52 protein-coding genes (1 of these 52 running past the window's edge) are annotated in these 57,671 nt (G+C 46.7%); 18 read left to right on the top strand and 34 right to left on the bottom strand.

The annotated features are described in order from the left end of the window. From QEP07_RS00260 to QEP07_RS00215, 10 genes are all read right to left on the bottom strand, one after another. Nucleotides 1-379, bottom strand: partial view of an LEA/WHy family protein gene (locus QEP07_RS00260; protein ID WP_285007996.1) — the 5' portion only. The gene continues 221 nt to the left of window position 1, outside the view; 379 of the gene's 600 nt are visible here — the first part of the coding sequence; the start codon lies at nt 377-379; its stop codon lies off the left edge, out of view. Between the two features lie 37 nt (nt 380-416). After that, nucleotides 417-848 carry a DoxX family protein gene (locus QEP07_RS00255; protein ID WP_256006976.1) on the bottom strand — a complete coding sequence of 144 codons (432 nt, stop codon included), beginning with the start codon at nt 846-848 and terminating at the stop codon, nt 417-419. Between the two features lie 55 nt (nt 849-903). Then, on the bottom strand, nt 904-1,509 hold the full coding sequence (locus QEP07_RS00250; RefSeq protein ID WP_285007995.1) for a TetR/AcrR family transcriptional regulator: 606 nt from the start codon (nt 1,507-1,509) through the stop codon (nt 904-906). A 116-nt stretch (nt 1,510-1,625) separates the two neighbouring features. Then, a complete protein-coding gene (gene ligD / locus QEP07_RS00245) occupies nt 1,626-3,173 on the bottom strand; it encodes a non-homologous end-joining DNA ligase (RefSeq protein WP_285007994.1) in 1,548 nt (515 codons plus the stop codon). 46 nt (nt 3,174-3,219) lie between these two features. Beyond that, nucleotides 3,220-4,062, bottom strand: a complete 843-nt coding sequence (locus QEP07_RS00240; protein WP_285007993.1) for an endonuclease/exonuclease/phosphatase family protein — start codon at nt 4,060-4,062, stop codon at nt 3,220-3,222. Nucleotides 4,063-4,097: 35 nt separating this feature from the next. Beyond that, the gene (gene ispG, locus QEP07_RS00235; protein WP_285007992.1) at nt 4,098-6,011 is read right to left on the bottom strand and encodes a (E)-4-hydroxy-3-methylbut-2-enyl-diphosphate synthase; all 1,914 of its coding nucleotides are present in this window, start codon (nt 6,009-6,011) and stop codon (nt 4,098-4,100) included. A gap of 36 nt (nt 6,012-6,047) precedes the next feature. Next, entirely contained in the window at nt 6,048-6,662 is a 615-nt protein-coding gene (locus QEP07_RS00230; RefSeq protein WP_285007991.1) for an RDD family protein, read from the bottom strand. Nucleotides 6,663-6,673: 11 nt separating this feature from the next. Beyond that, nucleotides 6,674-7,702, bottom strand: coding sequence for a toast rack family protein (locus tag QEP07_RS00225; RefSeq protein WP_285007990.1), 1,029 nt, complete (start codon nt 7,700-7,702; stop codon nt 6,674-6,676). Beyond that, nucleotides 7,608-8,303, bottom strand: a complete 696-nt coding sequence (locus tag QEP07_RS00220) for a PspC domain-containing protein (protein ID WP_285007989.1) — start codon at nt 8,301-8,303, stop codon at nt 7,608-7,610. The genes QEP07_RS00225 and QEP07_RS00220 overlap by 95 nt, the downstream gene beginning before the upstream one ends. Nucleotides 8,304-8,320: 17 nt before the next feature. Further along, nucleotides 8,321-9,010: an SDR family oxidoreductase gene (locus QEP07_RS00215; protein WP_285007988.1), complete on the bottom strand. Its 690-nt coding sequence runs from the start codon at nt 9,008-9,010 to the stop codon at nt 8,321-8,323. A 170-nt stretch (nt 9,011-9,180) separates the two neighbouring features. Between QEP07_RS00215 and QEP07_RS00210 the strand changes: the two genes are divergently transcribed. From QEP07_RS00210 to QEP07_RS00195, 4 genes are all read left to right on the top strand, one after another. Beyond that, nucleotides 9,181-9,915: an MlaE family ABC transporter permease gene (locus QEP07_RS00210; protein WP_256006989.1), complete on the top strand. Its 735-nt coding sequence runs from the start codon at nt 9,181-9,183 to the stop codon at nt 9,913-9,915. Further along, nucleotides 9,912-10,664: an ABC transporter ATP-binding protein gene (locus tag QEP07_RS00205; RefSeq protein ID WP_256006991.1), complete on the top strand. Its 753-nt coding sequence runs from the start codon at nt 9,912-9,914 to the stop codon at nt 10,662-10,664. Before QEP07_RS00210 ends, QEP07_RS00205 begins: the two co-directional genes overlap by 4 nt. A gap of 24 nt (nt 10,665-10,688) precedes the next feature. Beyond that, a complete protein-coding gene (locus tag QEP07_RS00200; RefSeq protein WP_256006993.1) occupies nt 10,689-11,573 on the top strand; it encodes a class I SAM-dependent methyltransferase in 885 nt (294 codons plus the stop codon). Between the two features lie 75 nt (nt 11,574-11,648). Beyond that, nucleotides 11,649-12,704 (top strand): hypothetical protein, encoded by a 1,056-nt coding sequence (locus QEP07_RS00195; RefSeq protein WP_285007987.1) that lies wholly within the window; start codon nt 11,649-11,651, stop codon nt 12,702-12,704. Nucleotides 12,705-12,755: 51 nt separating this feature from the next. Here QEP07_RS00195 and QEP07_RS00190 read toward each other — a convergent pair whose 3' ends face one another. Both QEP07_RS00190 and QEP07_RS00185 read right to left on the bottom strand, forming a co-directional pair. Further along, entirely contained in the window at nt 12,756-13,394 is a 639-nt protein-coding gene (locus QEP07_RS00190) for a DUF6266 family protein (RefSeq protein ID WP_285007986.1), read from the bottom strand. Nucleotides 13,395-13,612: 218 nt separating this feature from the next. After that, nucleotides 13,613-14,089, bottom strand: coding sequence for a DUF6702 family protein (locus QEP07_RS00185; RefSeq protein WP_285007985.1), 477 nt, complete (start codon nt 14,087-14,089; stop codon nt 13,613-13,615). Nucleotides 14,090-14,157: 68 nt separating this feature from the next. Between QEP07_RS00185 and QEP07_RS00180 the strand changes: the two genes are divergently transcribed. Next, nucleotides 14,158-14,742, top strand: a complete 585-nt coding sequence (locus QEP07_RS00180) for a HupE/UreJ family protein (protein ID WP_285007984.1) — start codon at nt 14,158-14,160, stop codon at nt 14,740-14,742. Nucleotides 14,743-14,749: 7 nt separating this feature from the next. Then, nucleotides 14,750-17,077: a M1 family metallopeptidase gene (locus QEP07_RS00175; protein WP_285007983.1), complete on the top strand. Its 2,328-nt coding sequence runs from the start codon at nt 14,750-14,752 to the stop codon at nt 17,075-17,077. 15 nt (nt 17,078-17,092) lie between these two features. On the opposite strand, the gene QEP07_RS00170 is transcribed toward QEP07_RS00175, so the two are convergent. After that, a complete protein-coding gene (locus QEP07_RS00170; protein WP_285007982.1) occupies nt 17,093-19,828 on the bottom strand; it encodes a DNA gyrase/topoisomerase IV subunit A in 2,736 nt (911 codons plus the stop codon). 150 nt (nt 19,829-19,978) lie between these two features. Here QEP07_RS00170 and QEP07_RS00165 point away from each other — a divergent pair, with 150 nt between their 5' ends. The 3 genes from QEP07_RS00165 to QEP07_RS00155 are packed head-to-tail and all read left to right on the top strand — an operon-like array spanning nt 19,979 to nt 28,481. Next, complete coding sequence (locus tag QEP07_RS00165) at nt 19,979-25,180, top strand: translocation/assembly module TamB domain-containing protein (protein WP_285007981.1); 5,202 nt, start codon at nt 19,979-19,981, stop codon at nt 25,178-25,180. A 1-nt stretch (nt 25,181) separates the two neighbouring features. Further along, entirely contained in the window at nt 25,182-27,467 is a 2,286-nt protein-coding gene (gene tamL / locus QEP07_RS00160) for a translocation and assembly module lipoprotein TamL (RefSeq protein ID WP_285007980.1), read from the top strand. 12 nt (nt 27,468-27,479) lie between these two features. Beyond that, nucleotides 27,480-28,481: a YihY/virulence factor BrkB family protein gene (locus tag QEP07_RS00155; protein WP_285007979.1), complete on the top strand. Its 1,002-nt coding sequence runs from the start codon at nt 27,480-27,482 to the stop codon at nt 28,479-28,481. Between the two features lie 10 nt (nt 28,482-28,491). Here QEP07_RS00155 and QEP07_RS00150 read toward each other — a convergent pair whose 3' ends face one another. Then, nucleotides 28,492-30,411 carry a DNA topoisomerase IV subunit B gene (locus QEP07_RS00150; protein WP_285007978.1) on the bottom strand — a complete coding sequence of 640 codons (1,920 nt, stop codon included), beginning with the start codon at nt 30,409-30,411 and terminating at the stop codon, nt 28,492-28,494. A gap of 91 nt (nt 30,412-30,502) precedes the next feature. On the opposite strand from QEP07_RS00150, the gene QEP07_RS00145 reads away from it, so the two are divergent. Next, nucleotides 30,503-31,810: a DEAD/DEAH box helicase gene (locus QEP07_RS00145; protein ID WP_285007977.1), complete on the top strand. Its 1,308-nt coding sequence runs from the start codon at nt 30,503-30,505 to the stop codon at nt 31,808-31,810. Between the two features lie 55 nt (nt 31,811-31,865). On the opposite strand, the gene QEP07_RS00140 is transcribed toward QEP07_RS00145, so the two are convergent. The 4 genes from QEP07_RS00140 to QEP07_RS00125 all read right to left on the bottom strand — a co-directional run bounded on the left by QEP07_RS00140 (nt 31,866) and on the right by QEP07_RS00125 (nt 33,620). Continuing rightward, nucleotides 31,866-32,363, bottom strand: a complete 498-nt coding sequence (locus QEP07_RS00140) for a cupin domain-containing protein (RefSeq protein WP_285007976.1) — start codon at nt 32,361-32,363, stop codon at nt 31,866-31,868. A gap of 124 nt (nt 32,364-32,487) precedes the next feature. Then, nucleotides 32,488-32,850 carry a response regulator transcription factor gene (locus QEP07_RS00135; RefSeq protein ID WP_256007012.1) on the bottom strand — a complete coding sequence of 121 codons (363 nt, stop codon included), beginning with the start codon at nt 32,848-32,850 and terminating at the stop codon, nt 32,488-32,490. 76 nt (nt 32,851-32,926) lie between these two features. After that, complete coding sequence (locus QEP07_RS00130) at nt 32,927-33,442, bottom strand: DUF4268 domain-containing protein (protein WP_285007975.1); 516 nt, start codon at nt 33,440-33,442, stop codon at nt 32,927-32,929. After that, on the bottom strand, nt 33,429-33,620 hold the full coding sequence (locus QEP07_RS00125; RefSeq protein ID WP_285007974.1) for a hypothetical protein: 192 nt from the start codon (nt 33,618-33,620) through the stop codon (nt 33,429-33,431). The genes QEP07_RS00130 and QEP07_RS00125 overlap by 14 nt, the downstream gene beginning before the upstream one ends. A gap of 132 nt (nt 33,621-33,752) precedes the next feature. On the opposite strand from QEP07_RS00125, the gene QEP07_RS00120 reads away from it, so the two are divergent. Next, entirely contained in the window at nt 33,753-34,712 is a 960-nt protein-coding gene (locus tag QEP07_RS00120) for an SDR family oxidoreductase (protein ID WP_285007973.1), read from the top strand. Between the two features lie 21 nt (nt 34,713-34,733). Here QEP07_RS00120 and QEP07_RS00115 read toward each other — a convergent pair whose 3' ends face one another. The 8 genes from QEP07_RS00115 to msrA all read right to left on the bottom strand — a co-directional run bounded on the left by QEP07_RS00115 (nt 34,734) and on the right by msrA (nt 42,895). Further along, nucleotides 34,734-35,924 (bottom strand): sensor histidine kinase, encoded by a 1,191-nt coding sequence (locus QEP07_RS00115; RefSeq protein WP_285007972.1) that lies wholly within the window; start codon nt 35,922-35,924, stop codon nt 34,734-34,736. After that, nucleotides 35,921-36,934, bottom strand: a complete 1,014-nt coding sequence (locus tag QEP07_RS00110) for an ATP-binding protein (RefSeq protein WP_285007971.1) — start codon at nt 36,932-36,934, stop codon at nt 35,921-35,923. The genes QEP07_RS00115 and QEP07_RS00110 overlap by 4 nt, the downstream gene beginning before the upstream one ends. Beyond that, entirely contained in the window at nt 36,927-37,340 is a 414-nt protein-coding gene (locus QEP07_RS00105) for an anti-sigma regulatory factor (protein ID WP_256007018.1), read from the bottom strand. Before QEP07_RS00105 ends, QEP07_RS00110 begins: the two co-directional genes overlap by 8 nt. Further along, nucleotides 37,321-37,731 (bottom strand): STAS domain-containing protein, encoded by a 411-nt coding sequence (locus QEP07_RS00100; protein ID WP_256007019.1) that lies wholly within the window; start codon nt 37,729-37,731, stop codon nt 37,321-37,323. The genes QEP07_RS00105 and QEP07_RS00100 overlap by 20 nt, the downstream gene beginning before the upstream one ends. A 6-nt stretch (nt 37,732-37,737) precedes the next feature. Continuing rightward, a complete protein-coding gene (locus tag QEP07_RS00095) occupies nt 37,738-38,601 on the bottom strand; it encodes an STAS domain-containing protein (protein WP_256007020.1) in 864 nt (287 codons plus the stop codon). A 103-nt stretch (nt 38,602-38,704) separates the two neighbouring features. Next, the gene (locus QEP07_RS00090) at nt 38,705-41,251 is read right to left on the bottom strand and encodes a PAS domain-containing protein (RefSeq protein WP_285007970.1); all 2,547 of its coding nucleotides are present in this window, start codon (nt 41,249-41,251) and stop codon (nt 38,705-38,707) included. Between the two features lie 5 nt (nt 41,252-41,256). Further along, a complete protein-coding gene (locus tag QEP07_RS00085) occupies nt 41,257-42,384 on the bottom strand; it encodes a HesA/MoeB/ThiF family protein (RefSeq protein WP_285007969.1) in 1,128 nt (375 codons plus the stop codon). A gap of 19 nt (nt 42,385-42,403) precedes the next feature. Further along, entirely contained in the window at nt 42,404-42,895 is a 492-nt protein-coding gene (msrA, locus tag QEP07_RS00080) for a peptide-methionine (S)-S-oxide reductase MsrA (RefSeq protein ID WP_285007968.1), read from the bottom strand. Nucleotides 42,896-42,960: 65 nt separating this feature from the next. Between msrA and QEP07_RS00075 the strand changes: the two genes are divergently transcribed. After that, nucleotides 42,961-44,016, top strand: a complete 1,056-nt coding sequence (locus tag QEP07_RS00075; RefSeq protein ID WP_285007967.1) for a threonine aldolase family protein — start codon at nt 42,961-42,963, stop codon at nt 44,014-44,016. Here the strand turns inward: QEP07_RS00075 and QEP07_RS00070 are convergent. Genes QEP07_RS00070 through QEP07_RS00055 form a run of 4 tightly spaced genes read right to left on the bottom strand, consistent with a single transcriptional unit; the run spans nt 43,990 to nt 47,019 of the window. Then, entirely contained in the window at nt 43,990-45,192 is a 1,203-nt protein-coding gene (locus QEP07_RS00070; protein ID WP_285007966.1) for an MFS transporter, read from the bottom strand. The genes QEP07_RS00075 and QEP07_RS00070 overlap by 27 nt on opposite strands. Nucleotides 45,193-45,212: 20 nt before the next feature. Beyond that, nucleotides 45,213-45,971 (bottom strand): DUF72 domain-containing protein, encoded by a 759-nt coding sequence (locus tag QEP07_RS00065; RefSeq protein WP_285007965.1) that lies wholly within the window; start codon nt 45,969-45,971, stop codon nt 45,213-45,215. Nucleotides 45,972-45,979: 8 nt separating this feature from the next. Further along, nucleotides 45,980-46,753, bottom strand: coding sequence for a non-homologous end joining protein Ku (ku, locus tag QEP07_RS00060; protein ID WP_285007964.1), 774 nt, complete (start codon nt 46,751-46,753; stop codon nt 45,980-45,982). Then, nucleotides 46,750-47,019, bottom strand: a complete 270-nt coding sequence (locus tag QEP07_RS00055) for a hypothetical protein (RefSeq protein ID WP_256007028.1) — start codon at nt 47,017-47,019, stop codon at nt 46,750-46,752. Before QEP07_RS00055 ends, ku begins: the two co-directional genes overlap by 4 nt. A 127-nt stretch (nt 47,020-47,146) precedes the next feature. Here QEP07_RS00055 and QEP07_RS00050 point away from each other — a divergent pair, with 127 nt between their 5' ends. Genes QEP07_RS00050 through QEP07_RS00040 form a run of 3 tightly spaced genes read left to right on the top strand, consistent with a single transcriptional unit; the run spans nt 47,147 to nt 50,015 of the window. Next, nucleotides 47,147-48,076, top strand: coding sequence for an NAD(P)/FAD-dependent oxidoreductase (locus QEP07_RS00050; protein ID WP_285007963.1), 930 nt, complete (start codon nt 47,147-47,149; stop codon nt 48,074-48,076). 42 nt (nt 48,077-48,118) lie between these two features. Next, entirely contained in the window at nt 48,119-49,057 is a 939-nt protein-coding gene (locus QEP07_RS00045; RefSeq protein WP_285007962.1) for a peptidase associated/transthyretin-like domain-containing protein, read from the top strand. A gap of 1 nt (nt 49,058) precedes the next feature. Continuing rightward, nucleotides 49,059-50,015 carry a carboxypeptidase-like regulatory domain-containing protein gene (locus QEP07_RS00040; RefSeq protein ID WP_285007961.1) on the top strand — a complete coding sequence of 319 codons (957 nt, stop codon included), beginning with the start codon at nt 49,059-49,061 and terminating at the stop codon, nt 50,013-50,015. On the opposite strand, the gene QEP07_RS00035 is transcribed toward QEP07_RS00040, so the two are convergent. Together QEP07_RS00035 and QEP07_RS00030 are read right to left on the bottom strand one after the other, a co-directional pair. Further along, nucleotides 50,012-50,863: a helix-turn-helix domain-containing protein gene (locus tag QEP07_RS00035; RefSeq protein ID WP_285007960.1), complete on the bottom strand. Its 852-nt coding sequence runs from the start codon at nt 50,861-50,863 to the stop codon at nt 50,012-50,014. The two genes, QEP07_RS00040 and QEP07_RS00035, sit on opposite strands and share 4 nt — an antisense overlap. Before the next feature lie 36 nt (nt 50,864-50,899). Further along, nucleotides 50,900-51,826 (bottom strand): alpha/beta fold hydrolase, encoded by a 927-nt coding sequence (locus tag QEP07_RS00030; protein ID WP_285007959.1) that lies wholly within the window; start codon nt 51,824-51,826, stop codon nt 50,900-50,902. 159 nt (nt 51,827-51,985) lie between these two features. On the opposite strand from QEP07_RS00030, the gene QEP07_RS00025 reads away from it, so the two are divergent. Then, on the top strand, nt 51,986-52,546 hold the full coding sequence (locus QEP07_RS00025; RefSeq protein WP_285007958.1) for an NADPH-dependent FMN reductase: 561 nt from the start codon (nt 51,986-51,988) through the stop codon (nt 52,544-52,546). A gap of 9 nt (nt 52,547-52,555) precedes the next feature. Here the strand turns inward: QEP07_RS00025 and QEP07_RS00020 are convergent, their stop codons facing one another. Continuing rightward, the gene (locus QEP07_RS00020; RefSeq protein WP_285007957.1) at nt 52,556-53,626 is read right to left on the bottom strand and encodes an endo-1,4-beta-xylanase; all 1,071 of its coding nucleotides are present in this window, start codon (nt 53,624-53,626) and stop codon (nt 52,556-52,558) included. Nucleotides 53,627-53,759: 133 nt separating this feature from the next. Here QEP07_RS00020 and QEP07_RS00015 point away from each other — a divergent pair, with 133 nt between their 5' ends. After that, a complete protein-coding gene (locus QEP07_RS00015) occupies nt 53,760-56,144 on the top strand; it encodes a TonB-dependent receptor (RefSeq protein ID WP_285007956.1) in 2,385 nt (794 codons plus the stop codon). A gap of 3 nt (nt 56,145-56,147) precedes the next feature. Next, nucleotides 56,148-57,317: a PepSY-associated TM helix domain-containing protein gene (locus QEP07_RS00010; protein WP_285007955.1), complete on the top strand. Its 1,170-nt coding sequence runs from the start codon at nt 56,148-56,150 to the stop codon at nt 57,315-57,317. A gap of 38 nt (nt 57,318-57,355) precedes the next feature. Here the strand turns inward: QEP07_RS00010 and QEP07_RS00005 are convergent, their stop codons facing one another. Continuing rightward, complete coding sequence (locus tag QEP07_RS00005; RefSeq protein WP_256007036.1) at nt 57,356-57,514, bottom strand: hypothetical protein; 159 nt, start codon at nt 57,512-57,514, stop codon at nt 57,356-57,358. Nucleotides 57,515-57,671: the final 157 nt, after the last annotated feature.

The raw sequence follows: 57,671 nt of genomic DNA, 5'->3' as shown, positions 1-57,671 counted from the left end.
CGGTGCTTTGTCCCGGACCTACACTTACCTCCTGGTTTACAAAACCATTAGCAAGTTCCTGACTATTGACCAGTATCTTATACTCAAATTCGTTGATAGCTGCATGATTGGAGGACGGGTTGGTTACTTCCAGATTGAGCCTTGCTTTCAGCGGAATATCCTGCCTCAGAAAGCCGAAAGCAAGTGCCGGCAGGCTGGCAAGATTAATATCCTCACCGCCGATCAGCTTTCTCACATCTGTACCGCCAACAAGCAATTGCTCCACGGCCGTAATACGATATTTACACTTCTCCAGTGCTTTGATCTGCTCGGTTTGTTTGTTTATGCCGCAGCCTGAAACAGCTATAGCTGCCAGAAAAATGATCAGGAGTTTTTTCATAACAGCTATAACGGTTATTTATGATAAATCATATAAACTATCGTCTGCGAGGATTTAAACTGCGGCTGATGAAATGATCGATACTGTATTTTCCAGGACCAGACACAAGCAGGAACAGATAAACTACCAGAAAATGATAGGCCATCTCTTTCTTCGCAAACGGATCAGGTGCATGAACAATAAATGCGGCTACGATCATGGTAATGATGAGCGGTATGGTGGCCAGTCTGCCTGCCAAACCCAGCAATAATAACACGGAACAAAAGAATTCGGCAAAAACAGCGAGATATAAAGATGCAGCCTGACCAACGCCGATCGGATCACCGAACTGGATTTCACCACCGGCGGTAAGCATCTGAAGTTTCATATAGCCGTGTGTAATCATAAACACGGAGAAGGTGACCCGCAATACCAGCAGCATGAAATGCATGCTCTCGTTGTTAAAGTTTGTATTAAACAATCGTCTCATATCTTGTTTTGTTAGTTGCTTATTCAGGCGGAAGTAAATATAGATAAATTCAGGATTACCCCGCAAGCAGGGACGCTATAAATCCGGAAATCGCATCCTTCAGGATCATGCGCTTTTCAGGACCTGGCTTCCCGGTCTTCTCGATCATTTGAATGGAAACCAGCCCATGCAGTATAGAAAAATAGGTATGGTATTTTAAGAAACACTCGGCGCTTTTAGTTTTGCTCTGGGATATCGCGCTTTGAATGGGCTCGATCATCACCTGCGTCATATTCTTCAGTTCGGTAATCTGATTCACCTGCTCACACGCCGGAATCCCCAGACCAAACATGAGCTGATAATACTCTTTGTTGTCAAAAGCAAAGTCCCAGTAGGCATAAGCCATTGCTTCCAACTGGCGGGCAGGATCAGTATGTTGCTCTTTGATCGCCTGCAACGTGTCGGCCAGCTTCTGAAACCCCTCTTTAGCAAATTCAAGTAAAATAGCCTCCTTGTTTTCAAAATGGCTGTAAATTACCGGAACGCTGTACTCAATAGCGTCCGCAATTTTCCTGATGGACAGCGATTGCCAGCCTTCAGTAATCACTTGCTGCCATGCAGCTTCCAGTATACTTGCTTTGAACTCTTCTTTTTGTCTTGCCTTGCGTTCAGCTATGCCCATGGGAATAATAACAGTGTTAACAAATTTAACTGCTTTCCGTCAACATCAAAATTTCACCATGTTTTCTGACCAAACTCAAACAAATCGGGGGGCCTGATAAAACGTAAACCCTACAATCAACCCTTAAAGTTCCTAAGTGCTTTCAGCAGATCATTCTTTACCGAAAAGACATCCTCCCACAAATCTCCTTTTTTCCTGAGCCGATCGGCCATATTAAAAATGGTATAATCCTTCAAATTGAGACCGGGCGCAACCTCCTTCCAGTCGAGCGGCGCAGACACTGTGGCACCGGCTTTTGGCCGAGCAGAGTAAGGTGCCGCAATGGTTTGTCCGCGTCGGTTCTGCAGGAAGTCGAGGTAGATCTTATTTTTTCTTTTCGCCGGACTGCGTTCCAGGCTTGTGGTGTCGGGATGCATATCGAGAAGTTGTTCTCCGAGATAACGAACAAAATCTTTAGTGATCTGATAATCGTACTTAGCGCCAACCGGAATAAAAATATGCAGTCCCTTAGACCCCGACGTTTTGATGAAAGACCTCAATTTCATGCGATCCATCAATTCCTTTGCGGAAAGCGCCACGCTGATCGCTTCTTCAAAATCAATGTCGTGCGGATCAAGATCGAGCACCGCAAATAAAGGATTATCGGGCTTTTTGTACCGACTCAGCCAGGGGTTTATCTCGATGCAGCCCAGGTTGGCCATCCAGAGCAATGTAGCCTCGTCGTTGCAGATCAGGTAATCAATATCTTTATCATTACTCTCAGAATATAAGGGAGCAGATTTTATCCATTTCGGCACCTTATCCAGATCGAGGTCTTTTTGAAAAAAACCAGGTTCCTTAATACCATTGGGGTGGCGGTTCAACGAAAGCGGACGGTCTTTTAAATGGGGCAGGATGTAATCTTTGATCTGCTCGTAATACCCAAGCAGCTCACCTTTTGTGATCCCCTCATCTGGCCAGTAAACCTTGTTCAGGTTGGTCAGCTTAACGGTCTTACGGCCAAACTTTGCGGTAATTTCATTTTCCTGTTCCAGTTCATGAGGTTCCGGATCAGGGATTACGCGCTGTTTTGACTTGCTATTTTTGCCGTCCTCATTTTTAAAATCGACCCCCTTCTTTTTAATCGAAGCGGAAACAAGATCCTCGGTATTGAAAGGCTTTTTCACGGCAAACTCATCGTTATGCTTCAGCAACAACCAGGCATTGTCTTCGGAACTCTTGATGTGGACCAGCGCAAACTCCCCCTTTAAGATTTTTCCATTCAGCCTAAATTTCAGGTTACCGGAGTGCAAACCCTTAAGCAGGTCTTTTTCATTCCCTCCATCCAGGGCTTCGTAGGTACCATCATCAAAAATATGCACCACACCAGCCCCATAGTTGCCTTTTGGTATGGTGCCCTCAAATGTACGGTAGTCGTACGGATGGTCCTCCACCATCATGGCAAGTCGCTTGTCGGACGGATTGAGTGAAGGACCTTTAGGGACGGCCCAGCTTTTCAGCACACCTTCCATCTCCAGCCTGAAGTCGTAATGCAAACGTGAAGCGTGGTGACGCTGCACCACAAACTTCAGTTTACTATTTTTTGCCGAAGCTTTTGTGTGATGGGCTCCCGGCTCCCGGGTCTTGCTGAAATCGCGCTTTTTGATATATTTTTGAAGAGTCATACCAATGCTTTTCCATACAACACTTACCGTAAAGCGAAGGTTTGCCCTATTTTAGTCTCACATCGGCTAATACCGGAAAGTGGTCTGATACAAATTTGCCGTAGTAGGTATCTGTGAGAACACCCCAACGCTGAGCCTGAAAGTGCCTGGTGACGAAGATATGGTCGATGACATCGTAGCCGCTCATACTTCTACCCCAGCCGTTAAACGACGCATTATTCAAGTACGGCTTCTTAACTTGAGCATAGGTATCGGTAAGCATACCCGAATTTGCTAACCTAAGGTACCACTCACTCTTGTGGCTGCCGTTCAGATCGCCCGTGAATATGGCTGGCTGACCTTTGGCAATGTCTGAGATCTTTTTCAAAATCAGCTTGCTGCTCTCCATACGAGCTACCTTACCTTCATGGTCATAGTGCACGTTAAAAAAGAAGAAGCGTTTGCCTGTTTTGATGTCCTGCAACTGAACCCAGCTGCAAATCCTGTTACAGCAGGTGGCATCCCAGCCCTTACCCGGTTTATCTGGCGTTTCCGACAACCAGAAATCGCCTTTGTTCAGCAACTTGAACTTATCCTTACGGTAAAAAATGCTCGAATGCTCGCCGCCATCTTTGCCATCATCCCGGCCTGCTCCGTAATGTGCATATTCGGGAAGGGCATTGCTCAAGTCGTCTACCTGGTTTTTCAGCGCCTCTTGCAGTCCGACTACGTCAAACTGATGAAATTCAATCAGATTCGCGGCAACGGCTGAGCGCTGTGACCAGCGGTTGCCTACATCACCAGCATTGTCGTTTCGAATATTAAAAGAGCCCACGGTATACTGCTGGGCAAAAACGCTGACACTGGCGCATACCAGCAGCAGGGCTGCGATAAAAGAATTTGGTTTCATGTGGTTATATTTTGGCTCAATATACGAGTTACAGGTTAAACTGCGTCAATCCAGTTTCCGTCCTCTTTAATCAAGCCGATGAGATCGTCGAGCGCATTTGCGGTATTAACGTTCTTTTTAACCACTTCTTTACCGCGATACAGTGTAATCTTGTCGGGACCTGTACCCACATAGCCATAATCAGCATCTGCCATTTCGCCCGGACCGTTCACAATACAACCCATAATCCCGATCTTAATACCTTTTAAATGGTCAGTTCGCGACCGGATCAGTTGCGTAGTTTCCTGCAAATCAAACAAGGTACGGCCGCAACTCGGACACGATATATATTCGGTCTTTGAAATACGCGTCCGGGTAGCCTGCAGAATACCAAAGCTTACCGCATTAAGTAAGCTTAGATCGGCTGCGGCATCTATCCACACCCCATCGCCAAAACCATCGTTCAGCAAAGCACCCATGTCGGTGGCCGCATAGAGCATCAGATCATCGGAAGAAATATCGCCATAAGTGCGTTTAATGATAACCGGCAGTCGCACGCCCGACCTTAACAGGTCAGCGAAGAAGCTCCGCTGCGCCTGCACACCGTTTTCAGCACTTGTCGTTAAAACAAGCAAAACATTACTTTCAAGGTTATTGAAATCAATCTCTTCACCTGCTTCTATACTTACCAGATTCAGTACAGGATCTTTATGTGTGGCCGACAAGTAATCCTGATAGCTGAACAGCGGATGGCAATTATATTTGTTTTTAAGTGATGCCCAGGTCGCATAATTGTAAATCTGCACCAAGTTGCCCGGGAATGAGAATGAGGGAAGCGCATCACCGAGGTAAACCATATCACAGGCCTGATCGGTCATATTGTATTTGTCGAGCCCGACACTGTACTTATATCCCGCCGCATTAAGAAAGAATGGATCTTTCAGATTCTGGGCCGACACGTCTAACAACACCAGAGGATGATGACTGCCGCCAATATGTTGGATAGGCAGCGTTGCCCGGCGACTGTATTCAAAGGGATTGTAAGCAAGATCGCCCATGTAAAGCCGCTCTCTCGATTGCGGCAGCTGTCCCGCGGCGCGACGTTCATAACGCATGGCCAGGGCCCTGGCAACCGGCGCCTCGAATTCAGGATCCTCTGTCAGTGAAACCCGGATGGTATCCCCGAGCCCGTCCTCCAATAAGGTACCAATGCCTACGGCCGACTTGATTCGCCCGTCCTCCCCATCGCCTGCTTCTGTAACCCCAAGGTGAAGCGGGTAGTTCATGCCTTCCTTGATCATCGTCTCCACAAGCAAGCGGTACGCCTGAATCATTACCTGCGTATTGCTGGCCTTCATGGAAATAACCAGGTTGTAATAGTTCAGATCTTCGCACATACGGATAAACTCCATGGCTGACTCAACCATTCCACGCGGCGTGTCACCATACTGACTCATGATCCGGTCGGAAAGCGAACCATGATTGGTGCCGATCCGCATCGCCGTTCCATATTCCTTACAGATCTTCACCAGCGGTTTAAACTTGGTATAGATCCGCTCCAGTTCGGCACGGTAGGCATCCTGCGTGTAAACAATGTTTTCAAAGCGCTTCTTATCTGCGTAGTTCCCCGGGTTCACCCGTACCTTTTCGACGATACGTGCAGCAGCTTCCGCAGCATTTGGCGTAAAATGAATATCTGCTACCAAAGGTACCGTATAGCCACGCATACGCAGCTCCTTTTTAATGTTTGCCAGGTTTTCCGCTTCCTTTACGCTCGGCGCTGTAATACGCACATATTCGCAGCCCGAATTCACCATACGCATCGTTTGCTCCACGGTCGCCATCGTATCCATGCTGTCTGTAGTGGTCATAGACTGTATCCGTATTGGATGATGGGCACCCATCGGAACGTCACCGATGTGCACCTCACGGGTTAGAAATCTAGAAAACGGAGCTGGTACTTTTTCCATGGAATGCAAAATGAACAGCAAAGATAAGTATAATGTTTAAATGAGGCGTTCCTTTGTAACTAGCGTATGGGCAATAAGATCATGAAAACACTGTTGCTTCTTATTGAGGAAACTATAAAGGTAACCGATGTAAAACGGAGCAACAGAGCAAACTTTGGCTAGATTCCTACCAAAGGAATTGGCCATGCTGATGCGGTGACCAGCCTCATCGGTCACCGTGATGCGCAACAAGCGTTTGCCGATTGTAGCCTGCTTTTCAGAGGCTTCAGCGATGCTGCTGTAGAGGAATTTTGCAAGGGGAATCAGTGGCACCCCGCTAAGCAACAGAGATATCCGCTGAAACTGTCCGTCTATAAAAATAAACCCGGTCAAGGCCAGAACAACATAACAAAGCGATACGAAAAAATAGTCGACCACCATAGCCAGCAACCGCTGATCGAAAGAAGCAAAATACTGAGGGGCGGTCTGTTGGTATGTAAAACCGAAAAGCTCACGCAATTCATGTACTTCGTGAGCTTCTTTGTAATCCGGCATTTGAGGGGTTCGCACAAAAGTTTCTGCCCTAAGCGGCATATTTCTAAGCTGATCCAGCGTATAAGGGCCTTCGGGCCTGCCGTTTACAACAATGGTATATTGTTCCCCGCTAGACATACTCCCATAGATTAATATCTGCGAACCTCGAAACTGCTGAGCCCGCCATCCAAATTGATAAAGATTTTTGTCGCAGCCGCATCAAAGTTCGACGTTTGATATGTTCCGTCTGCAATCTTCACAAAACCGGTAAAGTCTTTGGCCGACAAACCCGTTTTCGCTTTGATGCGACAGCCGGAGGCTTGCGGTATTTGAATCTTGACATCGGCCACTCCGGTTTTTACATTAAGATCGGCTATTGGTAGCTGACTTCCAAGCTTAATATCTAAGGCTGCAGCACCTCCGTCGATATTAAATGTCCGGACTTTATAGTCAGATAAATCAAATTTAACCTCGCCGGCGCCCATGTTCACATTAAGTTCCCAAACCGGGCCTGTATTAAGGCGGAAATCGACGTCTTCACCTCCACTACCTATATTCCATTTCGACTTACCGTTTTTCTCGAAGCTAATCGTGGTGGTGCTGTCGGTTTGTAATGTTTCCATACTAAACCGCCCTGATCTCTTGGAAACATGCACCGCGATCAGACTGTCTGTAGCCCCTTTCAATTCAAAGGAGGCACCGCCTCCGCGAATATTCAACACCGTGTTACGGGCAGATTCCGATTCATAAGGGTGCGAAAAATTCATTTCCTCTAACACCTCCGTTTCTGCCCCTATATCTTCTTTAATACGGTCCCCTATCCAGCGCTCATTATCCGGTGACTGCTGACCTTTGTAAAACAGTAGCGCAAGCATCGCAAACAGAATAGCTATAGAGATAATGCCGCCGGTTTGCGACTTTCCCCGGCCAAATAAAATGTTAACTCCGGCAATGATCAGAAAGATCGGCCAGAAGCGCCAGACATTTCCCCAATGAAAATCTATAATACCGAAATTCTCCAACAGGAGTACACCGCCGATAAACAGCAGCACGATACCCCACATTACTCTATCCAGTTTCATGTTATATATCTTTTTGAGTGAATCTGTCGCCTCCCTCAGTTTGTGCAGAACCATCAGTTGCAGAGCCATCTTGTGCACCGCCGGCTGAAGTTTCATTTGTTTTACTGTTGCGGATATCAGTGTAAATATCCCGCTCCTGCTCGCGCTTCCATTGCTCCCAGGCGTTTTTCTTGTTGGCCTTAAGAATAAAACTAACGCCAATAGCTACGAAAACCAAAGGCCACAACTTACTGATGCTAAACCAAAACGGTATTATATTAAACTCGTTCAGCAGAAAATACACCCCTATAACAAGCAGAAATAATCCGCCAACCATGCGCCCTGTTTCATTATTTTTTTGCAGCGGTTTAAAATCGCCACCCTTCGGGTCAGCCTGAAAGGTCTCATTAGTACCCGGTGACGTAAATGGCTGCTGACTTGACTGATGCGGCTGGGTAAATGCGTTTGGTGAGTTAAAAGTATCTTTTCCCTGATAGAATTCATTAAATCTGGTAAATCTCCTCAGCGGGTCGTTATTTACCGGTACCACAATCCACATAACCAGGTATACCAATATCCCGGTTCCAACCAGAAAAATGGTGGACAGTACAAACAATAGCCTGATTATCGTTACATCCACCTCCATGTACTCAGCTATGCCAGACGATACGCCGGCGATCACCTTTTCATGCTCATTCCTAAATAATCTCCTGTCCATATTTTTTTCCTCCAATGCTAAAATTGTACCGGTCGTATCGTTATCTCATCAACATTTGCGCCACTGCTCATTTTAAGCGCATAAAGGATCGTTTCTGCAATATCCTCCGCCTGTACAAACCGTTCAGATGGGATATCTGTTCCCTCCCATGAAGCGGTAAGTGTTGAGCCCGGTAAAACCGCTGTAACCTTAACGTTGTATTTTGATAACTCATCCCTGAATACATGATTAAGACTAAGCAATGCGCCTTTAGTTACACTGTAACTGCCAGCATTTTCAACGATTTGCTTGCTGGCTACCGAACAGATGTTGAAAATATGGCCTGAAGCCTGCTCGCGCATCCTTTTGCCAAAATATTTACTTGTATAGTAAGCGGCCATTACGTTCAGGCTGACCTGTTTTTCAAGCTGCTCATCCGCTTCGTCGAGCATGGCGCCGACAAGGAACATCCCTGCATTGTTGACCAGCACATCGACCGTGGGCATATGCGCAGAGGCAGCCTGGCAAAAAGCATACAACTCTTCTTTAATGCTGCAATCGGCCTGAAAAGTAAAAATATCCCGGCCGGTATACGCCATTGCTTCGGCAAATTCGGCAAGCTCCTCCCTGTTTCGCGCGCACACCGCAAGATTGTACCCATTCTCCGCCAGTTTTATAGCAATGGCTTTGCCCATCCCTTTGGTGGCACCGGTAATAATAGCATTCATTGTTTAAACAGTTATGTGGCGCAATAATACAAAAAACCCATCCATAGCAAAACTTTGGCCATGAAGAATTGTTTCAGTTTTGCATCATGTTTTATGCGTGGGAACGCATACTTGTTTCAAATTTTATTGTTTCTTTGTACATCGTTGCATATAAAGCTAAATTTCACTGAATGAATTTTACCAATTTTGGCAAGTACCTGCTTCTGTTAAAAGCGGTATTCAGACGACCCGAAAAATTTAAGATCTACCTGGAAGCCATTTTTAAGCAAATGGACTTTATTGGTGTGGGTTCACTTGGTCTTATTGCCATTATTTCAACGTTTATTGGGGCAGTTATGACCCTCCAGATCGCCTTCCAGCTCGTGAGCGATTTTATTCCTAAGACCATCATCGGTTCGGTAAACCGCGACTCTACGATCCTGGAGCTGAGCCCTACCATCAGCGCTATTGTTCTTGCGGGTAAAATCGGTTCTGCTATTTCTTCTGAGATCGGCACCATGCGTGTGAGTGAGCAGATCGACGCGCTGGAAATCATGGGCATAAATTCGCCGGGCTACCTGATCCTTCCAAAGATCATTGCGGGAATTACTATGGTTCCGCTGTTGGTTATCATCTCTATGTTTTTGAGCATCAGCGGTGGCTATCTCGGCGGCACATTGTCGGGCGCCGTTACTCCGGCAGAGTATATCCAGGGAATCACTACGGATTTCAACCCTTATACCATCACCGTTGCACTCGTAAAGGCGTTTGTCTTTGGTTTTATTATCACGTCCGTGCCAGCCTATGAAGGGTTCTATGTAAAAGGCGGGGCACTTGAAGTTGCTCAGGCCAGTACAAGGGCTGTGGTGGTCAGTTGTATCACCATTCTGGCGTGTGACTACATTGTAACCCAGCTGTTATTATGATCGAGATTAAAGACATCAACAAATCGTTTGGCGAGAACGAGGTGCTTAAAGGCATCTCGGGCAAGTTCGAGGCTGGGGTTACCAATCTCATTATCGGCGGATCGGGATCGGGCAAGACCACCCTGCTCAAATGCATGATTGGACTGCACATTCCGGAACAGGGCATTGTGGAATATGACGGACGCGACTTTACCAAAATGAACTTTGAGGAAAAGATCGAGATTCGAAAAGAGATAGGCATGCTTTTTCAAGGCTCTGCCCTATTCGACTCTATGACCGTGGAGGAAAACATCATGTTCCCGCTGAATATGTTTACCGACCAGTCGCGCAAAGAAAAACTGGAGCGGGTTAATTTCTGCCTGGAGCGCGTAAACCTGGAAGGCAAGAACAAACTTTTCCCCGCGGAGCTGTCGGGCGGCATGAAAAAACGGGTAGGCATTGCAAGGGCAATAGCCATGAACCCTAAGTACTTGTTCGTAGATGAACCTAACTCCGGACTGGATCCGAAAACTTCCATTGTGATCGATGAGCTGATCAAGGAGCTGACCGAAGAATATAATACTACCACGATCGTGGTAACACACGATATGAACTCTGTAATGGGTATTGGCGACTATATCCTGTTCCTGCATGAAGGCAAGAAGTTCTGGGAAGGCTCGAATAAGGAGATTGCCCATACAGATGTTCAGGAGCTAAATGACTTTGTCTTTGCAAGCCGCTTCATGAAAGCTGCCAAGGGAAAGTTTTAATAAAATACCAAACCAACCAATACCATGATTAGCCTGCTAACCCCCACGCACTGGAAAGATTACGAACTGATTGATTGTGGCGATTTTGAAAAACTGGAACGTTTCGGAACGATGGTACTTACCAGACCCGAACCTCAGGCGGTCTGGAAAAAGACGCTTTCAGAACAAGAATGGAAAAAGCGTACGCATATCCGTTTCAAAGGTCGCACCGCGACTACGGGCGAGTGGATCAGAAATAACCCTAAACTGCCCGACCGCTGGAATGTTGAATATAAAAACAACGATATAACTATCAATCTGAGGCTCGGACTTACCTCGTTTAAACACGTAGGTGTATTTCCTGAGCAGGCGGTAAACTGGGATTATATTTCTTCCTGTGTGAAGAAGTTTAAAGCGCAGAGCCCGAAGGTGCTTAACCTTTTTGCGTATACCGGAGCGGCATCGCTTGTGGCCAAAGCCGCTGGTGCAGATACCACGCATGTCGACTCCATTAAGCAGGTGGTGAACTGGGCAAACGAAAACCAGGAACTATCGAAACTAAAGGATGTGCGCTGGGTAGTTGAGGACGCACTTAAATTCGTAAAACGCGAGTTGAAACGCGGAAAGAAATACAACGGAATAATTCTTGATCCGCCTGCTTTCGGTCACGGACCGAATGGCGAAAAATGGAAGCTGGAAGATCATATTCAAGAGATGATGCAGGATGTAGTACAGCTTCTGGACGACAAGGAACACTTCCTTATTCTGAACACCTATTCGCTGGGCTTTTCGTCGGTCATCGTTGAAAATCTGATCAAAACATCCTTTCCGCAGGTACAGAACCTGGAAACCGGTGAACTGTATTTGCAGGCGACCGCCGGCACAAAGCTGCCCCTCGGCGTTTTCGGTAAATTCAACAAGTTTGTTTAGCATCATAAAGTGTATTATACTTGCATAGTTAAACGAGTTTAACCCCTATACATCTTACCTTAAATAATATTACAAATGAAATTATCTCAGCTTGCAGGAGCCTTTTTAATCGGCGTTGTTACGGTGGCTACCACAACCAGCTGCACCTCGGAAGGAAAACAAAGCGGTGTTAAAGCCAAAACAACCGCCACCAAGGATTCAACAGAAAACCCTGAAGCAGAGGAAGACGCCAATGTAAGAACACCGGTTGATACAGCTAAATACAATCAGCTGATGAAAAAACTTGCCAATGGCGACACTACCGGCAAGTGGCCGGTGAAACAGCATCCCTATCCGCTTGACGGGGCTATATTGCCATTTAAACGTATCGTGGTTTATTACGGCAACCTTTTCTCGAAAAAAATGGGCGCATTAGGAGAGTATGCACCTAAAGAAATGCTCTCGAGACTTGACGCAGAGGTGAAGCGTTGGGAGAAAGCTGACCCATCTACCCCTGTTCAACCAGGTCTGCACTACATTGCCGTGGTTGCCGCAGGTGAGCCCGGAAAGTCTGGAAAGTATCGCACACGTATGCCTTTTAAACAGATAGATTCTGTAATGGCCATCTCCAGAATGCGTAAAAACATGATCGTGTTCCTTGATATTCAGGTTGGTTTGGGCAGCATCCGCGATGAACTGCCGCAACTGGAAGAATATTTGAAGCTACCTAATGTACACCTTGGAATCGACCCTGAGTTTTCCATGAAAGACGGATCACTTCCCGGCAGGAAAATAGGCACCTACGATGCAGCAGACATTAACTATTGCTCAGACTACCTGGCCGGACTGGTAAAGAAGCATAACCTTCCGCCAAAGGTTTTCGTTATTCACCGGTTTACCCGAAAAATGGTCACCAATTCCCAGAACATCAAGCTTCGTCCGGAAGTACAGGTGGTGATGCATATGGATGGCTGGGGCGAACCGGAACTAAAAAGAGGAACTTACCGTCACTTTATATACTCTGAGCCCGTTCAATTTACTGGATTTAAACTATTCTATAAGAATGATTTAAAGAAAGCTCCTAACAGGTTAATGACCCCCGAGGAGCTTCTAAAACTGAAACCGGCGCCTATCTACATTCAATACCAGTAAGCGTTTGTAAAGTGGGCCTAAGCCCACCTTACAAACGCTAAGGCGTACATCTTAGGGAACTATTAGCGGCCCGAGATAGAGCGTAGTGCTAACGGCCTCCCCGTCGGCACGGACAAAAAACAGGTACCCATGAACCGTATCACCGGAAGATTTATTGGGTATCGACAGTGTGACAGATCGCTCGCCCCGTGCTGCAACGCTTTGGTACAGCACAAATTTTTCTTTTTGTGGATTGTAAAGAACAAAGGTAGCCCGATCGTCTACAGATGAATAGATCGAATCTGGTGCATTTTCCCATTTAAAATTCAGCAGACAACTTCCTGCCGGTGTTACTTCGGTAACAAAGGAAGTGATCAGTGGTCCTTCACTGAAAATCGCCTTGCTAAAATTGATCACAAAGTCGGGCGCAGTTCCGGTTACTGCCTCTGTTAAATAGTAGGACATCGCCGCGTTGTGCGGCGTCATACCTATCTTGATGTGGTGATAGCCAACATTAATAATTTCTAATAGAGGTTTTAGCCAGGCGACAGCCACTGCGAATTTTTCCTGTTGTGCCAGTTGAGCCTCACTAGACTCCTTGGTCTTGACTGGGAGGCTCCGCATATAGTCTACTCCTCGCCAGCTGGCGCCTACTACACTCCCGACTTTCCCGCTCACGGGACCATTAATTCCATTACTATATCTTGCCATATTTAATTTGTTATGGCACAAAGGTAGCGTGCAGACTCATGGCTAACTACGCCATTTGTCACAGTTAGGCGGGTTTATTCAGGGCGCTTGGTCTTCGGATATTCGGGGCATGTTGGGCCTTTCCTCGTACTTTCTTCGGGAAAAGGGGTACTTTTCCCGAAGAAAGTACCTGTTTAGCCCGAATAAGCTACGAAGACCCCAGCATCCTGGAGCGCGTATTAAAACAGGAAGTTTACTGTGCTCTTAGGATTATCCAGTTTGGTACTTTGTCGCTTGCCTTTGATAATAGCATGGATCATATTGATCTGAGCGCTGTGTTGCTCGAATAGAATATCGTTCTGGATATGAAGCTGCCTGATCGGCGGTACTTTCGCAGACTCGAAATAACACCAGGCTGCTTCTTCTTCAATTTCATAGCCTACAAAACTGAGTGCAACATCAGTGTTGTTAACTTTAATTTTAAGGTGGTCTTTAATATAGGCTGAGATTAGCGCATTTACCTGTTTCTTATCAGCAGGTTTTAAAATGCTCACTTTGGTCTTGTATTTTTTGTTTACCGCAGCTTCAAGATCGTCAAAAAATATCCGTGCACTCACTTGCACAGCCATTGTCTTTTCATCCTGCGTTATTTCGGTTACACTGACATAAAAAGGGTGAAAAATCTTAAAAAAGATAAGCAGAATGGATAGTATCATGGTCTCTTGGCAACAAACTTAGCGTATTAGTTGCAATTATTTACAGAAATTGCGACTTTCAGCGGGTAATGGGCGACTTTAATCTTTATTTTGAACTTGGCTGGCAGCATATTCTGGACTGGCAGGGTTATGATCATATTCTTTTTGTTTTGGTGCTATGTGGTATTTACACGGCTAAAGACTGGAGGCAGGTGCTCATCCTGGTAACTGCTTTTACCCTGGGTCACAGCATAACGCTTGCTTTGAGTGCACTCCGGTTGCTAAGTGTGAGTACCGCCCTCGTGGAATTTCTAATTCCGGTAACGATCGCCATTACGGCTTTGTCTAATATCGCATCAAAGAAAACGAAACCGAAAGGACTTGGATTGAAATATACCCTGGCTCTGTTGTTCGGATTAATTCACGGATTAGGCTTTTCCAACTACCTGAAAAGCCTCCTGGGCAAGAGCACAAACATCGTACTTGAGCTGTTTGCGTTTAATATTGGTCTTGAATTTGGGCAGATCCTGATTGTGATCGCAGCATTACTCTTGTCTTTTATTCTGATTTCCCTTGTAAAAATCAAGCGATGGGACTGGAATTTCTTCTTATCGTCTGCTATCTTTGGTATATCGTTCATTATGGCCGCCGAACGGCTGCCCGAACTTTTATAACACATACATGAAAAGACCATTACTCTTATTGATCACATGCGCACTGAGTGGTTCCCTGCATGCGCAATTGCATAATAATCCAGGATCAAACCATGGCAATAAGTTTGAACAACTGGGAACAGTGCTCAGTGACCCGAACTCTTACCGCTCGGCATCCGGAGCACCTGGCCCGGCATATTGGCAGCAGCGGGCTGACTATGTGATTAACGCCGAACTGGATGAAAAAAACCTGAGGCTTACGGGATCGGAAACGATTACTTATTACAACAATTCGCCCGACCCGCTGAGGTACCTTTGGGTACAGCTTGATGAAAACCAGCATAAGTCGACCAGCGACAATAAGCTGACCGAGCAGAGCAAAATGACCGACCAGATGACTTATAAGACCTTGTCGGGCATCGTTAACGAGCCTAACGACCTCGGGGTAAACATTCTGAGAGTTACAAACGGGTCTGGTGCTGCTTTGCCTTATGTGATAAATAACACAATGATGCGTATAGACTTGCCGGTTGTGCTTAAAGCGGGCGAGAAGTATGTGCTTAATATTTCATGGAATTACAAGATCTCGAACCGGATGACTGCCGGTGGACGGGGAGGTTATGAATATTTCGCAGAAGACGACAACTACCTGTTTACCATGGCGCAATGGTTTCCGCGCATGGCGGTATATTCCGACTACCAGGGCTGGCAGAACAAGCAGTTTGAGGGACGTGGGGAGTTTGCACTTGTGTTTGGTAATTATAAGGTGAACATGACGGTGCCGGCCGACCATATTGTGGGTGCTACCGGCGAGTGCCAGAACTACAGTCAGGTGCTTAGTGCGGCTTATATGAAAAGATGGAACGCTGCGCAAACGGCTAAGGCTCCTGTTGAAATTGTGAACCTGGGTGAAGTTAAAGCTGGGCTAAACAGAAAATCGTCGGCCAAAAAGACCTGGACCTATACTGCTGAAAATGTGCGTGATTTTGCCTGGGTGTCGTCGAGGCGCCTGGTATGGGATGCTATGGCGACGTATATCGAGGGTAAGAAGATCATGTCTATGTCTTATTACGGTCCGGAAGCTTATCCGCTTTACAACCGTTATTCAACAAAGGTGGTTGACCACACGCTTAAGGTCTATTCAAAGCATACCATTCCCTACCCTTATCCGGTAGCGATTTCTGTAGAAGCGGCCAACGGTATGGAGTACCCGATGATCTGCTTCAATTATGGCAGGGCCGACAAAGACGGCACCTACTCTGAGGCTACTAAACTTGGCATGATCGGTGTGATCATTCATGAGGTGGGCCATAACTTTTTCCCGATGATCGTAAACTCTGACGAGCGGCAATGGAGCTGGATGGACGAGGGCTTGAATACTTTTTGCCAGTTTCTGGCTGAGCAGGAATGGGATAACAATTATCCATCGGGCAGGGGTCCGGCGCATAAGATTGTTGATTACATGAAACTTCCTAAGGATCAACTGGAGCCGATTATGACAAACTCGGAAAACATCATTCAGTTTGGACCCAACGCCTACGCTAAACCGGCTACTGCACTGAATATTTTGAGGGAAACCGTAATGGGACGCGAGCTTTTCGATTATGCCTTTAAAGAATATTCGAGACGCTGGGCTTTTAAACATCCTACTCCGGCCGATTTCTTCCGTACGATGGAGGATGCCTCGGCTGTGGACCTCGACTGGTTCTGGCGGGGATGGTTCTTTACGACCGATCCGGTTGATATTTCCCTCGATAATGTAAGCGCCTACCGGATGAACAGCATGAAAGACGCGGTGGAGAAAGCTGAGGCTAAGAAAGCGTATGAGCGCGACGAAAGGTACATAGGACGGGAACGCAACCGCGCGGCAGGGATAAAGTTTGCCGTTGAACAGGATACAAGTCTGCTCGACTTCTATAACAAGTTTAACCGCTTTGAGGTTAGCAGAACAGCCGATCAGGACTTTCAGTCGTACTACAACAGCTTAACTGCTGAGGAGAAGAAATTGTACGAAAGCAACAAGAACTTTTATGAGCTGGAGTTTAGTAACCCGGGCGGACTGGTGATGCCGATCATTGTTGAGTGGACCTTTAAGGACGGCAGTAAGCAAATGGACCGGATACCGGCGTACATATGGCGTAAAAACGAGAATAAGGTGACGAAGGTGTTTGCGAAAGACAAGGAGGTGGTGTCTGTGCAGGTAGATCCTTACCGGGAGACCGCAGACATCGATGAAAGCAATAATGCCTGGCCCAGACAGGCCAAGCCATCACGATTTGAGCTGTTTAAGCAGAAAGAAGCTGTACGCGGATCCTCTACGGGAAACAACCGCATGCAGGAATCGCGCAGGCAGTAAGATATTGGCGGCAGACTAAAACAACTTAGTCTGCCCCAGATCATCGATATCTATATCCTCAGGATTGGTAATTTCGAGACTAACGTTTTTGGCAGTTGTGTTAGCTGGCGTTCCGCCGCTGCCCGACCATGGTTTTTTAACGGGCTTCTCTTCCTGTCCGGCTTCCTGAGTTGGCTCTTGTTCTTCTGGCTGTTCCCCATCCCCTTCCGTCGGTCCTTCCGGTTCTCCAGGTTTCTCTGCTGAAGGTTCCTCTTCTTCCTGATTACTGATATTCAAGCTTTTCACCTCATGTTGTGTAAGCCGGTTTCCATTCGCCTTTATCCCTTTCACATCAATAAAATCGGCCAGCTTTATTTCCAGCGTTTCTGGTATCTGCGTTTTGCCTTTCAACACATCGACAGTAAGCATCGCCTCAGGATTTGCGGAAAGATAAAGGAATCTTGAGCCTGTCTCTTCACTGATCAGGCTAACCTTTTTACCAACCGCGATGGACTCAAACAGGAAGCGTTTAACGTAATAGTTTTTAGCTTTACCTTCGAAATGCACAACCGCAAACGGCTTTTCCGGATCAAACTTCTGAATAAGGATCAGGTCGGCATCAAAATGGTTGCTCAATTCGAATGTACTTAGTTCGTACCAGCCATCTTTATGCACCTGCAGTATCTTGTCGTCGCCGTCAAATTCACCAAGGTACTTTCCGCGGCCATCCACGTTCAGACGGCGAAGCAGGTCGTCGTACCAAATTTTAAGTCCGGATAACGTAGATACGCCTTTTGATTTCAATAAAATCTTCTTCACAGGGTATTTGGAAACGATGTTACCCTGAGAACCACGCCCTTTAATGGCCAGTTCAGCAAAGTCCAGATCGAACTGAAGCTTCTTAAGTTTGCTGTGCGGTTTAAGCTGCACGTTGACCACCTCAGCTTCGCCGTTCGGATTTGCGGTGAAATACAACACCTTGGAACCCTTTGTTCCCTTAGTAAGATCGTATTCCTTATCGCGCGTAACGCCTACTACCGCAAAACGCTTGATATAAGAAACGCCACTGGCGCCATCTTTATAAATCATATTGTAAATAGTCCGTTCATCACCCTTTTTGAATACCTGGGCATGAAGGATACCTTTACCCACAAAGGTTTTGTCGGCCACCTTGGTAACCATGCACTTTCCATCCTCGCGGAAGACAATGATCTCATCAATATCAGAGCAATCGGCTACGAATTCGTCCTTGCGCAAACCGGTACCAATAAAACCGTCTTCCCGATTCATATAGAGCTTAACATTGGCGAGGGCTACCTTGGCTGCCTCTACGCGGTCAAACAAGCGTATTTCCGTTTTACGCTCCCTGCCCTTTCCATACTTGTCTTTCAATTTCTGGAACCATGCGATGGCATAGTCGGTAAGGTGACGCAGGTGATGTTTAACTTCCTTGATATCCGCATTGAGCGCTTTCATCTGCTCGTCCGCCTTTTTAACGTCGAACCGCGTAATACTGCTCATGGGCTTATCAATCAGCTTTTTGAAGTCCTCAGGCTGGATTTCGCGATACAGATCTGGCTTAAAGGGCTCAAAAAGGCGATGTAACACCTCTACTACCGTATCAAAATTGCCCGAATTCTCATAATCGGCATGCTTATACATTCCCTCCTGGATGAAGATCTTGAGCAGCGAGCTGAAGAAGATTTTCTCCATCAGCTCATGCAGCTTAATCTCCAGTTCGCGCTTTAGCAGCCCTTTGGTATGAGCGGTGTTCTCTGCCAGTATATCGTTCACACTCATGAAGTGTGGCTTGTCGCCTTTGATCACGCAGGTGTTCGGCGATATAGACACTTCGCAAGATGTAAAGGCGTAAAGCGCGTCGATGGTAACATCGGGTGATATCCCCGGTGCCAGATGGATCACAATCTCGACGTGTTGGGCGGTATTGTCTTCGATCTTTTTAATCTTGATCTTGCCCTTGTCGTTGGCCGAGAGTATGCTGTCTATAACTGATCCGGTAGTTGTGCTGTACGGAATTTCCGTGATAACCAGTGTCTTCTTGTCTTTCTCCGTGATCTTAGCCCTTACACGAATCCTCCCGCCCCGCATCCCTTCATTGTAGGCCGAGAAATCGGCCATCCCACCGGTGAAGAAGTCGGGCAGTATATTAGACCTGTTGCCCCGAAGTATTTCCATGGAGGCATCCAGCAACTCCACGAAATTATGGGGCATTACTTTAGTAGCCAAGCCTACAGCAATTCCCTCTGCACCCTGTGCAAGCAGCAACGGGAACTTTACAGGGAGCGTTACCGGTTCGTTGTTTCGGCCGTCGTAGCTGAGCTGCCACTCGGTCGTATCCGGATTAAACACCACATCATTTGCAAATTTGGAAAGCCTTGCCTCAATGTAGCGAGGCGCTGCTGCACTATCGCCGGTGATAGGATCACCCCAGTTGCCCTGACAGTCGATAAGCAGTTCCTTTTGGCCTATTTGCACCATAGCATCGCCTATGGATGCATCGCCATGCGGGTGGTATTTCATCGTATTCCCGATGACATTTGCCGCCTTATTGAAACGGCCGTCGTCCATTTCTTTCAGCGAGTGCATAATGCGGCGCTGAACGGGCTTTAAGCCATCGTTGATGTGGGGCACTGCCCGGTCTAGAATTACATACGACGCATAATCGAGAAACCAGTTTTCATAAAGCCCGTTGATGGGGGTTACATTATGTGCGTTTTCTTCGTTTATGTGGTTTTCTGGTTCTTCTGTCATCAAAAAAGGATTGGATGTGTAAATATAAGCGATGCGAAGAAATTTATGAATAAAGGGCCGTATTTTATATGTAAGCCCTAAACAATTTAACTGGCATGATTGTAGATATAGTGGAGATAAACACGTTTACAAACTCTCAAACACATACCATTGAACAAATATATACGAAAAAGTCTTAAGGTACTTCTTTGGGTAATTGGCTGCATGATTCTGCTGTTTGTGCTGATTGCCGCTTCTTTAAACATTCCTGCCGTACAGAACTTTGTTAAGGACAAAGCTATAGGCTATCTGAAGAAAAAAACAAAAACAGAGGTAAGTCTGGAGAGCATTAAAATTGCACTTCCGAAAGATGTTGTGCTTAACAAGTTTTATATCGAGGATCTGAAAGGCGATACACTCCTTTATGCACAGAAACTGTCGGTAGACATCAGCCTGTTTAAGCTGATCAGCAACAAGGTGGAGATTAACAATATTTCTCTGGAGAAGATCAGGGCTAACGTTACCAGGATTGATCCGGACACCACGTTTAACTTCTCTTTCCTGGTCGACGCCTTTATGTCGGAACAAACAAAGCCGGAAGAAGAGGTTGAGAAGGATACGACTTCAACCATGAAGTTCGCTATCGACAAGGTGCGTTTTGAAGATATCGGGATTGTTTACCATGATGATGTGGCGGGGAACGACCTGAAGCTGAACCTTGGGGAATTTACAGCGAAGGTGAAGGACTTTGACCTTGCCAATCAGCGCTATGTGATCAGGGAACTGGAGCTTAACAATACGAGTGTCGATTACCTTCAGCAAAAGCCGCTGACGGTGCTGGCGGCACAGCTGGAGAAAAGCGTGGATACCGCTCAGACGGAATCGGGCAAGCTGCCGACGGTTGAAATTGAGGATTTTGCATTTAATAACGTGCGTGTAGGCTTTGCTGATCGTTTGTCGGGCATGGATGCAGACCTTGATCTGCAAAAACTTGAATTGACTGATTTGCTGGTTGACCTGACCAACAGTAAGTATACGCTCGGGGAAGGCAAGATAAACGACACTAAAATCGGATTTTCAAATGCGGGAAGTAAGGCGAACGTAGCTTTGGGCGAACTTTCTTTAAGCAAATTACTGGCAGACGTTAAGAGCGGACAATATAAAATTGATGACGCGGCGCTGAACAATTCAAACGTGCTGTTTGCGCTCAAGCCAGCACCTAAAACCGCGACTGTTGCTTCTGTCCCGGCCGATTCTACGGCAGCCTCTGCCCCTTTAAGTTTACAGCTAGGCAAAATCAGACTCGCGAACAACAACGTACAGTTCGATAATATAGCAGCCCGGCCAGTGAGGAATGTTATGGATTTTAATCATTTGAAGTTCAGCGATCTGACCTTGATGGCGGAGCAAATTGCCTACAGCGACACTGCCATAACCGCAAACCTTCGTGAAGGAAGCTTCCGGGAAAAAAGTGGCTTTCAACTGAACACTTTGCAAGGCGATGTGGTGTATAATCAAAAGCAAATCCGTATTGACAACTTCAAGCTTAAAACTCCCAATACCAGTATTGAAAATAATACCCAGTTGAACTATACCAGCATGGATGACCTCACCAAGCATCCCGAGCGCGTAAAGCTGGCGATGACAGTGAATAACACAACGATTGGGCTGCGCGATGCTGCTTACTTTAGCGATGCTATCCCGGCCAATTACCGGAATGAGAAAATAAGGCTGGAAGCGAGCGCAAACGGCTACATGAACAACCTGGCGGTTCCTAAATTGCAGGTGCGAGGGCTGAAAAATACACAGATTGACATCAGCGGCACGGCGAAAGGTTTGCCTGATATGGAAAAAACGGTACTTGATCTGAAAATTAAAAGGTTCTCGCTTACGAAGCAGGACCTCCTGGTCATTATTCCGAGGAACTCGCTGCCAGCCAGTATACAACTACCGAATGCAATCCTGGCTAACGGATTGTTTAAAGGTTCCATGACGAATTTTACGACCGGCTTTAATATCGCCACCGATATGGGATCTGCTAAACTGGCTGCAAAAATGCGCGGTGCGAAGGGTCGCGAAAGATACGCGGCGAACGTAAGTCTGAATAATTTCAACTTAGGCCGGCTGCTGAAGCAGGAACCAACGCTTGGCCGGATTACGGTAAAAGCAACTGCAAGCGGTGCGGGTCTGGATATGAAAACCGCCTCAGCAAAGCTAGATGCCCATCTTGTTAGTGCTTTCTATAACAAATACACCTATCGCAATTTATATCTGACCGGCGATTATAACCGCCAGAAGGTGAATTTGCGGAGCAGTATGGCCGATAGTAACGCCAACTTTAAGTTGACCGCAGCGGTAAACATGGCTGGTAAATATCCTGCTGTAAAGGCTGATCTGGACCTGGTTCAGGTCGACCTTCAAAAGCTAAACTTCAGCACCTCAGAATTCCGTGTAGCGGGGCTGCTCGATGCTGATATCGAAACAGCTGATCCTGACTATCTGAATGGCGACATCAGCCTGAGGGGTTTGCAGTTTGCGAAAGATGGTCAGCGGTTTAACATGGATACGATTGATATTCACTCGGAAGCAACGGCCGACCACAATCTGCTGACGCTGAAATCGGAAATTCTGAGTGCCCGCGTTGATGGTAAATACCAGCTGACCAATATGGGGGCGGCTGTGATCAATGAGATCAATAAATATTACGCATTTAGCGAAGTGAAGGAAGTTCCGGATCAGCGCATGCGGTTTAAATTAGACATTTACAATGCTAAAGTCCTGAAAAACTTTGTTCCTGATCTGACCAGCTTCTCTCCTTCCAGCATTAGCGGGGTGATTGATACGCAGCAGGACAGCCTGAAAATGAAAGCCTGGTTTCCGCAGGTCGTATATGGCGATTTTAAGGTTGACAGTACCAGACTGGACATTGGCAATACTGCCGAACGGCTATCGTATAAACTCACGGTGGGAAGCCTGCAGAGCCCTTCAATTGCGCTGTATAACTCCGAGATAGGTGGGCAGGCTGCAAATAATCAACTGGGACTTAATGTTTATTTGCGTGACAGCGAGCGTAAGGATAAGTATGTACTTGGTGGTACATTTAAATCGGTTAATAAGGATTACCAGTTTTCGCTTGATCCGCAGAAACTTTTGCTCGATTATGAGCGCTGGGCTATTGCGCCTGACAATTATTTGCAGTTCGGACAATCGGGCATCCTGGCGCACCGGTTTAATCTAAGTAAGGGCAACCAGCTATTAAGCATTAACAGTTCGGACGAGACGCCTAACTCGCCGGTGGAGGTTCAGTTTAAGGACTTCAGAATTGAGACACTGACTAAGTTTGCACAGCAGGACAGCGCGCTTGTCGGCGGTGTGATTAATGGAACAGCTAATATAAGCGAACTGACCGGAAGTCCTAAGTTTGTGGCTAACCTCACGGTAGACGAGTTGCGTTACCAGAAAGACCAGCTTGGTACGTTGCGTATAGCGATAAATAACAATACAGCAAATGCATACGAGGTGAATGTGGCGCTAACCGGCGTCCATGAATTGCGCGTGAACGGCTTTTATTATACCAATACGGAAAACGCGCTTGATCTGACACTAAACCTTGATAAGGTAGACTTAAAATCACTGGAAAGTGTGTCGATGGGCCAGATCAAGAATGGGTCGGGAACCATCACCGGACAGATGACGATGAAAGGATCCACATCTTCCCCGCAGGTGCGTGGTAATATAGACTTTAACCAGGTTGCTTTTACTGCGGGGTACGTAAACTCGTATCTGCGAATTCCTAACGAATCGATACGCTTTACAGATACCGGTGTAAATTTCGACAGTTTCACGATCCTTGATTCGCTAGGCAAACAGGCCGTGATCAATGGAGGGATACGCACGACAAATTATCAGGACTTTGCTTTCAATATGGACATCACCACAGATAATTTCCGGGCGTTGAATTCGACTTCTGAAGACAATGAAATGATCTATGGCACCGTGTACCTGACGAGTAACATTAAGGTTCGTGGCGACATGAACCAACCGAATGTTGATATGACAGTGACCGTTGAAAAGGGCACAAAATTCTTTTTCGCAGTGCCAACGAGCGATCCTTCGGTGATCGATCAGGAAGGCATTGTGCAGTTTATCGATGCTGATGCTCCTCCCTTTAACGGACAAATGGCGCTAAAAACGGATAGCATGAACAAAGCGCCGATTAAAGGCATGACGCTTAACGCGACTCTGAACCTCGACCCTGAAGCGGAATTAAATGTGGTGGTAGACCCCGCCAATGGCGATGCTCTAAAGGTACGCGGAGAGGCTAACCTGATTGCTACGATGGATGCCAGCGGCAAGACTAGTCTGACAGGCCGTTATGAGATTAATGACGGCTCCTATAACTTGTCGGTAGGACCGCTGGGTAAAAAGTCTTTCAGCCTGGTTAAGGGTAGTTCCATTGTCTGGACCGGCGATCCGATGTCGGCCAACGTTGACCTTACCGCCTTGTATGAGGTGAACGCTGCACCTATTGATCTATTGAACGAAGAGAACAACATTCAGGCAAAAACGAAACTGCCATTCCAGGTTTACCTGATGATGGAGGATGAACTGATGAAGCCTACCATCTCATTCAGGCTGGATCTACCAGAAAATGAGCGCGGTGCGCTCGGGGGACAAGTATATGCCAAACTTCTTCAGGTAAACCAGGATGTTAATGAACTGAACAAACAGGTATTTGCGCTGCTTGCTTTGAACCGCTTCATTGCAGATAATCCGTTTCAAAGTCTGGCTGGCGGAGGCGGTGGCGTATCTACCCTTGCCCGTTCTAGTGTAAGTAAACTTCTGACCGAGCAGCTCAACAACCTGGCGTCTGATCTCATCCAGGGGGTTGATCTTAATTTCAACCTGAATTCTTCTGAAGACTATTCTACCGGTTCACTCGAGCAGAAGACAGATCTGGAAGTTGGCTTGTCCAAGAAGTTGTTAAACGACAGGCTGACCGTAACAGTGGGCAGCTCATTTGGCATTGAAGGGCCGGAAACGCAAAACCAAAACTCTAGCAATATCGCAGGCAACGTGAATGTAGAATATGCGCTTTCTGCCGACGGCAGGTACAGACTGAGGGCCTATCGCCGTAACCAGAATGAAAGTGTTATCGAGGGACAGATCATCGAGACCGGTCTTGGCTTTGCGCTTGTAGTAGATTACAACAAATTCAGGGAGATTTTCCAAAAGAAAGAAACCAGGGAAGAGCGAAGGGCAAGACGGGAAAAAAACAAACAAAGGGAACAGGAAAACAGAAATCGTGAAGCACGTGAACAACAGCTTAAAGCTGAGGGCATGAGCCCAGACAGCACAAACACCACCAGATAAAATGAACAGATCTCACTTAATTTTATTAGCATTATTTTCGTTATTTATCCTTGCTGGCTGCAGCAGCACCCGCGGCTTAAAGCCGGGGCAGATTTTGTACACCGGCGCGGACGTAAAGATAAATCCGGATTCTTCGGGGCGGATAGATGATCAGAAGTCGGTAAAAGACGCACTTGAAAGCCGCACCAGGCCCCGCCCGAACAAGTCTATCCTCGGATTTAAGTATAAACTGTTCTTTTACAACCTGGCTGGCGAGCCTAAGAAGAATAAGGGCTTTAAACACTGGTTGCGGACTAAACTTGGTGAACCCCCGGTACTGCTGAGTGAGGTTAAACTACGGTATAACAATGATGTGCTAACGAGCTACCTGATAAGTCAGGGATATCTTCAATCGGTGGTTACCGGCGACACGGTGGTGAAGAAGAAAAAAGGCAAGGCTGTGTATACGGCTGTTACCGGCCAGCGTTATAAGATCAATAGCATTTCCTTTCCGAAAGACAGTGGTAACCTGGCCAATATCATTAATGCAAATAAGGATAAATCCTTATTGAAAGCGGGCGACTACTACGATTTGGAAACCTATAAAAATGAGCGGATACGGATTGACAACGACCTGAAAGAGAGTGGCTATTTTTACTTCAGCCCGGATTACCTGATTATGCAGGTAGACAGCACAATTGGACGAAACATGGTGGATGTTAGGATACGGCTTAAGGACAGCGCTCCGGATGCGGGACTGAAGCCGTACACCATTCGAGACATCAATATCTTCCCAAATTATAACGTACGCCGCGACAGTGTTCTGAAACGCCTTAAGCCACTGGAGTTCGGGAACTTCAATATTTACGATAACCGGAACACGTTTAAACCATGGGTGTTTAACCGCCTGGTATTTTTCGAAAAAGGTGAACGCTACAACCGGAGAGATCATAGCCAGTCGCTGAACAGACTCGTGAACATCGGCACTTTTCAGGGTGTGAGGGCCGATTTTGTGCCGATAGATAGTTTTAAGAATAATCAGCTTGATCTAAATCTATACCTTACTCCTCTGAAAAAGAACTCGCTTACCTTCTCTGTTCTGGGAACCAGCAAGTCGAACAATTTTGTGGGATCGGAAGTGAGGCTCACGCAGACAACACGGAACCTGTTCAGGGCAGCTGAACAGCTTGATGTAAGTGTAAGCGGCGGATTCGAAACCCAGGTGAGCGGCCAGGCCAGAGGTTTGAACTCTTATTCTTTTACCACTGAAGGAAAATTGACCTTCCCGCGCCTGATCATACCCTTCTTTAAGTTTAGTAGCACAAATGCCTTTGTACCAAAGACGATCGTAACGGCGTCGTATCAACTGCTGAGCAGAGGTTCCCTATATAATCTTAACTCCATCAGGGGTGAGTTCGGCTACAATTTCAAGGAGAGTAAATACAAGGAACATACCTTTAACCCTATCTCGATCAATTATGTTCAGCCTTCGAATGAAAATGAGAAAAAGCTGGACAGCCTGTACCGGATCGGCTTGAGAGGGGTTCTGGAAAAACAGTTCATCATTGGGAGCAACTACAACTTCACCTATACCAATCAAATGGAGGACGAAAGACGAAACAACCTTTATTTTAGTGGTGATATAGAGACTGCCGGCAACGTATGGGGTTTGTTTGTTCCGGAAAACGACGAGGGTCAGAAAACTTTCCTGAAAACCCCGCTAACGCAATTTGTAAGGCTGGAGGCTGATGTAAGAGACTATTTTAAACTAACCAAGGGCATCACCTGGGCCAACCGCTTCAATGTTGGCTATGGCTTCGCTTACGGCAACAGCAGGGCGTTACCCTATGTAAGACAATTTTTTGCCGGTGGAAGTAATGACATCAGGGCATTTAGGGCCAGAGGTTTGGGACCGGGCACGTATGAGCTGCCTGACACTATCTTTGCTGATCAGGGCGGTGACGTAAAAATTATGCTGAATACTGAGCTCCGCTTTAAGCTGGTAAGCGTACTGCACGGTGCACTATTTGCCGACGCAGGTAACGTGTGGCTACGGAAAGAGGATCCGGAACGTCCTGGTTCAAAGTTCAGGCCCGGATATGCTTTGAGTGAAATGGCTGTAGGAACAGGGGCTGGTTTAAGGGTTGATGCAACCATATTTGTAATTCGTCTGGATGTAGCCTTTCCGATCAGAAAACCATACCTGCCGCCGGGTGATCGCTGGGTAATTGATCAGATTGATTTTGGCAGTAAGGACTGGCGCAGGGAAAATCTGATCTATAACATAGGAATCGGATATCCATTCTAATCGCAATTGAGCATGGCAGTTCTAAGAAAAGTGAAACACTTCTTTATAGCGGTATACCATTTATTTGTTGCCGCCGGTAAAGGCTTCTCGGAAGACCGGGTGATGAAATTAAGCGCGGCATTGGCATATTATACCATATTTGCGCTAACTCCCCTGATCATTATCATTATCTCCGCAGCATCATTGTTTCTGGGCGATAATATGGATCCTAACACTAAGCTTTTTGGTGAAATCAGCGAACTTGTTGGTCCCGATGCTGCTAATCAACTCAGGAGTTTTGTAAATAACGCCAACTATTCCGGTAAAAGCACGCTCGGCTTAATCATTGGTATAGGAACGCTGATCATTGGTGCAACGGCGATCTTCATTGAAATTCAAGATAGTATAAACCTGATCTGGAAGGTGAAAGCCGTACCAAAGAAAGGCTGGAAGAAGCTCATCGTTAACCGTTTACTGTCGTTTTCACTGATTGCTTCGCTGGGATTCCTCCTGCTTGTATCGCTGGTCGTTAATAGCGTTGTTGTGGCAATTGGCAGTAAGCTTGAGCTTTATGCTACTAAGATTGGCGTAGAGCAGGTTTCTGAACTGTTTATGCTTATCCTTACGAACGCGCTCACGCTTGCTGTGGTGACCTGTGTTTTTGCTGTTATCTTCAAGGTATTGCCAGATGTGGACCTGAAATGGAAGCCTGCCCTGGTAGGCGCTCTTTTTACCGCTATATTGTTCAGTATTGGCAAATATGCCATTGGTATCTATATAGAGAAAGGTGATCCTGGCTCAGCGTTTGGCGCGGCCAGCTCTGTGATCGTTATTTTGGTGTGGATTTATTATACAGCTGTTATATTATACTTTGGGGCAGAGTTTACACAAGCCTATGCGGAAAGGTATGATCATGGGATAAGCCCGACTAAGTATGCCGTTCATACTAAAGTCATCGTGGTAGAAAAGAAAGTGGACGTGCTTCCGCCACAGCATCCTGAGGACACTAAAATCGACCCTGCTAAAGAAGATTAGCAGGAGCTGCTCAGGCAGACTCCGCGAAGTCGTCTTCTACCACATCGTGTACAACAGCTGTTGTTGCTGCATCCTCCACCGCTGAAACCAATTCCTCTACGGTGTCTTTTTCCACCCGAAGGTTACGGATAATGTGCTGCTGACGGTCCGGAGTGTTCTTGCCCATATAATATTCAAGAAGGCCCTTTATGGTCTGATCTTTTAGGATCACCGGATCGAGCCGTATATCTTTTCCTATAAAAAGACCGAACTCGTCGGGCGATATTTCACCTAGCCCTTTAAACCGCGTGATCTCTGGTCTGTTCCCTAGCTTCTCAATCGCCTTTTTTCGCTCATCATCGCTATAACAATATATTGTTTCCTTTTTATTGCGAACCCTGAAAAGCGGGGTTTGCAAAATGTAGACATGGCCCGCACGGACCAAATCGGGGAAAAACTGCAGAAAGAAAGTCATCATTAACAAACGGATGTGCATACCGTCTACGTCAGCATCCGTGGCAATTACGATGTTATTGTAATGTAAACCTTCCAGACCGTCCTCAATGTTCAGCGCATGCTGAAGGAGGTTAAATTCCTCATTCTCATACACTACTTTTTTGGTGAGTTCATAACAGTTTAAAGGTTTGCCCTTAAGACTGAATACTGCCTGGCACTCTACGTCCCTGGATTTGGTAATAGAGCCCGAAGCGGAATCACCCTCGGTAATGAAAAGCGTTGTCTCATACCGTCTGTCGTGATTGCTGTTGAAATGAACCTTGCAATCCCTGAGTTTCTTATTGTGCAGGGAAGCTTTTTTAGCACGGTCGTTGGCCAGTTTCTTAATACCTGCGATATCCTTACGCTCCCTTTCCGACTGCATGATGCGTTTCAGAAGCGCGTCTGCAACATCCTGGTGTTTGTGCAAATAATCGTCAAGTTCCTTTTTTACAAAGTCATTTACAAAGGTTCTTACGGTGGGACCATCCGGACCAATGTTCTGCGAACCAAGCTTTGTTTTTGTCTGTGATTCGAACACCGGTTCCTGTACGCGGACGGATATGGCCGCAATGATTGAGGCCCTGATATCTGAGGCATCGAATTCTTTCTTATAGAACTCACGTATAGTCTTTACTACCGCTTCTCGGAAAGCGGCCTGGTGAGTACCACCCTGGGTGGTATGCTGGCCGTTAACGAAAGAATGATAGTCCTCTCCGTACTGCTGCCCATGCGTCATAGCAATCTCAATGTCGTTGCCCTTCATATGGATCACCGGGTAGCGGATATGTTCTACATCAGCCACCTTGTGCAACAGATCGTAAAGTCCGCGCTCAGAGAAATATTTCTGTCCGTTATAATTGATTGTAAGCCCGGTGTTCAGAAAAACATAATTCCAGATCATGCTTTCCACGAAATCGCTTATATAGTGATAATTGCGGAATATCGTATCGTCGGGATAAAAGGTAATTGCTGTACCATTGCGCTGGGTGGTATCTATAATATCATGATCTGTAACGATCTCCCCTTTCGAGAACTCGACCTTCTTCGTTTTACCGTCGCGATACGATTGAACCGTAAATGTGCTGGACAGTGCGTTCACCGCCTTAGTACCCACCCCGTTAAGACCGACCGATTTTTGGAAAGCCTTACTGTCGTACTTGCCGCCGGTATTAATCTTAGATACGCAGTCGATCACTTTCCCTAAAGGAATCCCCCTGCCGTAATCCCGTACGTTGACCTTATGTTCTGAAACAGTTATCTCGATCGTCTTGCCCGACCCCATCACAAACTCATCGATCGAGTTGTCGACGATCTCCTTAAGCAAAACATATATCCCGTCGTCCTGCGCTGAGCCGTCGCCCAGCTTACCGATATACATACCCGGGCGCAGTCTGATGTGTTCCTTCCAGTCGAGCGATCGTATACTATCTTCGTTGTAGTTTGGTTCAGCCATGATGATTTGGAGTATAACACAAATATAACATTTTATAACTACCTTTGCAGGAAAGTGATACTCTTTCACTTATTACTTAATATATTATACATTGTCATTTCAAGAATTAAATCTGATTGAGCCGATCCTAAAGGCGCTGCAATCAGAAGGTTATACACAACCAACTCCAATACAAGCCCAATCTATCCCTTCTATATTACAAGGCCGCGACCTTCTAGGATGCGCGCAGACCGGCACAGGTAAAACAGCCGCTTTTGCGATCCCGATGCTGCAGCTTTTAAACAAACCGCATACGAATACTAAAGTACATAAGGCCATTAAAGCTCTGGTGCTTACCCCTACCAGGGAACTTGCTATTCAGATCGAAGAGAGTTTCAAAGCCTATGGGAAGAACCTTCCAATAAGACATCTGGTTATTTTCGGCGGTGTGGGGCAAAAGTCTCAGACCGATGCACTGCAAAGGGGCGTAGATATTTTGGTGGCTACTCCGGGTCGTTTGCTCGACCTGATGAACCAGGGTTTCATTAACTTAAAAGACATTGAGCTTTTTGTACTTGATGAGGCAGACCGGATGCTCGACATGGGCTTTATCCATGACGTTAAAAAGGTGATCGCAAAGCTTCCGGCTATGCGGCAAACATTATTTTTTTCTGCTACCATGCCAAAAGAGATTCAGGGACTTGCAGATACCATCCTTACAAACCCTGTTAAGGTGGAAGTAACACCTGTGTCCTCTACTGCCGAGAAGATTAGTCAGCAGGTGTTCTATGTCGAAAAAAGCGACAAAAAAAACCTGCTCCTTCACATTTTGAAGGATCCGTCTATCGAAACAGCCCTGGTTTTTGCACGGACGAAACATGGATCTGACCGCATTGTTAAAGACCTGATAAAGGCTGGCATTAGGGCCGAAGCCATTCATGGTAATAAGTCGCAAAACGCGAGACAAAGAGCTTTGACGAACTTCAAAGCCAAGACAACGCGTATCCTGGTCGCTACTGATATTGCGGCAAGGGGTATAGACGTAGATGAACTTGCGCATGTGATCAATTATGAACTTCCAAATATCCCGGAGACTTATGTACACCGGATCGGACGTACCGGCAGGGCTGGTTTAAGCGGCACGGCATTTTCGTTCTGCGATGGCGAGGAAAAAGCATATTTAAATGATATCGAAAAACTGATCGGCCTGAAATTGCCGGTTACGGAAGATCACCCTTACGCCAAAAGCTGGCAAAGCCTGCTGACTTCAGCGCCGGATACAAAAGCCAAAAGCCGGGGCAGAAATTCTCAAAGCGCGCCGAGAAATGGCAGCAAAGAAAAAGAGCCTAATTTGAGCGGGGCCAGAAAGAAACCAAGCGGAGGAAAACGCTGGTTTGGCAAACGGACCGCTAAGTCTTAAATAAAAAAGCAGGAACTACTATATTCCTGCTTTTTTTATGCTGTGGTCAATGGATCTATCGTCCAAAATCATCCTGAACCCTAACGATATCGCTTTCGTCTGAAGGGTTATCCAGGTCAGTATGCTGCCATATTTCTGAAACAATACCCCAGTCTTTCAAGCCGATCAGGCGATGTCTTTCGCCTTGCTTCAGTTTAATGCGCTGTCCGGGTGCAAGTTCCTGCAGTTCTCCCTCTTCATCTGTATCGCTTGTAACAACACCTACAGTACCGTTAACGACCTGCCAAATCTCTGCACGGCGGTGGTGATACTGCCAGGACAAACGAGTCTCTGGTGCAACGATCAATATCTTCGGACTTAGCTTTCCTGAAATTCGCAGGTCCTCTACGTTAAGGCCTTCGAAATAAATATTGGCAAATTGTTGGGCTTGTGCTTCGTCGATAACAAAAAAACCGCCCCATGGACGAGTTTCATCACGATTGATGACATTGAAACCTTCAATCTTCAACCGTTGTGCGACACTTTCAAATATCTCTTTTTTCTGATCTGACATTGGGAATATTAATTTTTAAACACCAAAAGTAGGAAAAAAAATTACAACGCGATAAACGTGCTGGGTGACAGGCAAAAAAAAGCCCGGAACAAAGCCCGGGCCCTTATAAGATAGGAATGTAAGTTTAACGGTTGAGCTGAGCGTTGATACGCTTCACGATGTAATCTATGTCGAAAGGCTTGCTGATATAATCATTGGCGCCTGCTTCAAGACTTTTCTGCTTATTCTGGTCGTTCGCCGACATGACGATAATCGGGATATGTCTGGTGAAGGGATCGCTCTTCAGATCAGTACAAATATCGGTACCGTCACCGTCAGGTATCATTACATCCAGAATGAACAGATCAGGTACTGAATCTCTTAATTTGCTCTTTAGCTCTGTAAAAGAAGACGACAATTGCAATTCATAACCTTCGTCTTTTAGCAAGACGCCGATTATGTATCTGATATCCTCATCATCTTCAAGCACATGTATTCTTTTTATCATGTTAGAGTAGTTTTATATGGTCGTTGCGTTTTTATAAGCAACAACTTTGCCACATCTGCGGAAATGCATATAAATGTTACTTAAACATCTCAAAGCTGAATTGCGCCACACTCCAGAATTCGTCGAGCGCGATAATCCTTGGTTTGAAAAATGATATGAGTGTAGGCCAGTCTTCTTTCCTGAATATCCGTACACCACTTAAGGAACGCTCAATACGGCAAATAGTTTTACCATATTCATCGGCTACAAACTTATTCCATTCCCATTCTTCTCCAAGTTGTTCATGCAGGACTTTTTTTAATTCGCTAAATTGTTCAAAAACAAGTTCCTGAATGCCTGGGTCCGGATTGGAAATCTCTATAGCGATGGAGGCCGATCGGTTGTCGGCCTGCATCTTGAACTGAAGATGCTTAATGCCGGTCTTATAATTTACCCAGTTTATCCGCATTCCATCTGCCGAAGGATGGGGCGAGATGTATTGACCGAAAGTAGTCCAGAATTCGTGTCTAAGCTGTGATGCCTCGCTCTTTGAATACAACCTGTTATCTTTTTTGTCTGTAAAGTTAGCTTTTTTTTTGTCAGTCCTTATCATGGTCGTCATCTGATGATTCATGTTTAATGACCACTGAGTCTGAAGTTGGCACCGGCCGGTTAGACCCGGTACCGTTGGTATCCACGGCTTCATCACTTCCCTCTACTAAAATCTTGTCGAGCTGAGTCGTAGGATTTACGTCGTCCTGGTTCTGCAAATTACCTTTCGTATTTTTCATAATTATTGTTATTGTGTTCCTCGTGTAACAAGCGTTGCATCTGCTATGTTTTATAGAAACTTCCGGAATGAGATTAATCGAAACATTTTACGTGCTTTTGAGTTTCAATTAAGTGAATAATTAAATCGGATTATGTCAAAAACCATAGTGATAACCGGGGCATCCAGCGGCGTAGGAAAAGCAATCGCACTTGCATTTGCGGAAAGACAGGACAGACTTTTCCTGGCTTCCAGGAATGAGAGAGAACTTGAAGAACTGGTTGCGGAGTGTAGATCATTTGGAGCTATTGCCACCGTTGTTAAAACCGACGTTACGGAGTCGGCCGACATGGTCAACCTTGCTGCAATAGCCGATGAGCAAGGCGCGGGAATAGATGTATGGGTAAACAATGCAGGGGTTCTGGCTGTCGGCCCATTTGATGAAACCCCAATGGTTGTGCAGGAACAGGTGATAAAGACAAACCTGCTTGGTTACATGCATGGCGCACATGCGGCACTTCCATATTTTAAGAAACAACAGTATGGTATACTGATCAATAATATCTCCATTGGCGGCTTCTTGCCTGTTCCGTTTGGTGTGGCATATTCGGCCAGTAAGTTTGGACTGAGGGGCTTCTCCGCCGCATTAAAAACAGAATTGGCCGAATTTGAAAACATCCATGTGTGTGATATTTTCCCTGCATTTCTGGATACGCCAGGCATACAGCATGCGGCTAACTATACCGGAAAGCAAGTCAGACCGGCACCTCCTGTTTATGACCCAAGACGTATTGCATCGACCGTGACAGCGCTTGCCGACAATCCCACAAATGAAACGATGATCGGTAGCGCGTCGCGCCTGCTGCGTTTGTCTTACGCTTTAATGCCTGGGCTTACCAAGGGGATCGCCGGAGCAGTAATCAAATGTTACTTGAACAGAGCTGAAAAAATAGAAAAATCAGACGGTAACCTGTTTAACCCCGTGCGGTATGGAAACGCTGTGTACGGGGGCTGGGGGCTACCAGGGAAACCTAAAGCCCACCGGAAATATATCGGTGGCGGAATTATACTTGGATTAGCTGCCGCACTGCTCCTGCTGAAAAAGCATTCTTAACATTCTCCAGGCATTTGAAGCTTAAGCTGCACCTTCCGCGCGGGGTATAGAGAAATGAAATGTTGAACCTTTGCCAGCTTCACTTTCCACCCAGATCCTGCCACCATGTTCGGATACGATCTCGTTAGCAATGTACATTCCCATCCCTAAGCCCGAATAGGAACTGGCTACACCTTTATCCCTATAAAATTTTTCAAATACTCTTGACACACTTTCACTGTTCATTCCAAAACCTTCGTCCTTAACAGAAATAACCAATTCAGCATTGTCGTTCAGGCTGCTACTGATATTAATCCTGCTTCCGGGAGCCGAATACTTTGCCGCGTTAGATACCATATTGCTTATAACCTGCTCTATGCGAACAGGATCTATGAAAAGTTGAACATCATCGCACACGGACATTTCGAGTTCATGGCTTGAAGTAATCAATACAAGGTCTGCAAAGAGGCGTTCCAAAACAGCATTAACCATCATAGGCTGCTTATCATATTCCAGCTTACCGCTGTCTGTCTTGGCAGAATCAAGGAGCTTTACGGAGAGGTGATTGAGTTTTTTAAGCTGCTGTTCTATTTTCGTAATAATCTTTCGTGTCTCCTCAAGTGTTTCTTTTTTTGCGGCCATCTGAACATAGCCATGTAACACCGTCAGCGGAGTTTTGATTTCGTGGCTGGCAACCGACAGGAATTCGCTTTTTAATTCGTTAAGACGTTTTGAGTATCGCAACTGCTCTTCCTGCATTTCGGTAAGACGCGAAAGCTCAGCATTTTTACTTTTAATCCCCTCATACGGTGAGATAATCTTGTCGCGCACTTCAGACCGTACGCGCCTCAGGACTTCAGCCCCGAAAGCGGCAGATCTTGGCAATCCGATACTGAAATTTATGGCGTAGCTCTCTGCGGTGCTAGTGAAATCTAACACAGGCACCAGCTTCTTGGCATAATAGAAGAGACGCTCGTCGATCAGTCCGTCGGCAACAGGATAAGTGAGCAATGCATTCAACTTATGCCTTGCATTATCGCTTGCCACAGCAACAGAAAGCAGGCCTTTATCCGTGTGCTCAATTAATACACGGCTTAGCTCAGAGAGTGCAGTAACAAAAGTGGTCTTAGTAGTAATACTCAATCCAATTATCTCCGCAGCGCGCATCATTTTCTGATGTGCAAGCATGACATCCATTTCGTTTTCCAGTGTTATCTCCAGAATTGAGTTCATAAAGTATTCAATTTAGCAACTATTACCGACATATCATCCGTTTGCCGCCCATAATCTTTATAGATGGCCGTAGCAAGTATCACCGGATCATGACGCTGAACACCGACATACCTGGAGATATCCCATCTGGACTTAATTCCATCTGAACATAAAATGACCAGAGGAAAATCACTACCGCTATATCGTTGAACATTCATTGTAGCAGGTATATTATGCCCGATAATTCCGTTATACGGTACGAGGTTTTTACTTGAGGCGTGTCCGAACAGCTTGCCCATGATGTTTCCTGCACCTGCAGCCTCCCAGGAGGCATCTTTTAGATTATATAACAATACGGTACCCACCCCCCCGCGGGTCTTCCTGATATAGCTGTGGATATATCTGACCGTTGCAACAGGGTCGTCGGTAAGGCAATTATTAAAGGCTTTAGCCGCCTCTTTAATCACCGCGTTTGCATCGGCGCCATGGCCCAGCCCGTCCATAAGCATTAATTTCACATGATTTTTGTTCCTGGCCACGATCAGCCCGTCTCCACTTACTTCCTCACCTTTCTTTGGTACAATAAGTGCCCCTAAAGCACTACTCATGCTGTTTTTAAGCGGCTTGTCTTTGAAGATCCTGATTAGAAGAATCGTGCCCCATCCCTGTAACGAATAAGCATCAAAAAAATCAGACAATCGCCGTATACTTCCTAATCCGTGCCCCATGGTGCTGGAGGTGGATACGCCGTCTTCCATCATGCGATCCACGTCTTTTATTCCAGGACCACTATCTATGCTGACGATTTCCAGATAGGACTCACTACCCTCCCCCTTTAAAGCGACAAGAATTTCGCCCCCTAAAGCGTGCTTCATCAGGTTAGAGGTGGTTTCTCCAACAATGATATCCGTATGCGCTACTTTTTGTTCAGGGAAGCCGGCCTCAGCAACCAATTTATGTATTTCCTTTTTGATGATCGCAAAATAACTTCTGTCGTTAGCATCAAAGCTCTTATAAACGCCACTAACCATTCGCCCACTTTGTTATAACAACTGTCGTTCCCTTACCCCACTCACTTTTAATGTCAAACTCATTTACCAGCCGCCTGGCGCCAGGCAAACCTAAACCGAGACTTTTCCCAGTCGAGAAGCCATCTTTCATGGCCTGGGCTATATCCTGAATTCCCGGACCATGATCTAAAAATGTCAGCCGAACGCCAGTATCCCTGCCCCGGCTTACCACTTCAATTAATGTCTCGCCTCCTCCGCCATATTTCAACATGTTCCTGACAAGTTCACTTGCAGCAGTGATCAGCTTGGTCTGATTAACCAGGCCCATCCTGATCTTTACAGCACACTCCTTAACTCTGTTTCTAAAAGGCACCACATCGTGATCTCTTTCAATCCGCATCTGCTGCTTAGAGAGCGAGATTATCATCGTTGTTTAGTTCTTCATCAATATCTTCCTGATCTACCACTATTTTTGACCTCAAAAACTCCATGCCCCGCTCCACATTTAGTGCCGTATGCACACCTGTTAGCGGCAATCCCAACTCAATAAGTGTAATGGCAACGGCGGGCTGCATCCCTACTACAACGGTATGCGCGTCGAGTATCTTAGACATGCTGGCGATATTACCAATAATCCTGCCCATAAAGGAATCTACGATCGACACGGCAGATATGTCGATTAAGACCCCCTGAGCGCCGGTCTTGTTAATGGTCTGAATAAGATCCGATTCCAGGTTCAGCGCTAAACGATCATAAAGATCTACTTGTATAGTCACAAGCAGAAAGGGTCCCATTTTTAAAATAGGAATTTTCTCCATAAAAACTTACTGATTTACTTTCACTACTTGTTTCCGGACTTCAAGCTTTAATACCTGAAAAGCATACTTAAGTGCACTCGCCAACGATGCCTTGGTGATGATACCTGACAGGTCTATCCCCAGATGCACAATGGTTTGCGCTATTTCCGGTCTGATACCGCTAATAACGCATTCGGCGCCCATGAGCCTTGTTGCTGCCACAGTTTTCATTAAATGCTGGGCTACCAGCGAATCAACAGCCGGAACTCCTGATATATCCAGGATGGCGATGGTACTTTCCGTCTGAACAATATTTTCAAGCAGACTTTCCATCACGATTTGCGTTCGTGAGCTATCCAGGGTGCCTATAATAGGTAAGGCAAGAATGCCGTCCCAAACCTGTATAACCGGAGTGGAAATCTCCGTGATTTCGTCGGTCTGACGCAGAATTACATCTTCCCTTCCCTTAATAAAAGTTTCGAAGGTAAGCATGCTGAAGTAGTCGAACAACTTACCGATCTTTGTCACTTCAGCATAAAGCAAAGCAGGATCGTCTTTTATTTCCTTTTCCAGGAGTTCAACCAAAGCTTGTTTCAGACTAAGTACATACATCCCGGTTTCCCTTGGGGAAAACCCTTGTCTTGCCCGGGAGATCGATACGCCGGAAAGGATCTCAATCAGCTGATCAAAATCGCCGGATTCCGGGTTGACAATATTTTCACTACTGATATTGTTCAGCAACGAAGTAAGCAGTTCTTCAGACTGTTCCCTCAGGTCTTCGTTACTGATCAGATCATCGCGCAGCCCGGCATCAGCCAGTTGATTTGTCATCCACTTTTCCATGATCTGAGCGCTTTTCTTTTTCAGAAGAGCCGACGTATTTTGTTTCATTCCAGTTATTTATTTTTTAAACAAAAGTAACAATCATTTGCACATTTGCAACGTCGACAAAACGAAGTATTAGAATGTTCTGTAGAAATGCAAAAAAATGAGTTTAGTCCAGCCCAATGGGAAGTGTAAACCAAAAAGTTGATCCTGCCCCGAGCTTGCTGTCCACACCAATTTCGCCCCCATGACGCTGGATAATATCCGCACTGATGTACAAGCCTAAACCGAGTCCGGACACCTGATAACCAGACTCATCTGCGCGGTAATAGCGTTCAAACAAATGCGGAAGCTTGTCGGCCGAAATGCCTGGCCCGTTATCCCGTACCGCCACCCTAGCGGTATTGCCAACCCTTTCCGCAATCAGGTAAATATATCTCGAGTCAGGTGCATACTTAACCGCGTTGTTTACAAAATTTACAACCACCTGATCTATCCTGTGCTCATCCGCATACACTTCCAGTTCTTCGTCGCCCTCAAAGATGAGCTCGTGAGTGCCACTTACACGCACATGCCCGCAGCATTCGTCAAGTAACTTCTTCAAAAGGAAGGTAGTCTTATTCAACCGCATAGAACCTTCATTCATCCGGCTTACGTTGAGCAAGTCGTCAATCAGCGCACTGATCTTATCCATGCTCCTGCCGGCCTGATCAATCAGCCTTGGCAAAATAGCTGCGGATGGATTATCCTTCAATCGCTGCATTAACTGAAGAGAAGCTTTAAGCGCTGTGATCGGCGTCTTAAGTTCGTGGCTGGCAATGGAAATAAAGTCGTCTTTCTGCTGTTGCAATTTCTTAAAGTCGGTGATATCCAAAACCGTACCCAACAGCTTTTCAGGTATTCCGTTCGACTGAAAGTAAACCTTAGCCTGAACCCTGATCCAGCGAATCGACTGATCCTTGGCGATTAACCGTGCCTCGTAAAACATGTGACCATCGCGCGCCGCCCTAATGTGAGCCTGCTTACTCAAATGAACGTCGTCGGGATGAAACAACGGAAGAAGATCAAGGCGCGAAGACGGCTTAGGAAAACCAAATATAGCGTCGAAGCGCTCTGATGTGAGCAAGGCATTGGTCAGATAATTATGTTCAAAAGTACCAATCTCAGCAGCGTCCACCGCAAGCCTGATGCGTTCTTCAACGTCTTCGATGGACCGTCTTCCTTTAACCTGCTCCGTCACATCAATGGCCACAACCATAATCGTATTGATCTGACCCTGGTTTACCACAGGTTCATATACAAAATCGATAAAGACCGTTTGAGGTATACCATGCTTGATAAGGACAACCTCATGCTCCTTGGCAACAAACGGCTGCCCTGTACGAATAACATGGTCCATAACCGGCGCATAGCTTTCGGCCGCTTCTGATACGGCCTCCCAAATCGTACGGTTTTCCAGTTCAGCCCTGTCCTTGCCTACCAGTTCAAGATAACCATCATTAACCTCCTGCACCATCAAATCACTCGCCCGGAGCACACATATTCCAATCGGGGCCTGACGGATTAAACTCCTGAACCGTGCTTCACTTTCAGTGAGTGCCTGATGCTTGTCCTGTAAATCATGTTGCGAACGAATGAGATCCTCGTTGGAGGCAGAAAGATCTTCTACCGCGGCAGTAAGCTCCTCATTAATAGCGTTGAGTTGCTCTGTCAGCACCTGCTCATTTTCCAAACTGGCCTCGAGCAGCTGGCGCTGCTGAACCTTCGCTGTAATGTCATCGGCCGCCACGATAATACCGCATACATTGCCTTGGTCATCTCTTAGCGGATCATAATAAAAACTGACATACTTTTCGGCCGGACCTGAGGGTGAATTGTAGTAAAATATCTGCTCCTCCTGCCCGTATCCTATACCGGTTTCATAGACCTGTCGTAAATAGCCTGGAAACGGCTGCGCCTCAAGCTCCGGGAGTATCTCCATCAGCTGCCGGCCTGTAACCTCCTCTATCGATCGGTCCCACAAGTTTACAAGAGGTTGATTAACAATTTCTATAACCCACTCGCGGCCTCTGAGTATCATCAGCGGATAATGCGCAGTCATCACCAGGCTACGCAAACTGGTCTCACTTCTAGCCAGATCCCGGACACGAGCCTCAATCTTAGCCTCAAGCTCCGCGTTAAGCTTTTCAAGCTCATCATGCGCTTCCTTCAAATCCTCAACTGTAGCTGTCAGTTCTTCATTTGCTGCAGCAAGCTCTTCGTTAGAAGCAGCAAGCTCCTCAGTAAGTTCCTGCTCCCGGTGTTCGGCGCGAATCGCCTGAGTAACATTCTGCGTTGTGATCAGCAGATATTCCACATCGTCAGAATTCTTTTTCACCGGCAATATCTCTAGCTGCCACCAGCTCGGCACTACTTCGCCTGCTTCGTTGCGCATGTCGTATCGGAAAACGGGCATATGCACCTGTGTATTGTGGTCTATCGCCTGGTTTAAGGCCAGGCTTACCAGTTCCGGGCCATTCTCACCTGCGATCACCGGATCGTAAACTTGCCACAGGCTTTTGCCTCGATGGTCGGAGCCAGCACCTATACCCGTAGCCTGCATATGTGCACTGTTATAATCAAGTATCGTAAACTCGGGCGAGTTTGCCCGAAGAATGATCCGCGGCACGTCTGATTGAAAGAGCGCTTGAAAAATCGGCGTGGTGATGTGCTCCATGAAAGCTAGCTTAGTTTAGTTTTCGCCACAAAATACTGAGGATATTTCGCAATACCCCCTTTTAAACTATAAATTTTCTTGTCGTTGCCCCATTTCTCCTGGAGTTGCTGGGCTGCATGGAGACTTCGAATACCATGCTGACAAACCAACACGATGCGTTCTTCTTTATAATGACTATTAAGGAAGGAATCAAAATCCCGCAATGGAGCCAGCACAAATTTAGCGGCGTCAAGGCGGGGAGTCTCGCGTTCCTCTCGCACATCAACGAGCAAGGTACCGCCGCCCAGGTAGAGTTGTTCCATTCGCTGCGCATTGATTTCCTCGATATCATCATCAGACAGACCACAGTTCAGACTGTAATTCATTGCAATAAATTCGTTCGCCGACGCCGGTAAACGATAACTAATAGTCGAAGGCACTATGGCAAGCTTACTCATCTGCTGATTTCTTATATCATAAATCAGCAGCTGGTTGACAAGGGCTGTACCGACACCGGTAATCAATTTAATCACCTCTGCCGCCTGCATCGTACCAATAATACCGGGAAGCACACCGAGCACGCCATTGTCAGCGCAGTTGCCTATCTGATCTTTCCCTGGCGGCTCTGGAAACAGGTCCCGATAATTCGCAGCAGTAGCATCAGGCCCTGTTACATTGAAAACAGCAAGCTGACCGTCGTACTGATCGGCCGCCCCAAAAACCAATGGCTTACCGAGCATCGCAGCAGCGTCACTGATCATGTATTTCGACTCAAAGTTGTCCGTACCGTCTAAAATATAATCGTAGCGCTCAAACAAGGATAGCGCATTATGCTGATCTACAGGATAAATATAGGGCTCGACAGCTACATCCGGGTTAAGGTCGTGCAACCTTGCAGCAGCAGCGTCCGCCTTGTATAAACCAAGTGACTCTGTCCCGTACAAGATCTGCCGGTGAAGATTACTCAACTCAACAACATCCGGATCAGCAATACCGATTCGTCCAACTCCAGCGGCAGCTAAGTATTGCAATGCCGGACAACCAAGTCCTCCAGCACCAATCACCAGGACACTGGCACTAAAGAGTTTTCTTTGCGCTTCGATGCCGAAATCCGTTAGACGGATCTGTCTGCTGTAACGTTCGTTCATGTACATCGGCGACTGCGTTAAACAATCAGCTTAGCTTCCATTCAGGGCGCTCATAGTGACAGGTATATCCGTTTGGATACTTTTGCAGGTAATCCTGATGCTCCTCTTCGGCATTCCAGAAATCTGTAGCAGGTACCACCTCTGTAACGATCTTACCAGGCCATTTGCCTGATGCCTCCATTTCTGCAATCAGTTGGAGTGCTACCTCGCGCTGCGTATCATTGAGGTAAAAAATCGCCGAGCGGTACGAGGTACCGATATCGTTGCCTTGCCTGTTACGCGTTGTCGGGTCGTGAATCTGAAAAAAGTATTCAAGTAATCCTCTGTATGATAAACGCTCAGCATCAAATTCTATGGCGATCCCTTCCGCATGTGTACCATGGTTTCGATAGGTTGCATTAGGAACATCGCCGCCAGTGTAACCCACTACAGTAGATATCACTCCTGGCTGATGCCTGAATAACTCCTCAACGCCCCAAAAACACCCCCCTGCAAGAATAGCTTTTTCCGTACTCATAATCTTTCTGTTTTGATTGGAATAAAGGTACTAAAAAGTCCCTAAATTTGTCGCAAACGTAAAAAATGGACACAAGTCATACAATCCAATCACTAGCCAGCGAAAATTTTGCAGGTGTTCACCCCGCTTTTCTGGAAGCGCTCATCCAATGTAATAACGGACATAGCTTTGCTTACGGTGCCGACGAATATACGCGTAATGCAACCGAGCTGTTCGGGCAGGTGTTTGGCGATATTGCCGGCGTCCATTTTACCTTCAACGGAACAGGCGCCAACATCGTCTCTTTAAGTAGCATGGCTGAGCGGTTTAACGCAATACTCTGTGCAGACAGCGCCCATATATACAATGACGAGTCGACCGCCCCGGAATCTCTGGCCGGATGCCGGCTTTTGCCGGTGGCCAGCACCAACGGAAAGATTGATCCGGCAGCGCTTCGGAGAAAGATCACCAGGATCGGCAACCCGCACGCAGCCCAGATATCCGCCATATCTATTACCCAATGCACGGAGTTTGGCACAGTTTACACCATCAGCGAACTCAAGGGGCTTATTGCCGTGGCCAAAGAATTCGGTTTGCTCGTGCATATGGACGGTGCCCGTATCTATAACGCCGCAGCCAGCTTAAACTGCAGTCTTGCAGCGCTTACCTCAGAAATCGGTATTGATGTACTCTCACTGGGCGGAACCAAAAACGGCATGATGTTCGGTGAGGCAGTGGTGTTTTTTAATGACGAGCTATACCAGAAGGCCATCTACCATTTAAAACGGGCAACGCAGCTAAACTCTAAGATGCGCTTCATCAGCAGTCAGTTTCAAGCCATGCTGAATGGCGAACTATGGCGGGAGATCGCTAACCACACCAATAACCTTGCATCCCGGCTTGCTGAAGGACTCAAAAAGATTCCGGAAGTGCAGATTAGCCGTCCGGTAGAGGCAAACGCCGTGTTCGCAATATTTCCAGCTTCATGGATTTCTTCGTTAAAGGAAACCATGTATTTCCATACCTGGGATGAGGAACTTCAGGAAATGCGCCTGGTATGTGCCTTTGATCTTGCAGAAGCCGACATAGATCGGTTCCTCGCTGCTGCTTCAAGACTATCTGCTACGCCCGATATTAGGTAAGAAGCCCGTCAATAGACCGATAAGCGGCAGAAATGAACACAAATGAAAAACGTGTTCTATACTCGTGCTGTCGGCCAGGTTGCCCAGGAGTGCCGACCCAATTCCACCCATTCCGAAAGCAAAACCGAAGAATAGACCAGATACAAGGCCTACCTTACCCGGAATAAGTTCCTGTGCATAAACAAGAATAGCGGGGAATGCCGAGGCCAGAATTACGCCAATGGGAACCACCAGCACGCCAGTCCAGAACAAATTTGCGTAAGGCAGCAGCAACGCGAATGGAGCGGTACCCAATATAGAAAACCAGATCACATACTTGCGACCTATCCTGTCGCCAACCGGCCCGCCAATAAGTGTGCCCGCAGCAACGGAAACCAGGAAGATAAACAAATACACCTGGGAAGTTTGAACAGAAACATGAAACTTACTCATCACATAGAACGTAAAATAGCTTGTTAAGCTGGCCATGTAAAAATACTTGGAAAAGATGAGGATAAGCAGGATAATTATGGCCAGAATGACCCTGGGTCGGGAAAAGCCGTGCGGGGCTGCCCCTGTTCCCTTCTTTGATCGTGTACGCTCACTAACATAGCCGCGGTACCAGTTCCCTACGCGGCTCAATACAACTATGGCCACCAAAGCCACTAAGCAGAACCATATCACGCTGGTCTGGCCGTTAGGCACAATGATCCACGCAGCAAGCAGCGGCCCGAGTGAACTCCCGAAATTCCCGCCCAACTGAAAGATCGATTGTGCCAATCCCCTTTTTCCACCTGAAGCCGCATGGGCCATCCTGGAAGCCTCCGGGTGGAATATCGATGAACCCGTTCCCACGAGAGCAACCGATACAAGCATCATATAAAAATTGCCCGACAAAGCTAATGAGATAAGCCCTATTAATGTGAAACTCATTCCCACAGCTAAAGAATATGGCTGAGGCTTCCTGTCGGTATAAAGCCCCACAAAAGGCTGAAAGAGCGAAGCCGCCATCTGAAAAGTCAGTGTAATTAGACCAATCTGCGTAAAACTCAGGTTATAACTGCTTTTTACAACCGGATATATAGCTGGAATGATCGACTGAATCGTGTCATTCAGGAGATGCGAAAAGCTGATGGCAAAAAGAATCGGAAATACGGTTTTTTCAGCGAGATGGTCTGAAGGATGGCTTGTACTCATGCGCTTGCAAAGATAAGATTTTAGCGCGAGCCATGCACAACGTCTTTTAGTGTGTTCAGGTTTTTTAATGCATCACCCATGGTATTATTGAAATAAACATAAACCGTCTTTCCCTCCGCAAGCCAGTCAGAAATATACCCCGCATATTCATATAGCAACTGCTCGTCATAACTCCCGCGGTAGCTGCCGCCCGGACCATGGAACCGGAGATATACAAAAGGCAGATCACTATCTAGCATAGGCGTTGCCGAAGCAGGCATATCCTGAATAACGAGAGCCATAAAATTGTCCTCCAAAAGACGATATACCTCATCGCGGTAGAGCGACACATGTCTGAATTCCAGCGCAATGTTCCAGTTCATCTCCTCATCGCAATGCCTCAGCTCAGTTACCAGCCGCGCCAGCTGACGCAGGTGTTCGATCCGTACGCTCGGCGGAAATTGCACAAGCACGCACCCTTTCTTTTCGCCTGCATGAGAAATAACATCCATGAAGCGCTGTACCAATTCTGCGTCGAAAAGCAGACCTTTGTTATGAGTAATCTCACGAAAAAGCTTAAAAGTAAACCTGAAACGCTCGGGCACATCTTCTGCCCAACGGGCAATGGTAGACGCCATCGGAATTTTATAAAAAGAGCTGTTCACCTCAATGCTGTTCATCAATGAAGCATAGAAACAGAGACGGCTTTTACTTTTAAACTCATCCGGATAGAAAAGCTTGTTGCGCACTGGCAGTAAAAGCCCGCTGGTCCCCGAATAGAAGCATGACAAATCCGACATAAGCTAAATCATGCGCCTTTCTTGCTCCCGAGACTGCTCATCAGTTGAGCATAGAGATCGTCGCCTTTTTCCTTTTTAGGTTTAAGTTTCTTGATCGTTGGCCGCTTGCCCTTAGCCTTCGCTTCAATCAGCTTAAGCAGCTTAGTATGATATTCATCCTTGTACTTCGACACATCAAAATCTTCAGCATACTGGTTCACCAGCGTCAGTCCCATATCCAGCTCCTTTTTGCTGATATTGATCTTATCATCCACCTTGAGTTCATCCTGATCGCGGATTTGCTGCTGAAACCTGATCCGGGTAACGACAAGCGCCTTGCCCACCGGATGTACAATACATAAACTTTCGCTGCTTCTCAGCACAAAGCGGGCCAGGCCAGCTTTGCCCGACTTTTTCAGTACCTGCATCAGGAGAGCATAAGCCTTGTTGCTTTTCGTTTCAGGCTCAGCATAGTAAGATGTCTCGTAGAACATTGGGTTTACCGAGGCAATGTCCACAAAGCTTTCTATCTCAATCAGCTTGGTCTTCTCCGGTGCGGCAGCCTCAAAATCACTCTCCTCTACAATGATATAATTCCCGTTTTTGTACTTATAGCCCTTCACAATTTTATCGTAGGGAACTTCCTTCCGGGTATCTTCGTTGATCCTCTGAAACTTAATATGTGCATGATCCCTGCTGTCGAGCATATCCAGGTCGAGCGAAGTAGTCTGCACTGCCGAATATAACTTGATGGGAATACTCACCAGGCCAAAACTGATTGTCCCTTTCCAAATTGATCTCATAGTTCTTCATTTATGTCCTTACTAATGCGATGCGGATGGAGAGCATCCAGCCGGTCCGCCAATACATGCAGCAGTTCTTCATCTAAACCACCAGGGTTTTGGCATATATGCAGGAAATTGTACTCATCAGGTTCAAAACCAGCCACAAGCTTACCATCCTGGTAAACCTTGACTTTGCACCGGTCGCCGTCATGATGCGGGTATTCTGCAACTTCAAAGTGGTGGACCTCCTTGTCTACGCTAACCGTAACGGGATAATTTTCCATAATAGCATTCTGCTGATGGTATATAAACAAAACTGAAGTACACTAGTTTTCCGGAACATTGAAAGAAGTCTTTCCAAAGTCATTTGTTGCAACTACATTGCAACAAATAAATAAATAAGCTACCTTTATGAGAATTCAAAAGCAAATGATGACACATATTCCAACTTTCGACGTCATAATTATTGGAGGCAGTTATGCCGGGCTCGCTGCTGCAATGAGTTTAGGCCGTTCGCTCAGAAACGTTCTTGTGATAGACAGCGGACTGCCCTGCAACCGGCAAACGCCGCATTCCCATAATTTCCTGACTCAGGACGGCAAGACGCCCAGGGAGATTTCCGAGACATCCCGGGCCCAGGTAGCGCAATATAGAACAGTTCAGTTTTATGATGGTCTTGCGACAGCGGGCATTAAAACAGAAAACGGATTCGAAATAAAGGCAAGCTCAGGAGACACCTTTTACGGCAGAAAACTCATTCTTGCTACAGGCATAAAAGATCTGATGCCAGACATAAAGGGCTTCTCCGAATGTTGGGGAATTTCCGTCATCCACTGCCCCTATTGCCATGGTTATGAATTTCGTGACAAAAAGACGGCGATTATGGCGGATGCAGCGCGGGCAACGCATTTAGCGCCGCTGGTCAGCAATCTGACCAGAGACCTGAGCATTATCGGGCTGCAGGGTACAGCATTCGATGGGCCACAGTTCGATAAGTTCAAGGAGAATAACGTGCAGTTTATCGCAGCAACGGTCAAAGAAATCGAACATGAGGCTGGCTACCTTCACCATGTGGTCACGGAAGACGGCAGTAAGTATGCATTCGACGCAATTTATGCGGGCATCCCCTTTGTTCAGCAGTCGGAGATCCCGGCTTTCCTAGGCTGTGAGTTCACAGAGCAGGGACATATCAAGACAGACGCCTTTCAGAAAACTTCAGTACATGGGGTGTATGCCTGCGGCGACAACACCTCAGCCATGCGGTCGGTGGCCAATGCCGTAGCGGCGGGGTCGTTAACGGGCGCGATGGTCAACAGAGACCTGGCAGAGGAACTCTTTTGAAGCAGCGTAGCATAACACAGATTACTTTTTGTATATTGTGTTATGATTTTCGCTCACTCACCTTTTGTCGCAGTGCTAGCTGCGACACTGCTTTCCGTGCAATTCGCGTTCAGCCAGGAAGCACCGCTAAATCGCTTTGTAGTCATTGACGAACAAACGCTGAAGCCCATCCCCTTCGTTTCCATCAGCCTGCTACGGGCAAACTTATACATCAACACTGAAGACGATGGCATATTTTCCATTCCGGGCGAACTTCCAAAGATAAAAGACACCCTCCGCGTTTCTGCACAAAACTATGCTACACTGCTTATACCCCTGGGCAAGCTCAGCGCACAAAACAGCATACGTTTAAAACCAGTACCTTATAAGCCAAATAAAGCAAAGCGGACATTAACGAAAGACTCGGTTTTAAACGATTTCAGTCGCCGCGACATCACCCATTACGCCGGCATACAGAAAACGGCTGCAGATGCAGACCATCTTCAGCTTGCACAGCAGTTCGACCTTCCATTTGCTGGTGCTCTGCTTCGGGAAGTCACCATCCATCGCCTTGCATTCACATTTCATCACAACGGCGGTATCGAATCTACGCGCTTTCACCTGCGCGTTTACGGACTCGACAAGAACACTGGAGGTCCTGGAAAAGATCTTTGCGGCCGGATTATTGAGATAAAGAACCGGGAATCAAAACGTATTAGCGTAAATCTCCAGGACGATAACATTGTTATTCCCGACACCACTTTTTTCGTGGCTATCGAAATACTCCGGAACTATGACAATTTCGGCTATGCGGATGTATTTGATCCCAAAACAGGTATACGTAAACGTGTGGTGAACTACCGGCCTGCAATCGCCATTTCACCTGAGCGCGGCGATAAGACCAAGATCTGGGCCATGAACATGCGTCAGCAATGGTCGCCCTACACCTATTTCTATCCTGACTTCACCGACCTGGCCATCAAAGCAACCATCAGAAAATGATATGAAAATACGCACGCTCATTTTATTCATAGTGGCGCTGTTTCCGCTGGCAGGCTTCGCTCAACTTACATTCGAAGGGCAAGTTTTCAATAAGACCACCGAGCAGCCTGTCAGTAACGTCAACGTTAGGCTCCTTAACGAGGATATCGCTGTAATAACTGACGCTCATGGCTTTTTTAAGTTATTGTCTGAAAAAGACAGTCTGGATAATGACACCTTGATTTTCAGCGCAGTAGGATATGTTACAGCACGAATCGCGGCAAGCGAATTTCTAACTCAGCGCATTGTAGTCCTCACACCGGCTACGACGATTCTGGAGGAAGTAGCCATTACCGACCGCCGCCGGAAGCAAAAGGTGCTGAATAAATTCGACCTTACTCATGTAAGAGACGAGCCGCCCCGTTATGTAACTCACGCGTTCACACCGTTCAGTTATTTTTATGCAAAGCTGTTTACCTCACCGGAGGAATATTCATCCCTCAAAAAAATTCAGATCGGAAGACGCAATTTCAACGGTCCGCGCTCACCCAGCCGAAGTACAGCACACGCTAAAACACGCTTCCTTGTTCACATAATGGAAGTCACGACTGGCGGACTCCCCGGAAAGATACGCTTCACTAAGACCATCGAATTAAAGAACAACAGCATCTGGTATGTTATAGATATGAGCGAAGATAAGATTACGATAAACGGCACCCAGTTTTTTGTAGCCATCGAGTGGCTTCCCATACCTTTCAACGAAGTCGTCTTTTTCGGCAGTGCCTTGAAGGTAGAGCGAATCAACCGCAAAGGCGAACAAGTCCATGATACCGTGCCAGCATATTCCATAAAGTACGAGCCTGCCCTCATCGGGTATCCACGGAAAGAAATTCCAAGGGCCTATATTAAAGACCCCAGGGGAAACTGGGTCGAGCATACCGAATACGACGTCGCATTGTCGGCCACCATAGAATATTAACGATGATTATATTTAGCCCTGAAACCTGTAGGCGACTCGCCGGTCTTCACCAAAAACAGACGGCTAAAATACGCCGGATCGTCGTAGCCCAGATCGTAAGCAATCTCTTTTGCAGTCATCCCAGTGTGAACCAATAAACGCTTAGCCTCCAGCACGATCCTGTTTTTGATGACCTCGTTGGGCTGTGGAAGATTAAGCCGTTTAAATTTATGGGTAATTGTCTTGGGCGACATATACAGCAGGTCAGCATAATCGGCTACCGTATGTTTCTGTTTATAGTTCGCGTCAACGAGCAGGGTGAATTTCCTGAAAAATTCCAGGTCGGCATGCTGCTCCGTCACCACCCTGTCCAGATGCTGTATTTTCCATAGCCGTGTAGCCTTAATCAGCAACTGCTTCAGGTAGGTACGAAGCATTTCCTCCATCGAAGAGTCGTTGTTCAAGAACTCGTCCTCCAGTTCAGAAAACAGGTAATCGATAAATGCAGCCTCCCTGCTTTCCAGCACAACCACAGGCATATTATGAATATTGTTAAATAACAGCCCATCACAAGAAACCTCCGCATCATTGATCTGAATACAATAAAAATCACGATTATAATATACGAAATGTCCAGGCCGGTCTCCCAAACGTTCTAACTCGATATGCTGGTTGGGGGCCACAAACAGAAGCGTAGGCTTAGCCGTGTTATACACCGCAAAATCTACCTTTATGGTATAGCCTTCCGGCAGATATAAAACCTTGATATATGATTTATAGGCATCAATGCCGGCTGCCTCAACCTGATCAAAATGAAGCAGCCCGAATGTCTTCAGGCTGCTTTCAAACAGATAATTATCTTTCCTCATTTAGCAAAATTTCTCTAAAATAGGCAAACGGGGGTGTTATTGTCTTGCAAACTTTTCCAACTCTGCATTGAACTTGTCTGCTTCTTCAAAGAATAAGGCGTGTCCGCTATTTTCAAACCTTACCAGGTGAGCATTTGCAATTCCCTTTTTGAGCGCTTCACCGGCCGATAAACTAACCAGTTTGTCGTGCACCGCACTAAAAATGACGGTCGGTATTTTGATCTTTGAAAGCTCCCGTCGTAGGTCCAGGTTAAGTAATGACCTGATAGATTCAGTTGTCGCATATGGCGAGGCCTCCAGATTCATATTCTCCAGCCACTTCACAATGTTCTGAGAGATAGCACCTTCCCTGGCCGGAAAATCTTTTCCAAATCCGGCAATTAAATCCTGCCTGTTCTTCATCGTTTCATTAATAAGATTTATCGCATCAGCTTCGGGCACACCATAAGGAGCACCCTCGCGTTGTTTCCATGTCGGAGCCGCGGCTGCGAATAAGGCCAGTTTTCCTACATGAGCCGCGTTATACTTTGTTACATAGTGAATCACCACGGCTCCGCCCATCGAGAAACCGCCAAGCACCGCATCTTCAATTTTCAACTTTTCTAGGACAACTTTGATATCATCCGAGAATACATCAAAATCATAGCGTCCGTATGGCTTGTCCGACTTACCAAACCCGCGAAGAGAGATTCCTATGACCCTGAAACCCTTTCGAACCAGATATTGGTACTGATACTCGTACATGGCGTTGCTCAGCGGCCATCCATGAATCAGGACAACAGGTTTACCTTCACCCAGGTCGGTAACATGTAACCTAACATTTTTTTCCACCTCAACATACTCCTCCCTGCCAAGCGAAGCAGGTACTCTTTTCCCTTGAGCGTGCACTGAATCTTTTACACCGAAAGCGATAACCGCTGCTAAAATTAACTTGCTGATTGTTTTTGATACTGAATTTTTCATTTTATTTATTGTTTTAGTGTTTATGATTAATTGAACAGTACAAAGTTGCACAAACACATACAGCGGGGGAATGGACATATTGCCATGAGCATTGTACATTTTTCCCCTTCAACAAAAACAATCCCCGGATATGTACCTTTATCTTAAAAAAGACAGAAAATGAATGTAAAGATCATCACCTCTACAACCCGGCCAGAGCGCAAAGGAATCGCCATTGCCGAGTGGATATACAACCTTGCTGCCTCACAGGAAAACATAGATGCCGAACTGCTTGATCTTGCTGCAATCAATCTTCCATTGATGGACGAGCCGCAACATCCGCGGTTACAACAATATCAGCATCAGCATACGAAAGACTGGAGTGCTAAGATCAGTGAGGCCGACGCCTTCATTATTGTTCTGGCGGAATATAATTACGGGTTTCCGGCGCCAATTAAAAATGCCCTCGATTACCTTTTCAATGAATGGGCCTATAAACCAGTAGGAATAGTGAGTTATGGCGGCGTTTCCGGTGGCTTACGCTCCACGCAAATGCTTAAGCAGGTACTCACCACGCTGCATATGATGCCCCTCAACCAGGGAGTTACCCTACCGATGTTCAGTAAGTTTATAGGTGAAGACGGAAAGTTTGGGGCCGACGAAAGTCATGGTAAAGCCGCAGGAGCCATGTTTAAAGAGTTAGCGAAGTGGGCAGAAGCGATGAAAACGCTCCGGGCCTAGTCGTATGCCTTAAAACCTGACCACGTTCCAGTAAGCGCCCTTAGGCTGCAGGTCCTTGTCAAATAAAAGCGGGTAGTTCTTACGGCCGCGTACCGGGAAGTTGTCGAGCCAGCTGTGGCGGTCCGACAAATTCCAGAAGGTGACGCCCGTAAGTACACCACGGTATTGCCGGAACACCCGGAAAAACATACCGTATTGCTCTTCCTGCTTCTTCTGCAGCCCTTGTGTGAATCCGGAACTAGCGGCCCCTTCGGTTTTCCTGTCGCCATCGGGATAAACAGATACGTCCAGTTCGGTAATTTGCACTTTAAGGCCTAATGCCGAATACTGATCCACAGCCGCTTTTATGGTTTCTTCGGAAGGACCGGTGACAGACCAGTGTCCCTGCAGACCTACACCGTGGATAGGAACCTTGGCATCTGTCAGCTTTTTTAACAGTTTATAAATACGCTGACGCTTTTCCGGGTGTTCAGCATTATAGTCGTTATAAAACAACACCGCATCCGGATCGGCCTCATGCGCATACTGAAACGCTTTAAAAATAAAGTCCTCACCGCATATCTGGTACCACACCGAGTTTCGTAAGAACTCATTGGGATTATCTGAAATTGCTTCATTCACCACATCCCAGGCATATATCTTGCCTTTGTAGCGTTTCACCACAGTATAAATATGTGCCTTCAGGCGTTCAAGCAGAACTTCCTTACCTACCCGCTCACCCTTATCATCGCGGAACATCCAATCTGGTGCCTGGGAATGCCAGCAAAGGGTATGCCCTCTCACCTTCAACCCATTTGCAGCAGCGAAATCAACGATCGCATCTGCACCACGCCAGTCGTAACGGTTTTCCTCCGGATGAATCGGTTCCATTTTCATCGCATTCTCGGCAGTTACGCTGTTAAACTCCTTCAAAATCAGCTTCCTTTCGTCCGGATTCTGCAGCTGACGTGGCGTTATGGCTACTCCTATCGGAAAGTAAGCCTTGTAGTAATCCTTAAGTCCCTTACCATCCGTACCGCTCTGGGCTGGCAGGCGACTAGCGCCCGCGACAAAAATCAATAGTAATAGAACACTTCTCATACACTGGATTTATATAGCTCAAGATACACATTTTATCCTGCTATCAAACGCAAGCCGTGGGCAGATAACCGTTCATTTAATTTGTAATGAATCCAAATAAAAATATATTTGCACCAATTCAAAACAAACCAATATGCCGAATTCATACTTACTTATACCCTCCGGGCCAGCGGCTAAACTTCTGTCCGGCTTTTTGCTAAGCATAATGTTCCTTTTCCTGTTCACCACCGCGTCTGCGCAAAACAGCGAAACCTCAGGCGCTACCATCACCGGAACAGTTTCCGACACCAATGGTCAGCCTCTCCAATATGCTACTGCAGCCATTAAGGGAGGCAAGAGCAGTCAGACAAATGCTGAGGGTAAATTCCGTATTACGGGTTTACGTCCGGGCATTTATCAGCTCACCGTTAGCCGTGTAGGCCAGCAGTCAGAGACGAGAGACATCAACCTGGAAGCCGGACAAGCACAGGAGCTGACTTTCGTACTTCAGCCCGGCACCGACCTCTCAGAAGTAATTGTAACTGCCGGCAGAAAGCCCGAGAGCCTTAAAGACGTACCATCTTCGGTGAGCATCCTTACCGAACGCGAAGTAAAGGAACAGTTGAACGTTAACCCCTCGGTAGCGGCCATTTTAGGGAATACCATACCGGGATTAGGGACATCGAATAATAAAGCGACTAACGCCGGACAGACCCTCAGGGGGCGCCAGGTACTTGTGCTCATCGACGGAATACCACAATCTACACCGCTCATGAACGGAAGCCGCGACATCCGTACGCTTGATCCTGCGGTCATTGAACGTGTGGAAGTCATCAAAGGCGCTACCTCCATTTACGGTAATGGCTCCGCAGGGGGAATCATCAACTTTATCACGAAGAAAGCGGTGGCCGACAAAGCGTTCAGCGGCACCACGAGCGTCGGATTAAACAGCAATGTTGCTCATCCCGCAAATACGCTTGGTTATCGCTTATCTCAGGGCTTTTCCGGAACGGCCGACAAGCTCTCCTATGTGGTAAACGGCACCTATAATTACACCGGTGTGCTGCGTGACGCGAAGGGCAATGTAAACGCACAGCCCGACGGACTGGGAGAAAACTCTCTATATAATGCATTTGCCAAACTATCGTACAAACCAAACGCAAACAGCGCAGTTACTGCCTCCTACAACCTGTTTCGTAGCGTACAGGATGCAGACTATATCAATGTGACAGGAAAATATGGGCAGGCACCTTCAGTTGGCCAGAAAGGCGATGATCCGGGCGAACCTGCCGGAACGCCCTATAACCACAACGCCCTCATCTCCTACCAAAATACTGCCCTGCCTTTAGCAAGTTCGCTTGATCTGTCTGCCTATTACAACAGCTTCGTATCCATGAACCGCTATGTAGAGCAAGGCACCGCATGGTACGGGCCAGGACAAACGAAAATACAATCATTCAAAAAGGGTGTCAGGCTTACGCTCAATACGCCCTGGGCAATGGGCGGTCTGGGCCAGGGTGAGTTAACTTACGGATTAGACCTGCTAAATGACCGTACCAACCAGGTGCTTACTGATGGACGGGTATACATTCCAGACATGAACATGCTCAACCTTGCACCGTACGCGCAGTTTAACATCGACCTGCTCAACCAGTTCGTATTGAAAGCGGGCGTGCGTCACGAAAATGCAGATGTGAAGGTTAAAGACTTCAACACCATTGCAACCGGTCCGGACGGTGCAGGCAGCATCGCCGTAAGTGGCGGAAAGATTCCGTACAACGCCACCACTTTTAATGCTGGTTTGCGTTACAACAGGTACGAAATATTCAATCCATTCATCAGCTTCTCGCAAGGCTTCGCCATCAACGAGCTTGGACGCATCCTGCGGAGGGCTACAAGCAACACGCTGGAATCCATAGCCACCGATCCGATCATCACCAACAATTACGAGGCAGGCTTCAGTTCAAGGCTGGGCATGGTCAACCTCACCGCATCATACTATGTGAGCACATCCAGGCTGGGGGCAAATCTGGTCGACGTAGGTGGTTTTCTCGTAGCGCAACGTGAACCTGAAAGGATACATGGCTACGAAATCGCTGCTGATGTAAACGTCAGCGAGCAATGGACGGCAGGGGGCAGCTATTCCTATGTAGAAGGCAAGGCTGAACAAGCCGACGGTACCAAGGTTTACATGAACGGACTGCGTATTGCGCCTCCTAAAGCAACAGCTTACCTGGGTTACCGTCCGCTAAGCGCACTAGATATGAAATTGTACTGGGTATATACCGATGGGCGCGACCGGTTTAACGTTCGGGCCAACAACCTTTACGCCAACAGCGAAGGACCTGTAGAACCGGTAAGCCTGTTTAACCTTACTGCAGCCTACCGGATCAACGCGCAATGGTCGGCCGGACTAGGTGTAGAAAACCTGCTCAACAACGCCTACTATCCCGTAGTAAGTCAGTATAGGGCCATAGATGCCGAGTACGTGCGCGGCAACGGCGCCACCATGAGTCTCAACGTATCGTACAACTTCTAACAGGTGTTCAGGAAGGTTTTCTTCTGGTTACATAAATGGCTGGGGCTGATTACCGGGATCGTCGTCCTGATCGTCAGCCTCACCGGCTGCATCAATGTGTTTGCAGACGAGCTGAAAACGTTTTTCTATCGCGACAGGCTGTATGTTACAGATACCGGTGGGGGCACATTTCGTGATTTCAGTGAACTGAGGCAAACCGCACAGCAAGCGCTGGGAGCTGATATCAAAGTCACGCGCGCTGAAATCTACCCTGACGGCCGGCGCAACTGGATCTTCCGGGCTACGCTTACCGACAAAGACGGCATCGGCTACTGGAACTATAACAAATATTACTACCGCGTGTACGTAAATCCGTACACCGGAAAAGTAGTCTACATAGAAAATACGCTGAACGAGTTTTTCCAGATCGTGCTCAGCCTGCACCGCAATCTCCTCCTTGGCGATACTGTCGGGGGCATAATAACCGGAGGCTCATCCCTCTGCTTTTTCCTACTGCTGCTAAGCGGCCTCGTCCTCTGGTTCCCGCGAAAATGGAAGAGAAAAGCTTTTAAGCGCGGATTCGCACTAAAAATGCGCGTCGGTATTAAGCGATTGATTTACGATATCCATAATGTTTTCGGGTTCTACATTATCATACCCGGAATCATCATCTCGGTAACAGGTATGGTATTCGCTTTTGAATGGGCCGATAAATCGGTGCAATATGTAGCCAACGGCGGCACGCCTTACCAGAAGATTAAAATTCCTCTGTCGAGCCCAAACCCGGATTATAACCGAGGAGCGGCCGACTCAGTACTAAAAAAACTCTTACACGATCATCAAGATGCCGACATATTTTCCGTACGCTTTCGCGACAAGGAAACTGATCCGCTTGATGTACAAGTACGTCTGGCCAAAAACCGGACCCACCAGTTCATGTGGTATTACTTCGATCGCAACACGGGTGAGCTATTGCTAAAGTATGGTGATCAGGACATCAGGGGCGGACAAAAACTCCGTACCATGAATTACGATCTGCATACCGGCGCTTACAGCGGCATACCCACCAAGCTCTTCTATTTCTTCGTGTCGCTCATTTGCGCAGGATTACCCATCACCGGATTCATCATGTGGTACAACCATAAAGGCAAACCAGCCAAAAGAACAAAAAGCCCAGCAGGACGGTATGTCTAACAAAAAAGCCCCTTATAAGGGGCTCTTAATTCTGTCTTCTACTTTACTTTCTTTTCGATATCCTTACGCTGGTTAGAGCCGCCTTTCTTTGCGTCCTTAATATCCGACTGCTTAACGCCCATCTTTCCAGCCTCATATTTAATCTCGTGTTCCTGATTCGATACCGAATTCCTTTCCACTTTTGTTCCTCTGGCCATAATTTTTAAGTTTAGGTGAATGTTAAACCAATAACAATTGAAAGGCGATATGGTTTATAAAGTAGCAATGGGGATATCGGAAGCCGGTTTGTTTTATAAAGACAAGAACTCCGTATAAACAACAAAACCCTGCAGCATTGTTAGCTACAGGGTTTGT

Source organism: Pedobacter faecalis, from assembly GCF_030182585.1.
In the GTDB taxonomy this organism is placed as follows: Bacteria; Bacteroidota; Bacteroidia; order Sphingobacteriales; family Sphingobacteriaceae; genus Pedobacter; species Pedobacter faecalis.
Note: the sequence above shows the minus strand (reverse complement) of the source record. Positions and strands in the feature narration are given on the sequence as shown.

Bases quoted from the DNA above. Each gene is read 5' to 3' on its own strand.
- QEP07_RS00065 (WP_285007965.1), bottom strand. From the start codon at position 45,971: ATGTCGGATTTGTCATGCTTCTATTCGGGGACCAGCGGGCTTTTACTG.
- QEP07_RS00115 (WP_285007972.1), bottom strand. From the start codon at position 35,924: ATGAACTCAATTCTGGAGATAACACTGGAAAACGAAATGGATGTCATG.
- tamL (WP_285007980.1), top strand. From the start codon at position 25,182: ATGAACAGATCTCACTTAATTTTATTAGCATTATTTTCGTTATTTATC.
- QEP07_RS00210 (WP_256006989.1), top strand. From the start codon at position 9,181: ATGAATTTTACCAATTTTGGCAAGTACCTGCTTCTGTTAAAAGCGGTA.
- QEP07_RS00005 (WP_256007036.1), bottom strand. From the start codon at position 57,514: ATGGCCAGAGGAACAAAAGTGGAAAGGAATTCGGTATCGAATCAGGAA.
- QEP07_RS00130 (WP_285007975.1), bottom strand. From the start codon at position 33,442: ATGATAAGGACTGACAAAAAAAAAGCTAACTTTACAGACAAAAAAGAT.
- QEP07_RS00255 (WP_256006976.1), bottom strand. From the start codon at position 848: ATGAGACGATTGTTTAATACAAACTTTAACAACGAGAGCATGCATTTC.
- ispG (WP_285007992.1), bottom strand. From the start codon at position 6,011: ATGGAAAAAGTACCAGCTCCGTTTTCTAGATTTCTAACCCGTGAGGTG.
- QEP07_RS00190 (WP_285007986.1), bottom strand. From the start codon at position 13,394: ATGGCAAGATATAGTAATGGAATTAATGGTCCCGTGAGCGGGAAAGTC.
- msrA (WP_285007968.1), bottom strand. From the start codon at position 42,895: ATGAGTACGGAAAAAGCTATTCTTGCAGGGGGGTGTTTTTGGGGCGTT.
- QEP07_RS00075 (WP_285007967.1), top strand. From the start codon at position 42,961: ATGGACACAAGTCATACAATCCAATCACTAGCCAGCGAAAATTTTGCA.
- QEP07_RS00185 (WP_285007985.1), bottom strand. From the start codon at position 14,089: ATGATACTATCCATTCTGCTTATCTTTTTTAAGATTTTTCACCCTTTT.
- QEP07_RS00175 (WP_285007983.1), top strand. From the start codon at position 14,750: ATGAAAAGACCATTACTCTTATTGATCACATGCGCACTGAGTGGTTCC.
- ku (WP_285007964.1), bottom strand. From the start codon at position 46,753: ATGAGATCAATTTGGAAAGGGACAATCAGTTTTGGCCTGGTGAGTATT.
- QEP07_RS00225 (WP_285007990.1), bottom strand. From the start codon at position 7,702: ATGAAACTTCAGCCGGCGGTGCACAAGATGGCTCTGCAACTGATGGTT.
- QEP07_RS00025 (WP_285007958.1), top strand. From the start codon at position 51,986: ATGAATGTAAAGATCATCACCTCTACAACCCGGCCAGAGCGCAAAGGA.
- QEP07_RS00055 (WP_256007028.1), bottom strand. From the start codon at position 47,019: ATGGAAAATTATCCCGTTACGGTTAGCGTAGACAAGGAGGTCCACCAC.
- ligD (WP_285007994.1), bottom strand. From the start codon at position 3,173: ATGACTCTTCAAAAATATATCAAAAAGCGCGATTTCAGCAAGACCCGG.
- QEP07_RS00205 (WP_256006991.1), top strand. From the start codon at position 9,912: ATGATCGAGATTAAAGACATCAACAAATCGTTTGGCGAGAACGAGGTG.
- QEP07_RS00240 (WP_285007993.1), bottom strand. From the start codon at position 4,062: ATGAAACCAAATTCTTTTATCGCAGCCCTGCTGCTGGTATGCGCCAGT.
- QEP07_RS00035 (WP_285007960.1), bottom strand. From the start codon at position 50,863: ATGAGGAAAGATAATTATCTGTTTGAAAGCAGCCTGAAGACATTCGGG.
- QEP07_RS00180 (WP_285007984.1), top strand. From the start codon at position 14,158: ATGGGCGACTTTAATCTTTATTTTGAACTTGGCTGGCAGCATATTCTG.
- QEP07_RS00155 (WP_285007979.1), top strand. From the start codon at position 27,480: ATGGCAGTTCTAAGAAAAGTGAAACACTTCTTTATAGCGGTATACCAT.
- QEP07_RS00195 (WP_285007987.1), top strand. From the start codon at position 11,649: ATGAAATTATCTCAGCTTGCAGGAGCCTTTTTAATCGGCGTTGTTACG.
- QEP07_RS00125 (WP_285007974.1), bottom strand. From the start codon at position 33,620: ATGAAAAATACGAAAGGTAATTTGCAGAACCAGGACGACGTAAATCCT.
- QEP07_RS00230 (WP_285007991.1), bottom strand. From the start codon at position 6,662: ATGTCTAGCGGGGAACAATATACCATTGTTGTAAACGGCAGGCCCGAA.
- QEP07_RS00110 (WP_285007971.1), bottom strand. From the start codon at position 36,934: ATGGTTAGTGGCGTTTATAAGAGCTTTGATGCTAACGACAGAAGTTAT.
- QEP07_RS00200 (WP_256006993.1), top strand. From the start codon at position 10,689: ATGATTAGCCTGCTAACCCCCACGCACTGGAAAGATTACGAACTGATT.
- QEP07_RS00100 (WP_256007019.1), bottom strand. From the start codon at position 37,731: ATGGAGAAAATTCCTATTTTAAAAATGGGACCCTTTCTGCTTGTGACT.
- QEP07_RS00170 (WP_285007982.1), bottom strand. From the start codon at position 19,828: ATGACAGAAGAACCAGAAAACCACATAAACGAAGAAAACGCACATAAT.
- QEP07_RS00040 (WP_285007961.1), top strand. From the start codon at position 49,059: ATGAAAATACGCACGCTCATTTTATTCATAGTGGCGCTGTTTCCGCTG.
- QEP07_RS00250 (WP_285007995.1), bottom strand. From the start codon at position 1,509: ATGGGCATAGCTGAACGCAAGGCAAGACAAAAAGAAGAGTTCAAAGCA.
- QEP07_RS00140 (WP_285007976.1), bottom strand. From the start codon at position 32,363: ATGTCAGATCAGAAAAAAGAGATATTTGAAAGTGTCGCACAACGGTTG.
- QEP07_RS00045 (WP_285007962.1), top strand. From the start codon at position 48,119: ATGATTTTCGCTCACTCACCTTTTGTCGCAGTGCTAGCTGCGACACTG.
- QEP07_RS00070 (WP_285007966.1), bottom strand. From the start codon at position 45,192: ATGAGTACAAGCCATCCTTCAGACCATCTCGCTGAAAAAACCGTATTT.
- QEP07_RS00090 (WP_285007970.1), bottom strand. From the start codon at position 41,251: ATGGAGCACATCACCACGCCGATTTTTCAAGCGCTCTTTCAATCAGAC.
- QEP07_RS00030 (WP_285007959.1), bottom strand. From the start codon at position 51,826: ATGAAAAATTCAGTATCAAAAACAATCAGCAAGTTAATTTTAGCAGCG.
- QEP07_RS00085 (WP_285007969.1), bottom strand. From the start codon at position 42,384: ATGTACATGAACGAACGTTACAGCAGACAGATCCGTCTAACGGATTTC.
- QEP07_RS00105 (WP_256007018.1), bottom strand. From the start codon at position 37,340: ATGATAATCTCGCTCTCTAAGCAGCAGATGCGGATTGAAAGAGATCAC.
- QEP07_RS00015 (WP_285007956.1), top strand. From the start codon at position 53,760: ATGCCGAATTCATACTTACTTATACCCTCCGGGCCAGCGGCTAAACTT.
- QEP07_RS00095 (WP_256007020.1), bottom strand. From the start codon at position 38,601: ATGAAACAAAATACGTCGGCTCTTCTGAAAAAGAAAAGCGCTCAGATC.
- QEP07_RS00135 (WP_256007012.1), bottom strand. From the start codon at position 32,850: ATGATAAAAAGAATACATGTGCTTGAAGATGATGAGGATATCAGATAC.
- QEP07_RS00150 (WP_285007978.1), bottom strand. From the start codon at position 30,411: ATGGCTGAACCAAACTACAACGAAGATAGTATACGATCGCTCGACTGG.
- QEP07_RS00215 (WP_285007988.1), bottom strand. From the start codon at position 9,010: ATGAATGCTATTATTACCGGTGCCACCAAAGGGATGGGCAAAGCCATT.
- QEP07_RS00020 (WP_285007957.1), bottom strand. From the start codon at position 53,626: ATGAGAAGTGTTCTATTACTATTGATTTTTGTCGCGGGCGCTAGTCGC.
- QEP07_RS00050 (WP_285007963.1), top strand. From the start codon at position 47,147: ATGAGAATTCAAAAGCAAATGATGACACATATTCCAACTTTCGACGTC.
- QEP07_RS00120 (WP_285007973.1), top strand. From the start codon at position 33,753: ATGTCAAAAACCATAGTGATAACCGGGGCATCCAGCGGCGTAGGAAAA.
- QEP07_RS00220 (WP_285007989.1), bottom strand. From the start codon at position 8,303: ATGGACAGGAGATTATTTAGGAATGAGCATGAAAAGGTGATCGCCGGC.